The sequence below is a fragment of the Acinetobacter sp. WC-743 genome, from assembly GCF_000335555.1.
In the GTDB taxonomy this organism is placed as follows: Bacteria; Pseudomonadota; Gammaproteobacteria; order Pseudomonadales; family Moraxellaceae; genus Acinetobacter; species Acinetobacter bereziniae.
Map to the genome: position 1 here is coordinate 1 of NZ_AMFQ01000096.1, position 57,671 is coordinate 57,671.

Sequence of the window (57,671 nt, forward strand, 5' to 3'; positions counted from 1 at the left end):
CTTGATATGTGCTGAATTAGCAGGAGACTTTCACTTGGGATATGCTAGGCAGCTAACCGATAAAAGTTCTCTGCTATTTGATTTGGCGTTTTAAAATCCAAACTCTTTTGAATTCTTCGCTGATTATAAAATAACACAATGTATTCTGTAATATCTGCTTTAGCTTCATCTCTGGTTTTATAGTTGCAATGATGCACTAATTCATTCTTGAGTATGCCCCAGAAACTTTCAATCGGTGCATTATCGTAACAGTCCCCACGTTTGCTCATTGAACCTTGAAAATCACATTTTTCCAGTATCTTTCGATATTCATGGCTGCAATATTGGCTGCCTCTGTCCGAATGAATAATTAAGCCTTTCGTTGGTTTTTGATTACGAATCGCCATAGTCAGTGCATTGCAAACAAGTTGTGCGGTCATACGCTCATTTAAGCTATAGCCAACCACTTGTTTCGTGTACAGGTCTTTTACTGCTGCCAAGTATAACCAACCTTCAGCAGTCCAAATGTATGTAATATCGCTTGACCATGCAAGATTGGGCTTAGTCATTGAAAACTGTTGCTCTAGTAAATTTGCGTAGATCGCTCGATTATGATCACTCTTCGTAGTTCTTTTGAAACGCTTATGACGCTTACAATACAGCTGGTTGAGCTTTTTTATTTGACGTACAGCATACGTACTGATTTTGATACCTTGCGCTTGTAAATGCTTAGTTAATCGAATATAGCCATAGCTTTGTTTAGTTTCCTCATGAGCTATTTTGACCAAAATTGTCTGTTGATTTCGCTGAACCAATCTTTTATTCATGCCTCGTTTTAGCCAATCATAAAATCGTGACACTGAAACGTGAAGTAATCTAGCCATAAAGCTAATCGGGAATAAATATCTTTGCTGTTTCATATAGGCGTACCTTACTGACTTTCTTTCGCAAAGTACGCTGCTGCCTTTTTTAGAAATTCACGTTCCATTTCGGCTGTTTTGAGCTGTTGTTTGAGCTTTTTATTTTCTTCGAGTAAGGCATTTAGATCAGGTGAATATTGTTTAGTGCCTGCTAAGGTGCCAGTCTTTGCTTTATTATTCCAATTTGAAAGAGTTTGCATTGAAATGCCAAGTTGTCTGGCTGTTTCCGATACATTGCCTTGATTGGCTTCAATCAATTTTATTGCTTCAACTTTAAATTCTGCGGTGTAAGTCTTCTGTTTCTTGCTCATGGTAAACTCCTGATGAGTGTCTATAGTTTACCAAGTTAAAACCTCCTGTTTTCTCAGCACACATCAGTCAAGAATTTTGGCTAGAATCACAACCCTGTTATTTCTTTAAGTTGATTTCTGAATTTATTTCTGAATATTGATACTATACAATTCATAAATAAGGCAATAAATATAGCCTTGTACTAAATTTTCAACGGTATAAGTTGTTATTAAAGTCAAATTGGATAAAGGTATTCTATGCTTGAAGAAGAAACTCCTATACCGCCCCATTTTATCTTTTTAGGTTTAATACAATTAGAAGGGGTAGGATTTCAAACTATTTACAACTATTTTAATGATGGAAAATCTCTTTCAGATCTCATGAGAACAGAAAGTTTAAAGGACTTTACAAATCTTTTGGGGCGTTCAATAACTAGCAAGAATGATAATTTTAGTAATTTCCTTACAGATATCGTTACAAAAGGCGAAACTCTTTTTCAAAAACTTGGTGATCAAGGTATCAAGTTTTTATTACATGACGATTATCAATTCCCTAATTTTCCATCAAATATGAAGAAACCAATTTATTGGCTATTCATCGAAGGGAGCTTAGAGAATTTACATATCAGAAATGCTTTAACCCTAATTGGTTCTAGAGAATCTTCACAAATAGGATATTTTTTAGCCCAAACCCTTTTGTTTGGTATTAGTAGTATTAAAGAGCCTATCGTAACAATCAGTGGCTTAGCCGCAGGTATAGATCAAATAGTTCATGAACTTTCACTATTGTTAAAAATTCCAACAATTGCTGTTTTAGGTAATGGTTTAGATGAGAACTATCCAGCTAATTCACAAAAATTACGGCAAGATATCATTAAATCTGGAGGTACCATAATTACAGAGTATTTCCCAAATATGAAACCCAATAAAGAATCCTTTGTTAATAGAAATAGAATTCAAGCTGCTTTAGCTAGTGTAGTGATCCCTATTCAATGGAAACAAAAAAGCGGCACAGCACACACTATTCGTTTTGCGTATGAAATGAAAAAGAAAATTTGTTTTATTGAAACATCAACTTGTAGAACCTTCTTTACTGAACATGCTTTAGCAAACTCTAGCGCTCAACGCAATTATGGTGGAGAAATATTTGTCCTACCTAACGCCATAAATAATTTAGTAGAAAGTTTAGGCCTCAAAATTGATTCGAGAATTGTCTTCCCTCCCAATACAACTTCGAATCAACAAGAAGGTGAGTCTTTTAAACAGCCTACGCAAATTGGTTTAGATTTTTAAATATAAGGATTCTATTAATGGCTCAACTAAAAGCAGTTGTATTTTCGCTTAGAAATGTTTTTTTTAATGACCTAGACCGACAATTAAATGAAGATCAATTAAAAATCTTAATCAATTTAATCATTCATCTCGCTCACAAAGGGGTGAGGGTTATTTTACATAGTAATAATCGATGGTTTATTCGTGACGGCAATAAGACTCTTGCAAAGTACCTTTCAGAGGTAACAAATCAGGATATTCAATACTATAACAGATCTGATCATCCTCAAATGCCTAGAAAGCCAAGAGCTGATGCAATACCATATATCTTATATCATGAAGAATTATTACCTAATGAAATCATATATGTAGGTTGTAATGACAATGATTGGCGAGCATGTGTAAATGCTAAAATTCTATTTATAAAAGCTAACTGGATTAAAAATGCAACTGAAATCCCTTATGGATTTAGTTTCGACGATATGGCTGCTTTAGCTCGATTTATAGATATTTGTTGTCTTCAAGCCAATGAACACAACTTAATTAATTATAAAGATGAGCACATAGAATATTATACCCTATCTCCATTTTCAACTTATAAACCTGAGTTTCAAACTTACTCTACTTCAGCGAGGAGTACTGCAAAAAAGCTAACACATTCAGCAGAACCTGATTTTTGGTTAATGCTACTTATTGCCAAAATTTACTTTTCAGGGCTATATGACGAAATAAATACTATTATTACCTTCCCTGGTCATCAGCCAGGTTTCGGCAATCCTATAATGGATGACGCATTAAATACCTTAACTAAATGTTTTAGGTTAGCTTACTTACATGATGCACTTATTCGACATACGGTATCCATAAAGTCACAGACAGCAAGAACACAAGGTAATGGACATCTATTAGGTATTTACAACCATTTGAATACTTTAAGATTAAATAGAAACCCAGTAAAGTTTGGTTCTATCAAACCATTAAAAGGTAACCCTTATAAGAACAAAGTAATCTTACTAATTGATGATATTGCCACATCAGGATATTCATTTGATGCAGCATCTTTACTGCTTAAAAAAGCAGGGGCAAAACGGGTCATATGTTTTTCTTGGCTAAAAACGATTAATACCTCCCTCAACGTTTCTAGTGCATCCTTGCCAGATACGTACCCAATTTATACTGCTATAAATAACTCGCATGAATTTTTCATAGAACCAAACCCAATACAAATCCATTACAGCTCGATTATTTCATCATCAAGTGAGGGCTATCAAATGTCTAAATTATTTGAAGATTTTATAAATTGGGATATAAAAATATAAAATCTATGATAAGTTGGTTTTCAAGATACAACCAACTTATCAATATTTAAATGCTAAAATTTTGGAGCACACCTAACATTTCTTTAGCATATCCAAATGCCTTTTTTAGCTAATAATGTATAACTCTATCCTACTGTATTGCGTTATACCGCTTCAGTACATAATCAGCATGAAGAATAGCTAAAAGACCTCATACCTTTAACACGTACCCTGAGACGTTGCTCAATTTTTTTCAACCGTCATTCGAGCTAAATAGCTATACACAGCTTCTAGCGTTTCTAATCCTCTTGGATCTTTACGCTCAATCATCCCCAACCCATTAAAATATTTATAACTTTCCTTTTTCTGAATGCTATCTATATTCGCTAACATTGTGGCACTGCCTTCCAAATCTTCATCCGCATGTTTATTCGTATGGCAATTCCAATAATAACCAAGCACTTCCGTGATTTCATCCATCTCTACTCTACCTACCCATCGAGCTAATTTGCAGTGATAAGTATAGGTAAATGCTGACTATCATGCAGGTTGTTCTATGAATTTTCTAATTTTTTGTTTTTTCTAAAAAGCTTAAAAACCTCTTTACCATACTTGGAATTAATTGATCAATTACATCATTTTTAAACAAATGCTTTGAATGGACTCTTGCGATTACAACTTTTTTAAGCTCACTCAGTCTAACAACAGAACTTGGAAAATCTAAAGTCTTTCCACTCTCTTTAATTACTTCTCGACCTAGTTCTAGTGCTGTATTCATGCAATCTACACACATAGGTTCGGCTCTATTATTAATTTCAAGTATCGTATCTGAAAATAATGGTGCTGATTTGATTTCTAGCACCCATGTATTTTTATTGGAAGGTCTAACACATTCATATTTTTTCCGATCACAACATGGACACCTCCAACTGTCATCATATCGTTCCCAGTACTTTCCTCTAGTAGAAATAAGATGGGACAACTCCTGTGCAGAGGGACGTTTCATTATGACTGGATTATTTTTCAACCGCCAAGAGTTATTTTTTCCTTTAAAGTGCTCAGTGTTATAAAGTATTTTTTCGGGCTCATATTTATCTAATTCTAATAAACCATTGTATTCAAACAACCATTTGGAACGTCTTTCTATTTGTTTTGATGTCTCTAATGAGGGCTGATACCAATCTTTTTTTTCTGCTGCGATCATCGCAAACTTTTCAGCCATTTCCATACGTATGTGAAATATTGGTTGTACTCTTTCCCATACTTGTTTTGCAATTTCTTCATTAATTTTATGTTCATGATTCGGAGAAGAAATTACAAATTCTGATATTTCTTTTGGAGAAAATGAAAAATAATTGTGCGCTTTCACTATTTTTTTTGCATCAGCATCAGCCTTGTTACAATCAAAACAAACAATAGTTTTGTCATATGCAGATAGTGAAAAGGCAGACTTAATTGCAAATCTTTCAGAAAGCTCATCAGCGATTTGCTGATTTCTAGCTATGGCATATTTTTCAAATAGCGTTTTTACTACTTCTTCCATATGGTCATGGTGTTCGTGTAACTGACATGTTAAGTAATTATTTTTATTTAAACGAACAATTTGGCCTTTTGTTCTTTTACAACAAGGACAAAACCAATCTACTGGAGTCATAACCCACCATCGATTCAGATGAGCACCCTCAGCACTAAATAAAGCAACTAGTCTCCTAGTAGAATAAGTAAACTCTGAATCCAGCCCTTTTAAATCTTTATCCTTTAAAGATTCTCGGAAATCATTAAATGTCATTAAACTTCTCGAAATATTGTTGTCCAAACAAGTAGTTTTTTCAAAAACTCGTATCTCAGGTCAAATTTGAAAATCTGAAATTATTCTTATAGACTGATACCATAATTTATCTATATAACTGTTTATTATCAATGTATTCCAAATCGTTGTAACACATATAGCAACCAATACCAGCTGGTATCATGCCCAAAACAAATAGACCTACCATAAACCAAATTCTGTGATTGAATACATATTCTTGGAATTGGGGTGACAAAGACATGAATGTATTAAGGAATAATGAAGCTCCTTGAAATAAAAGGTATGAAACACCTAAACCTAAGAATGCAACACCAATGGCTTTTGCTCTTCCACTTAGAATAAAATTGACAATCCAAACAAATACATTGTGAATTATTTCCATGATTCAAACCTAATTAATGACATTGATTGATTTTTATTCAAAATAGATTCTTTAATCAACATTCAAATGATTCAGTACGACAATCTGTGTCTCTCAGGTTGTCTTATAATCAACGGGCTATCGCCCTTCAGATAATCAATATTGAAATAAGGTAGAGTTGCTTGTGACAATCTCTACCTATAATTTTGACCAATGTTCCCAAAGGCTTTTTTAGCTAATAATGTATAAGTCAAGAATTTTAACTTGAGTTACTTCTTGATCCCTCTACGCTTGCTATTCTCAAACTGCCCTTTCCCAAAAGTTTGCATGTTCCTAAAACACTTTACTCTGAGACGCTGTTCGTCCTTAGCGGGGTCTGTCAGATATTCAATTACGGTAACCACTCTTTCCCAGTCACCTTCGTTGTTTCTCGATACCATCCCGATACCGATATCACAGCCTGCCATGCGTAGCTTATTAATATAATCCTTGCTATGAAGGTTAAAATAGCTACCATGCCCTTGGGTAATTTGTTGCCATTTCTCCCCTACACGCTGCGCATAATAAGAGCCATTCTGTACTTTGGTTCCATCATACATAAGCAATAGATGTACGTGATAACCTCGCTCCTTCCCTTGCTCAATTGCCCATGAATATCCATGAAGATTACTAAAGAAGGTATCTTGGTTAGAAAGGCGATTACGCATGATTTCAAAATGCCGATAGAATTGCTCTATGGTGATTTGCTGTTTTGAATCGTTTAAATATCCTAAGTCAACACGAACAATTAGAAGCTTTGTATAGTGATTAAATAGCTCTTCAACATATTCTTTCAAGCTTTCTGTATTGTCCTTTTCTTGTAGCCTAAACTGATGTAGATCTCGCTCAATCTCACCTTTCAACATCTTGAGCATCTTTTTATAAAATGCTAGTTGCTCATCATCGAATTCTAAAACAAAATCATAACTATCAGTTTGCATTACAAGTGGATCAAAACGGATTTGGTCAATATACAACTTCAACATAATGAAAGCTGTAATATAATCACTGTAACAGTAATCTATATTGTAAATTGTATCAAATAGTTCAAGCAGCTCTTTAAACTCTTGTTTTTGAGAATGATTGAAACCAGCCAGATGAATATTAATAACAAAGTTTTCAACTGCAAATAGAATTTCAGTTTCAGAATAAGACTTGGTTTTAAATGTAGTGTTTTTCATGGTTACTCCTAAAAGTGTTTATAACCATGTCATCAGTCATTTCTGTTTTTTTTAATTATTCAACTTTCATCTTAAGTTGTTCAACTTATTGAAAGAAGCTAATAGATAAATACACCTTTAAAACTTTATATATAAAAATAGTCATAACTAGATAAAGGTCACTTATAAGGTAATAAGGCATGAGTAAATACACATACCTCGCTAGTGATACAAACCAAGATTTCTTGAAGATCAGTCTTAGGATGAATTAATAGTATAAGTAACCAACTTAGTACACTCAGAAATACAATAAGAATCATCAGAAAACAGCCATCTCCTCATCGACAATGTCTCATATACATAGAAATTTATCTAACACAAAGGAAGCTAAAGTCACCAATAATTAAAAATCAAATACTTATGATAAATTAAACTCAAAAAAATCACTAAAATATCATCAAAATATCACTAAAAACATATAAAATTATAGTAATAATTTTTCATAAATTATGCTTGATTTATCTTAAAATTTAATAATAATTAGAAATAAAAGTATATGTGAATCTAAGGTTTAAAATGAGTGGCTTTAACCCAGGAAGTAAATTAGTAATAAACGATATGTTCTATAACCTTTCCGAAGATCAATTATATTGGCTGCATGAATACTTATTTCCACATAAACATAGTGAAAGAAATATTGGAAATATTGAATCTTTACATAATGAATGTTTAAATTTATTGAAGCATGAACAAAATATGCAAAGAGATATTTTAAATAAACTAGAGAACTTAAGAAAAATTTCAGAAACTTTTTTCAATTGGGTTCCTGATTCAGATATTAGGAATTTAATCTGGGTACAAAATAAACTTGACTTTGAATTGCTCAATAATACCCCATCACTATTTGGAATGAATAAAAATAATGATAAAATACGCTATAGCAAATTTAGATTATGTTTAACTTTTGATAAGATTGATTCAGTAAACCCTCAAATTAATAATCATTCACTCCTTCAATCTGCCTTAAACATGCAAGATAAAAAAGTTAAATTCATTGAGAATATTAAAATAGAATGGAATAACTGGATAATTCAAACAGACAAGTTTTCCCAGTGGTTAGTAAATTTAGATCAAAACATGCTTTTTTGGTGCTACAACTACATTTCAAAGAAAGAATCACACCCCCCAATCATCAATCTAGAAAAAAAAATTACACCGCTTATGGTATTGGTTTTAATTGATTCAATTAACTTTGAAACTACTGAATCTTATATAATTTACATAGAACGATTAAAAAAATCTTGGTCACAGTATAAATTTAAAGCTTCCAATAAAGTAAAAAGTAAATATCATTTACCATTAACTAAGCAAGCTAAAAGTTTTTTAGAGAAATTAGCTGAATTTAAAAATAAAAGTGAAGCTGAAGTCATGGAGGATCTATTAAAAAGAGAATATCAGGATCTCATGTGTGATGAGCGAGGAAATTTAAAATACTAAAAGGCCTCTCTAAATAAAACCGAGTGAATATTGAAAGCTAATTTCAATAGCTTATCTATTTGGTACATCGAAAGAAACAGCGTGTTAATCTTGGATTGACATGCTGCAATAAATGAGAATTGAATGGCACAGCGTGTACGAATAGGCAAAATAAGAAATTCAAAAAACTATGCAATTTTTTTCGATTCAATAGATATCAAACCATACATTTTGAAGGCTCACTTAAATAAAAATTATCATTCTTCATCGCTATAAACATACATTCATAGACTGTACCCTAACACAAATGTATGAACAGGTTAAAAATAGTTACTAGATCATGCAGAGAAAGGCTTCGAACATAATATCAGCGCCTCACAATATCAAAAGGTTGCGAAAGTCTGTAAAGCAACAGTACCCCACCACTTGTCTGACTTGCTCAAAAAAGAGTGTATAATCTAGTTAGAAGGTCGTGGACGAAATACTCGCTATCAGATCAATGCCCAATTATAAAAATAGTACTTTTATTTTTTACGGTATATTTTGCGGTAAAACAAATTTACCCAATAAATTATCAATTTAAAATTCAATTAGATAGCACAATGTTTTGAGTCCCGCAGAGCGCACCAAATGATTAACCCCACATACATCCATAAACACAGATACAAAATAAAAATTAAACACAATAAATTCGATAAACACATTTGTGATGCCATAGGTAGACTTTGACATTACGTAGATACAAGAAGTAAGGCTAAAAGCCTCAAGTTTTATTCTCGGTGGTGAGCACCAGTAACCAGGCTGCAATCATCTTATTTTGCCCATCTAATTGAGCTTTATAACGATAACAGGTCTGATGAAGTTGAAATATGAGACATCTAATTAAAGAAAGTGATTCAGCAATAATGTACCTCATAGTCAATAATAGAAGTACATGAGTATAAATGAACCAAATAAGCATCACATTCAGCTCATTTATTGAGCCAAATATATGTTATATTTAGCTCACCTTGGAAAGGTTCAAGGTGGAGATTAAAATGCAAGATTGGATTTGGCAAAGTGACAACTGGATAAACTTCACATGGGAAGATGAAACCATCTTACCCAAAACTAGACAAATTCATCAAAAAATTGGAATTCTACTTGGGCAAAGTCAGTATGATTTAGCCAAAGAACAATTCACATTAGATACTCTACTTGCCAATCTTGTAGCATCGTCAGCGATTGAAAATGAGACCTTAAATGTGTATTCATTACGTTCCTCACTTGCCCGTCGTTTAGGTGTTACCCTTGAACAACCTTACCCAAGTTCAGACCGATCTGAAGGCTTAGCCAACATCATGCTGGATGCGCTTAACAACGTAAAACAACCACTTACTGTTAAACGTCTTATGCAATGGCACCAATGGCTTTTTAATGACCCTGATTGGACAATGCAGCGCTTACGTATTGGTCAACTCAGAGGTTTAGAACCAATGCAGGTTGTCTCTGGTCGATTGGATTATCCAACAATTCACTTTGAAGCACCTCCGAGAGAGGGACTAGAAGAACATTTAGAAGCCTTTATCAATTGGTTTAATCATAGTCTAAATAATGCTTTGCTTGACCCCCTACTCCGTGCGGGTATCACACACTTATGGTTTATCACACTCCACCCTTTTGATGATGGTAATGGTCGTATTACACGTACCCTCACAGACCTTGCATTAGCACAAATGGATGAACAGAGCATACGTTTGTATGCGATGTCCCCCGTGATATTAAATAAACGCAAAAGTTACTATGAGATTTTAGAACAAACCCAAAAAAGTGATTCCAATATCACCAATTGGCTTGTTTGGTTTTTAGATACCTTAAGTGAAAGCCTTGAAACAACGTTACAGCAAATTCATCGAACATTGTTTAAAAGTAGGTTTTGGCATAAGTTTTCAAACTTAGATCTCCATGAAGGACAACGTATAGTATTAAATCGTTTATTAGATGGTGGTGAAAATGGCTTTGAACATGGTATTAGTGCCTCACAATATCAAAAGGTTGCTAAAGTGAGTAAAGCAACAGCTACACGGCACTTATCTGACTTGCTGGAAAAAGAGTGTATAATCAAGTTGGAAGGTGGTGGGCGCAATACTCGCTATCAGATCAATACTCAATTATAAACACAGTACTTTTATTTTTTACGGTAAAATCAATTTGCTTCATAAACTATCAATTTAAAATTCAATGAGATAACCTAACAGTTCGAGTCCCGTAAGACACATAAATAAACTTATTGATAAAAACATGACCTTATTGACAATAATGGATATTTCTTCAGGTCTTATTCTAATAATTGGTTTTCAATCAAACTAAAGTCTCATTTTTTCACCTGATCATATTTCACACAATTACGCGATCAATAATATAGGGAAAAACCAAAACTTTTAATGACAAAACTAAACATATCTATTTAAATAATAATGGTTTTTAATTTAGCACAAAACTTTATGTTTATTAATTAAACTATATAGTTCATTTTTTTTTCGAGAATTAGTGTCCTAGAGTATTTACTCTTATTTTTTATATGTTATTTTGTAACTAGGAGTAACTTTGAGTTGTTATTTAGGTATCAAAATTATTTCTCACTTAAAACTTAAGTAATTCAAAGTATTCATTTTATTATATTAGGGAAAAATTAAAATGAAATTAAAAAATCTATCGGTCGCGTTAATTGTTGCAACTTTGCCAGCAACTGGCGTTTTTGCCGCAGCCTTAGATCGTTCAGGTCAATCCATTTCTGCTTTTTTACAGCCAGGCAATTATTTTGAAGCAGGAATTTCTGTTCTAGACCCAACTGTTGAAGGAAAAGAAACTGCAGCAATGGGTGGACGTAACATTAATGATATGGGCGATGATTATTATTTCCCATCTGCTGCATTAAAGCTTCAACTTACAGATAATTTTTCATTTGGTTTACTCTATGATCAACCATTTGGTGCAGATGCAGCCTACAATGGAACCAATGAATTTGTTGCGGCTCCAACTGATCCAGTATTGACTGGTTTGCCAATTACGACCACTCAACTTGGTGGCGTGACTGGAAACACTAAAGTAAAAGTTGATACGCAAAATATTTCAATGATTTTTGGTTTCCAACCAAATGAAAACTTTAATTTCTATGGTGGTGGTGTTTACCAAACAGTTAAAGGTAATGTAAGTCTTCGTGGTAAAGCATATAGCTTATATAATGGCTATGATGCAAAAATTAAAGAAACAAGTGGTGCAGGTTGGTTAGCGGGTGCGGCATTCCAGATTCCAGATATCGCTTTAAAAGCATCTGTAACTTATCGCTCTGAAATTGATCATGATGCAGATGCTACAGAAACTATTGCTATTGCCGATGCATTAGGTGCAATGCCTGCATCACAATTACAAGGCTTACTTGCAAGCTTAGGTAACACTGGTGCAGCAATGACACCAGCATTATTGAAAGCATTAGCTGCCAACAAAGAGTCTGGGAAAACTAAAATTACAACGCCACAATCTGTAAATTTAGATTTCCAAACAGGAATCATGGAAAATACAGTTGCATTTGCAAACTTGCGCTGGGTAGATTGGTCTAGCTTCTCTATACGCCCTTACAAGTTTGGTAATGTTTCAACTGCAGTTGGTCCATTATTAGGTTTAGCAAATCCGAACAATGCACGTCCAAATGGCTTTAACCTCGTTGAATATTCTAAAGATCAATTCTCTGCAACTGTTGGTGTTGGTCGTAAACTGAATGAACAATGGGCTGGAAATGTATCTGTTGGTTGGGACTCAGGTGCGGGTAACCCTATTACAACTCTTGGTCCAACTGAAGGTTATTGGAACCTTGGTTTAGGCGTTCAGTACAGCCCTACTCCATCAACATTTATTGCTGGTGGTGTGAAATACTTCTGGTTAGGCGATGCTAAAGCACAAACTGGTGCTCAAGCTGGCGGTAATGATTATGTTGCTGAATTTAAAGACAACAACGCAATCGCATATGGTTTAAAAATGGGTTATAGATTCTAAGCAATCTATAGACATAAAAAATCCCACCTAGCGTGGGATTTTTTATGTCTTCTATAAAATGAGAGGATTAAAAATCATAAAACGAAACTTCACCAGTTTCTAAAGAATATTCAGCCCCGACAACTTTCAGTTTACCTTGCGCAATTAAACTCTCTAAAACGGCTGAACCATGACGTAATTGATTTACAGATGCAAAAACATTTGATTTCACAGCATGCATCGATAATTTTTCTAAATCATCTTTTAATTCTGTTTGCATCAGAATTTCAACGGATGGGCGTACACGATTGACAATTGACATGAGATTTGCAGATGGCGGCGTATTTGGATTTTTGAGCGCCTCGATGGTGGAGTGTATCGCACCACAATGACTATGTCCCAAAACCACGACTAATGGGCAACCAAAACTATCTGCAGCAAACTCAACACTACCTACTTGTGAAGGCGCAACGATGTTCCCTGCCACACGAATCACAAATAAATCACCAAATCCTTGGTCAAATACCATTTCTGCTGGAACACGTGAATCTGAACAACCTAGAATGATGGCAAAAGGTTCCTGACTATCCACCATTTCAGATCGTTGCTGATGCGTCAAAAATTTAGTCAGATTGGTTTCACCATGAGCAAAACGTTCATTACCTTGTTTTAATCGTTCTAAAGCTTCTTGAGCAGTTAGCATATCCTATGTTCCATTGTGCGGAGATTTGGACTATTTTAATGCTGTAAAATTTGAATGTCACTGACTAAAAATAAACTCTGTTACAATTTTTGTTATTGATGAGACTCCCCTTAGAATCACAAAAATATATAGATATAATTCACAATTTTATTTAAATTATTTAACTACATTACAAAATAGTTATTTAATTTGCTCATTTCTTGTCTATTCTTTTGGCAAAAAAATGACAAATATTACTTTCCGAGCAAATGCTGAAAAAATTATGATCATGAATAATATTTTTACTTTATATAATGCCAAGTCTTTTGTTAGGAACTCTATGCATGTTTGATCTGCCCCTAAAGAAAATTCTTCGTTTTTTGAATAACATGTTATTAAGTTTGACCGCAGTCAGTAGCATTCTTTTGGCAAGCCAGACTTATGCAGCTTCCAATACACCAGAATATGTCGACTATTTAAAAATCGTGCAAGAAGAACGTGCTTGGGCAGGGCTAAGTTCTAAAACATTACGTGTGGGTGATGTAGTCTGGTCTTACAGCGAAGGTGGCTCAAAAGATAAACCGACGGTTTTATTGATTCATGGTCTCGCCAGTAGTCGGGATACGTGGAATGAGACTGCGCGATTATTAACCCCTTTCTATCACGTAATTATCCCTGATTTACCATCTGCAGGAAGTACCCAGGTTCCAGCAAATTTTGATTTATCTGTACCCAATGTCACGGAACAACTTCGGCGCTTTATTGAAGCAGCACATATCCAAGATAATTTAAACATAGCCGGACACTCTTTGGGTGGCACCATCGCCATGTTTTACGCATCTCAGTACCCATTTGACACCAAAAGTTTATTTTTGATGAGTACTGGAGGTATTTTTAAATCGACCAATACCAATTATTTAAAAAATCCAATCTACTTGAGGCAGTTGCTCATCACTCAGAAAGGTGATTTAGATTTTGTCATGAAAAAAGTTATGTTCAATCCTCCATTTACAGCCAGTGTAATTAAGGAAGAACAGGAAAAATTATTTATCGCTAAATCACAAGATACAGCAAAAATCATCAATCAAATTGACGCCCTCAATCGACTCTACACCCCTACAACATTCACGACCATGTTAAAAAACATTGAAGCGCCGACATTAATTTTATGGGGTCAACAAGATCAGATCATCAATGCTGATGTTGCCAATGAATTAAAATCCGTATTAAAACGACCTGAAACACCTGTGCTTTTACCTCGTGTTGGTCATATGCCATTATTAGAAGCACCAGAACGAGTTGCGGATTACTATTTAAGTTTTTTAAATAAAGTACAACCCCTGCAAAATCCATTGTCTGAGCCTAGGCATACACAAATCGAGTTCAAAAAATGAAACATCCTCTCATTGAACAATTAATCGACGCTCAATTGGTATTTTTAGATCAAACTTTTTCTCAGCCTGAGACTATTAAAGCTGAATTTACAGAGTTTTATCATTGGTTTAGAAAACAACCTTTAAAAGAAATCTGGTCATTTTCGCAAATTAATGACTTATTATATAAGCAGGTTTTAGCAACGCCTGCGAGTGATTTTCTGATTGAACAGATTGCTGAACATATTCGTTTTGCTTTAATTCATCCAAGCAATGATGAAACCCTAATTGAAGATATTATCCCTGTTACGACGATTGATAAAATCGCCCAATATGTTGCAAGCAAATCAGGACATCGCCAAGCTTTGATCAAACGTATTGTTAATAATCCTGCATTTTCGAGTATGTTGACTCAGCTGATTCACCATTCCATTCAAGATTATATCGATAATTCAGTCATGAATAAAAAAGTTCCTGGTGTTGGACGTTTTATGAAGATGGGAAAATCCGTCTTGGAATCTGTCACAGACACGAATTTGGATGATACTGTTAAGCATTATTTGCAAAAAAATATTATCAAAATCAGCCAACTTAGTGAACAAGTCATTAATCAACAATTTGATGACAACAAGCTGTATCATTTTCAAGCCAATCTATGGCACAAAATTAAAAAAATCCCGATTGGTGTACTTCGTCAGTATGTAGAAATTAATGACTTACCAAAAACAGTAGGGATGGGTCATGAGATTTGGGAACATATCCGTCAAACAGACTATTTAAAGAAACAAGTTCATGATGGCATACTTACTTGGTATGCACGAAACCAAGAGCGTCAGTTTGATTTGATTTTATCTGACATCAATATTGATGAAGCATTGATTCAACATGAATTACAGGCTTTGCTTGAACCTGTGATCCAAAGAATGATTTCATCTACACATTTAAAAAATCGTGCACGAATCTATTTAGAGCAGTTCTATTATTCAGATGAAACTTTAAATATTTTAAAATTAGAAAAAGGCGCATAAGCGCCTTTTTTCTAATTATTCAGAATGATACAAGCCTCTTTTAAAAGCTTGTGATGAAACTTATGCCATAACGACGACCATCTAAGAGTTGGTCCCCATCCGCATTTTCTGCTCGCTCATCTAAAATGTTATAAACCCCAAATTTACCTTTTAGATGTTGGTTAAACTTATAGTTAAAACCTACATCTAAAAACTCATAGCCCGGATTAGGATTCGACATTGATGTACGGCTTAAATAAGCTGATGTCTCAGCACGATAATGTAAACGAGACCAAACATTCAAAGCATCATTGATATTATGATCAACTGTAATATTAAACATATGCTTCGGCATTTCATTTAAAGGACGTCCTTTAAATTCACCTGATTTAATTTTGGTATCACTAAATGTGTAGTTTGCGGATAAAGATGTATATTCAGTAATATCTGTTTCTACAGTTGCTTCAATTCCTTTTAATTCTGCTTCGTCTACATTAATACGATCACTGATGAAATAAAATGGTGTAGGACCTTCAGCACATTTCCAAGCTGCTACATTATTTCGATTGGTTGTAGTACCATCTGTGTCGGTTTCACAGGTACGAACCTCAGTTATTTTATCTTTAAATTGAGTAATATAGCCTGTCAATGATGCATTGAAATATTCATTTTTCCAGTTTAACCCCAACTCTGAAGAAACACTTGTTTCTGGATCTAGATCTGGATTTGCACGAATGATACCCCGCCCCGTTGGTGTTGGCGAACCACCACCACCTGTTACACTATAAAAGCCTTCTGTTGCAGCACGAATGTCAGGCTGTTTATAACCAGTAGAAACACCACCTTTTACCGTAAAATTATCATTTAGAGTGAACACACCGTATAAGCGTGGAGAAACATTACCACCATAATTTTCATCATGGTCATAACGCACACCACCCGTTAAATCAAAACGATCTGTGATACTCCATGTATCTTCTAGAAATGCAGCAGCAGACCAACGAGTTAATTCACTAAATTCCGGAATATTTGGATTTCGGTTAGTCGCCTTATCATTTAAAGACTCATCTTTATAATAAGTGCCAAATGACAGACGATGATTGTCTAAATTCCAGTTCCACTGATTATTGAAAGTCCATGTTTCCAGCTCGATGCCTTTAGTATCCAATGTGGTATTTTCACGATCAGGATTTCGAGAGTTTTCATACTGTAAATATGTCGAACTTTCTAAATTATCACTATAATGTCCATTGTGTGTTAAAGAATAAACACTACGATAATTTCTTGAAAATGAATCTGAAGCATTAGCTGCTGGTGCAACTGTTTTGCCTACCGTTGATTCAGCATCTTGTTTCACAAAGTTCGCGTCTAATTGTAAGTCATGCTGATCGTTGACTAAATAAGTAAATCGCGTATTTAAACTTTCACGCTCTACACCACGAAAACCACCTTCGTAGCTATCCTCATTTCTTTTCTGCTTATTTATACCTAACTGTAAACCCAGCTTATTTGCAATCAAAGGTCCTGATAGATAAACCGATCCATTTTTAATATCACCAGCATTACCACTGTCCTGAATCACGGAACCTAATTCAACTGTACCAGACCATTCATCACTTACTTTTTTAGTAATAATATTAATTACACCACCCATAGCCTCACTACCATATAAGGTTGAGGCTGGACCACGGATAATTTCAATACGCTCAATGGCAGCCATTGGAGGCAAAATATTCTTTTCAAAACCGTAATCATCACCATTCGGGTTCACATCTTTTGAATATTGACGCTTACCATCAATCAAAAACAAGGTGTAATTTGAACTCATTCCTCGAATACTAATACCCTGAGCAGAGCCAGCCCCAGAAATTACAACACCAGGAGTATTACGAAGAACATCGGTAATATCATTATATTCACGCTTTTGTAATTCTTCTTTACCAATCACCGTAATGGATGCTGGAGCTTTGCTAAGGTCCTGTTCATAACCAGCTGCAGAAACTACTATTGTTTGTAATTTTGCTAATTCAGAATTTTCCGAGCTTTTTTCATTTAAAATTGGTTGTGAATTTGCTGCATGTGTAGTACCCATCATAATAGTGATAATGGAGAAAGATAACGCAGATTGGATGATACGACTAGCTGACATAAGGTATTCCAAAGAGGCTAAGCAATGAATAGACGATAAAGATTTAGATACAATGTGTAATAAAACTCCATAGCATTATAAACAATATTAAGAATTATTCTCATTTTTATTATTTGTTTGATTGCTTTTTATCCATTTTTACGCTTATTTTTAAGATTTTGCTAATTTTTTAAGTTTCATTTAAGGTTACTGAAATTCAAAAAAATTAAACCAAAATTAAATTGTCAAAAAAACCTCCGAATTTTCGAAGGCTTTTTTGAATCACTTTGAATCAGTATATTGATGAGACAAATTATTTGAAGTATGCACCTTCGGCTTGGCTATGATCAGTTTGATCTACCACACGACCTAACTCTGGAATGTGCTGTTTTAAGGTAGTTTCAACGCCTTGCTTCAATGTGACATCGATTGCTGAACAACCCTGACAACCACCACCAAATTTCAATACAGCCGTTAAACCATGCTCTTCATCTTCAATAACGTCAACCAAAGCACAGTTACCACCATGCCCTGCAAGTCCTGGATTAATTTCCGCTTGAAGAATATAGGTAATTCTTTCTTCCATTGAAGCATCTGGACCAACACGTGGTACTTTCGAGTTTGGCGCACGAAATGTTAATTGACCACCAAAACGGTCTTTGTTGTAGTCAATTACCGCATCTTTTAGATATGGAATAGATGGTGTATCAATAAATGCTGGAAAATCAGGATAATCTTGCTTGTAATCTGTTGGAGCAACTTCATCAGGCGCACTGTACGCCATACAACATTCTGCACGTGGAGTCCCTGGATTTTCAACAAATACACGAACGCCAATTCCTGGAGTATTTTGCTTCTCCAAAAGATCTTTTAAATACTCCTGCGCATTTGGAGTAATCAATAAATTTGGAATTTCTTCTGCAACTGCAGTATTGGTGTTCTCAGTCGACATAACTCTATCCTCAAGCTGAAGTCGGTATTTTAACTGAAGATGAGGCTGAATGACCAAAAATCAACTAAAATTGTCGGAATTAAATTAAAAAGATGTAAAAACATAAGATATTCAAAATTCGAGACAAAAATCATCCTCATTCACATCAAAAAAAAGCTTTTCAATCGCTAAATTTTTACCTGTAAGTTCAGGTGTAATCCATCAATTCCAAAGCAATCCATGACTGAAATATGTGAAATACACTGACTCAGCTAAAGTATTTTTAACAACCCAATTTCATCTCAACATTTCGTTTGATGTGACATTACAATCGCACAACCAATTGAGCTGCATTTTGTCAGATTATGCCACTCGATTCCTGAATTTGGCATGGATAATGTATACATCTGTATATTAATGATGAAGTAAAACGAGATATTTTGCATGTCCAGTTCAAATGAAGGTTTACAATTCACGGTTCATCCTGAAACCCAAAAAAGCAGCAGCTCCCAAGTGGGTAAGGAAATTATTGCTGAGGCACTGTCATTGGTTGACAATATCAATGCTCAAAAGGTGTTGGATGAAAAAAACTGGCGTAAAAATTATCCCATTTATTTTAAAGCATTGGTAGAAAACGGCATTCAATCTACGCATAACGCGATCACGATTGCAAAACAAGGCTTACATAAAGCTCAACACAGCTTTGACTTTTTCAGAGATGGGCAGCGTTATTCCTTAAAAGACGTGATGTCAGTTCCCCTCTTAGATAAAATTCAAACCATCACGATTAAAGGACAATCGGATGCACAACCCGAATGGTTTGTTCCTTATCATGGACAAAAACTTTCAGGTGAAGCCTTACTCAAACAAATTCAGACATGGCAAGAAGCAGGCATCATTGAAACCAGCCATGCAGATGCCTTAAGAGAAGTGGTTGCCCATCCAGAATGGTTTGATTTATCTGACCGTACTTTGGTTTTATTCGGCGCAGCCTCAGAAGCAGGTCCTTTGACATGGTTAGCTCAATGGAAAGCCAATATTGTTGCAGTCGATTTACCCAATGAGCGTGTTTGGGGGAAAATTCTCGAGACTATTCAAAATGGTAATGCCACCCTCTATGCACCAAGCTTACAACAAATCAATGACAGCAATGATTTGAATGAACTAAAAACCAAGCTTGGAGCAAATTTACTCACCCAAATTCCTGAAATTACGCAATGGTTATGCGAGAACCCACACAAACTAGACTTGGCATCTATTGCATATCTAGATGGTGAAAAGCATGTGCGTGTTTCAATCGCAATGGACAGTATCATGAGCAATGTCAGTGAACAAAAAACTGACTCATCATTGATGTATATGTGTACGCCAACGGATGTCTATGCAGTGCCAAAAGAAGTGATTGAAGGTGCTACAGAAAAGTTTAAACAACGATCAAAATTTGAAACAATACTCAGCAAAAGTATCTCAGCACTCTCTTTAAAACAATTTTTCAAGAATAACAATCAGCAGCTAATACACTCTGAAAATGGCAAAGCTTATGGCATTGCTGACTGTTTAGTGGTTGAGCAAGGTCCGAACTATGCTTTAGCAAAACGCATTCAACAATGGCGTGCGACTTTAGCAAGACATCAAGGACAACATGTCAGTATCAATATTGCCCCATCAACCACAACTCACTCTGTCACTAAAAATCCATTACTTAAAGCTGCGTTTAATGGTGCAAGTTTATTTGATGTTGAAGCATTTAGCCCTGAAACCACCAATTCGATCATGGCGGCATTGTGGATTCATGATCTCAAAAACCCAAACTCGGTTGCCAACCCAGCAACACAAATGGAACATCCATTAGAGTTGATGATGGAAGGTGCGAATCATGGTGGTTTATGGCGTGTTGCCTATCTTGCCCGTACAGCACTTCCTTTTGCAGCGATTTATGGCTTTGCAACGGATAAGCTTCCTATTCAGAAGATTTTAGGAAAAACCAAAAAATAATTGTTCAATTTTAAAAAGTTGATCAGGTAATGCCCATTTATTTATGATAAATGGGCATTTCTTTTAAATATAAAAATATTTCACTGTTCAAAGTGTTGATTACAGCATCATGTTATTTACCACTTAAACTCACTTAAGTTGAATAAATTTGATCAATTGAATGTTTAAAAAAATATGTTATACACAGTTAAACGATCGCGTCATTTTTATACAATTGACAGTTTTCTAACGATCGTTTAAAAATAGATAAAACAACTAAAGCGAGAACAACAATATGTTAAATTCACAAGGAAAAGTAAGCCGAGAAATCCGAGGTCATATTTTCTTAATCGGCTTGGATCGTGCAGATAAGCGGAATGCTTTTGATAGCCATATGATCCATGACCTATCACTTGCGCTCACGGAATATGAAAACAATCCTGAACTTCGCTGCGCAGTAGTTTTTGCGCATGGTGAACATTTTACTGCGGGTTTAGATTTGGTTGAGTTACAACCCAAATTAGCTGACGGCGTTTTTAGTTTTACTGATGATATGGTTAATCCTTGGGGGACTGTAGGGCGCCAAAGAACAAAACCATTGATTACAGCAGTCCAAGGCTATTGTTATACCGCAGGGATTGAACTGATGTTGAATTCAGATCTTGTCATTGCCAATCAAAATACCCAGTTTACGCAGATCGAGGTACAACGTGGTATCTTGCCTTTCGGTGGCGCAACAGTACGTTTCGTACAAGCCGCAGGCTGGGCAAAAGCCATGAAATATGTACTCACAGGTGATTTGTTCAATGCACAAACAGCCTATGAAATGAATTTGGTTACCGAAGTCGTTGAAGGCAATAATCAGTTGATTCGTGCATTGGAATTAGCTGAACGTATTGCAAGTGCGGCACCACTTGCAGTTAAAGCAGCGCTGCATTCTGCCCATCAAGCATTTTTACACAGCCCTGAAGTTGCGTTTGGTAATTTGCAAAATTTATTGACGCCGTTGCTCAACTCTGAAGATGCACAGGAAGGTGTAAGAGCCATGATTGAACGTCGTGCTCCACAGTTCAAGGGTCAATAAATCATTATTTTAAGATTTAGCAATGCCAAAAAATTAGAGATAAGATGATGCCAAATATAAACCACCTCGCACAAATACAACCCTCGAAAGAAAATGGTTTTAAATGTGAATCGGTCACATTTCAAGCTTTGGATGGTTATACACTCGTTGGAACTCGATATACACCAACCACCCATCCATTTAAAGCCAATTTACTGGTTTCCAGTGCAACAGGTGTACCACAGGCATTCTATCGACGATTCTCTGAATATGCTTCGCAAATGGGCTATCAAGTGCTTTGCTTTGATTACCGTGGTGTAGACAAGTCTGCACCACGGCAACTAAAAGGCTTTAAAATGTCTTATCTGGACTGGGGCAAATTAGATCTTGCAGGTGCGATTGACTACTTTTTTGAAGATGACACTGCTTTATTTGTTGTGGGACATTCTTATGGTGGTCAGGCACTTGGACTAACCCCCAATCACGATAAAGTCACAGCAATGTATTGTTTCGGTACAGGTGCTGGATGGCACGGCTATATGCCTTTGAAAGAAAAACTTAAAGTCCAGGTGATTTGGAATATCGTGTTTCCCCCGATGGTCGCCATCACGGGTTATTTACCTTGGAGTAAACTCAATATGGGGGCTGATCTTCCAAAAGGCGTATATCAACAGTGGCGTAAATGGTGTAAAAATCCAACTTATTTTTTTGCTGATCCTGAACAACAGACATTGCATGACCAATATGCTCAAGTCAAAACGCCGATTTATGCTGTCGCAGCTTTGGATGATGATTGGGCTTTACCGAACTCTCGTTATGCATTTATGCAACATTATAAAAATGCGCCTATGCATTTTATCAATATTTCAGCAGAAGATTTCGGACTTCAACAGATTGGACATATGGGATATTTTCGAAAAGGTTCGGAACAGATTTGGGATAAAATGTTAGCTACTTTTGAGAGTTTAATACCATCTTGTTCATAAATACAGCGCAATATAAATTTGTAGATTTTCTAGGTAAGCTATGCGTCCACAAAAACTTTCTACTGAACAGATGCTCAATAGCTGTGCTTTACAATTTAAAGCACATGGTTATGCTGGGACAAGTATGGATATGTTGGCAAAAGCATGCGGACTGAGTAAAGCCTCTTTTTATTATTATTACCCAAATAAAGAAGCTTTATTGATGCAAGTTTTAGAACATACTCATCAATATCTAAATCGATCTTTGTTTAAGCTTGAAGACTTTACTGTCATTGATACATCTACCCAGTTTCAAACCATACATGAAAAAGCAGTACTTTTTTTTAGTTATGAAATAAAAGGCTGTCTCATGGGTATTCTTTCATTAGAAGCCAATGATATATCTTACACAGTGTTGCAAAAGATTCGCACCATTTTTCAGGATTGGCAGCATGTTTTATATCAACTCTTTAAACAAACACTCAACGAGCAAGATGCTCAAAATGCAGCCAAAATAACTGTAGCAGATTATGAAGGAGCAATTTTAATGTATCGACTTTATCAAGATATATTCTATTTGGATCAAGTCAAAAAACGTGTGCTGCAACTACTATAAAATAATTTTATTCAACTTTAACCCATACATAACTTCAGTGATTTAAATGATGAAATATTTAACAAATTTAATTTTTTATGCCTTCCTTTCAACCAGTATCTGTAGCATTGCATATGCCAAATGCAATCAGACAGATCAACTGCAGACCTATAGCTGTATGGAGCAGCAGCTCAAAACAGATAAGGTAAAAATGAATAAGATCTATCAACGAATCTACCAACAATATGATGCTAAAAATAAAGCATTGCTGGAAAAAGCACAAAAAGCTTGGCTGAGCTATCGTGATGCGCAATGTACAGAACTTACGGGAAGCTTATATTATGGTGCAATGGGCTTAGCTTCAGGCTTTGCACATTTAGACTGTGAAATGAATGCGACACAATTTCGACTCAAAGAATTAACCAGTTTACTGGAAGGTCAATAACAGTCTTTAAACTCAGCTTTATGTTCTACCCCCTGATGATCGACATGGGCGTAGAACACGCCATAACGCCCAACATAATATTCAAGCGATTGGTCATGATAATTCCAAAAAATAGACCATTCACCAAAGTCAAATGAGCCAACTTGACTTTGTGTATTCATTGGCATCTTACTCAACATATCATGCTGAATATGCCCCGCTTGAGAAAAATCTTTGGTTTGTAGCGCCTGCTGAAAAAACAATTGTGCTGCAGCATCAAATAAACGTTGATCTTCATCAGTGACCTGAAACTCATTGGCAGTTTCTGGTTCGGTCATAACTTGCTGTTCAACTTGATCTATAGGATCTTGTGTTGAGGATATTTCTATGGTGTTTTTTTGCCGTTCTTGATCAATCATCTGTTTAATCAGCTTGGTTTTTTCAGGCAATTCATGATCTTCGGGTGAATTTTTTATCCATTTGGAAAGGTCTTGCCTTTGCTGTTCAACGGCTGCATTAATTTTATGTTTAGCGAACAAACGCCATAACACATAGAGTGCAATCAAAATGAGTAAAACAATGATTAATTTCAACATAGACTCATCTCAAACATAAAATACAGCTTAGTTCAGACGTATTTGCCAAGTTTAAAGCTAGATATTTTGATTGTTTTTTTAGTGATATACTGATTGAATTGTATAACGATCAAAATCAACTGATCAGCTTTAAACGTAACAATTTCTTTCTTTACAATACCTAATCAGCAGTTGTTTGAAATAGCTTTAAATTCCCACCTGAAAATACAAGCCCTTTGTTTGGTATCTTCTTTAAAGTTATGGGTTTTCCTACATTTTTATAAATCGGCTTGTCACCATCAAGTTCTTTTAAATCAATTTTTTGAATGTAGATCTGATTATTCCGTGTATAGAGCTTTACACCTCCTTCATCTGATGCCATATAATGAACTTTTAGATGATGAATATGTTGTAAGTCTTCTACCCATACAATAATTAAATCACCACCTCGTTCATACATACCATCAAAATAAACAGTATCTGCATCGATTTTTTCTGCTTTTACTGCAACATAACCAATAGCATCAACACTATGATCAACAAAATAGACAGTTTTTTTGCCATTAAACTGCAATCCATATGCTGAATAATATTGTTCTTTATTTTGCTTCTTGGTTTGGCATGAATAGCTCTTTAACCCGACTTTTGTTGAACCTAACTGGTAAGTTTGTGCTGTAAATATGTCGCTATCATCTTGTGTGCATTCATTAGAAAGCTTCGTTTGAACAGTTAATTGTTCAAATGGTTTGGCATAGATTTGTGCTGTTGCCACTAAACCACAAATCAATAAAACGGATGGGAATGATCGTATTTTCATGTCGATTTTCTATATTTTTAGAATAAAGGATGATCACTTCAATACTTTAGCAAAGAAATGATCGATTCAAGCATCATTGTATCAATATTTAAATGATACAACACCCTATCCGTACGTATAGAACATTTAAAAATGATTATTGTAAGGTCTTTAACTGTGCCAAGCTTTGCTGTTGTTGTAATTGTTGCTCAAATTCTGCTTTACCTTTTGCCACATAATTTTGCAATCCATCTGGATCAATAAATGCATTTTGATCACCTGCTTTCAGTCTGACCAATTTCTGCTTCATATTGAAACGATCAGCTTTATTTGCCAAAAAGATATCAGCATGAATCGCATTTAACGTTTGAAATGTTTTTTGCATATCCGTCACGATATGAGGGTAATTTTTGTTATTTAATAAATGATAGCCCCCTGTAAACAAACTATCAGCATAAATAATTTGATAATGTTTAAAGTGATACTGTACTTCGGTTGTCCATGAAGTCGCACCCGGTAAATGCCCAGGCGTAGCATGAGCTGTAAAGACTTGTTGACCCAACTTTAACTGCTCGCCATCTTTAAAAATCAGATCCGCTTTTACAGGAGGAAATGGCAATTGATTTCCCAAAGCAAAGTCCGTGCTGGCGCCATTGGCGAGCATCTCAGCATTCTCTGCACTGGCAATCAGTTTTGCCCCACTCCATTGTTTTAATTTGGCAAAACCACCTGCTTGATCCAAACGTGCATGACTATTTAACAGATATTTAACATCGGTGATTTTAAAACCCAATTTCTCAATATTACTTTTGATCTGCACCGCAGATTGATCAATTCCACTATCAATGAGAACCAAACCTGCACCTGTATCAAATAAGACTGAAGAAAGATTTTCAGTACCGACATAATAAACATGGTTGAAAATTTTAAAAGGCTCAATCGGTGCATTCCACAGCTCAAACAGACTCATCGGTGGAGCTTCAGTCAATGCTTGTTGAGAGTTTAAGGCTGCAGCTTGTGAAAATTGAATACTCATTGCCATTAACGAAACAACGATAGATTTGATCAGGCGCATATAAGCGATCCATGCTGACAAAGAGCCGCTATATTTTCTCAAATCCTGATATTTTTCAAACTTTAACTGTCTAAAAAACAGCTAAATACAGCTGTAATTGTAAAAAACTTTTTCAACTATAACTTATGGCTTATTTCTGAGCTTAAGCACTTTGTTTGCAATACGATTACTGGTATCTATCGCAAATTGATCAACATATTGGCTATAAAAATTTGCAACGATTAAAGTCACAGCAATTGCACTTAGACCGGAAACAAGAACAGCCCACGAATATGCCCAATGCCAAGTTAAAAATAAATTAAACAGTGGAATACACACCAAATACAACATCAACAAATGCAGTAAGTAAATGGAAAAAGATAATTTACCGAGCCACACCAAAATAGGATGATCCAAATGTCGCGATAATAATGGGTTCATCAATACACTATAAACAATCAAGATTCCTGCAATAAAATTGCCATAATCATAGGTGTTTTCACCTAAGATATGGTAAAGACCCGCATATGATGTACTGGTATTGTGCGCTCCTGCAAAATACAAACCTGTGAACAACATGAGAATCGCAATCAAATTGGGCAATGTTTTCGCATAGAGATAAATATAGATTCCAATAATAAAACTCGAAATACCAAAGCTAAACCCTTGTCCGCGCCATATAAATGCAAGACAGGGAATCAGTAGTGATGCGAACCAAAATGCTATCTTTTTATAATGATAAAGATAAAGTAAGAAAAATAAGACAAATGAACCCATCAACTCAATGGTCATGGTCCACAAGACCCAATTGATATCACTTTCAGAAAATAGAAAAGCACCTATCGTGCCTTCATAAAGTGCATGACTAAAACTGTAATTTTGTACTGCAAATGCTTGTAACCAAGCCCCCACATGCTGGCTATCGATATGAATGATTTTAAAGACTGACCAGATCAGCAAACATGATGCGAGTGCAGGAATCATTAAGCGTGGATAACGCTTAATCATCATATTCTTGATTTTAGAATGAAATTGCTGCGGGCTTTTTAAGATGGCATAGCTCAGTACATAGCCACTCAATACAAAAAAAACAAAAACAGCTGCATCGCCTGAGTAAAAAAAACCAAACGGCGAATGATGTACGTGATACACCCATTTAAGATCCGTGGTTTCATGAGGATCAAAGTGATGTAAATATGGAAAAAAACTCATGGCAAGATGAGAAAATACGACAGCTAAACAGGCTAAGCCTCGGATACTTTCTGCCGAATTTATTTTTGCGGACATCTATTATTCCCTATGAAAACAAAAGCCCCAACCTGTGGGACTTTTATTGACTCAACCCTTAGTCAATGTAAGTAATACGACCATCTGCATCATGGTGTACTGTCGCCACTTTTTGCTGACGAGATTGCACCAATGCATCAGCATTCAGATTAAAATAATCAGCATATTCCTGAGTAGATTTTGCTTCTGCTTCTTTTTTAGTTTTAGCAGGCACAAAGTTACTCCACAACCACAACGAAATCGCACAAGCAATTAAAGCAAACAAACCACTTTCTAGAGCTTTTGCAAAAGCATTAAAAAAGTAGTGTACCAATTGTGGCTTTTCTAAAGACAGATAGCCAATCAAAATAACAATCGGTCTCCAAAGCAACAACCAAAATGCCCACAACATTGCAGTGATGGTTGTCGAAAAGTAACGACGATGCCAAGGTAACTGCTTGCGTACATCAATAATCAAAGACTCAGTTTTCATTTTCATATCTCAAAAGCACGATATTGGCTTAAGTTATTTAACCTTTTAGTCATCTTGTCGCATCCCACGGTCAGGACTTACCCAACGAGCTCGTTTACTGTCACCACGTAAAAGAACTTTAGGAAATGCCACAATACTTGCCGTTACGGTAATCAACCAAAATACAAAAGGATACCAAATCATCCAATAATAGTTTTTTGCCAAACTTGATTCATAACGACTGTCCATCCATTTGCTGATTGCAAACTGTAATAAACAAGTCGTACCGAGTAAGATTCCTGTTCCCATCGGTAATAATGGAGAACTCATTGCTGGGAATCCAGCATAAGGAAGAACCAAATGTAATATCCAGAAAATCACCATAATCAACATTAAATATGACCAGACCAGCGTTAGAATCAACTCAATAATCAAAGGCCATAAAAAATTCAGTTTCGGTTTGAATAATACATCTATATTCTTAATTAAAACTTGCGCACCACCCATTGCCCAACGTAAACGTTGTTTCCATAAACCATTAAAGGTTTCAGGCATCAAAATCCACACCAATGCATTAGGTTCAAATTTGACATCCCAACCTGCACGATGCAGCTTCCAAGTGACATCAATATCTTCAGTCAGCATATTGGGTGACCAATACCCTACTTCATGTACAGCACTTTTTCGAAAAGCCGTGATCACACCTGATACAGTAAATAGACGTCCAAAGGTTCTTTGCGCACGCTTAATCATTCCGACAATCGAAGAAAATTCACCGACTTGAATGCGCCCAAGCAAAGTTGAACGTGTACGAATACGAGGGTTACCTGTAACCGCTGCAACGGTTGGATTATTTAAGAAATGACGAATCATCCATTGTGCAGCATGTGGATCAAGCAAAGCATCACCATCAATCCCGATCAAGAACTCAGCCTCAGTAAGCAAACTCCCCGCTTGTAAAGCCATCGCTTTACCTTGGTTCTCTGCCAAATGTACAACACGCAGTTTGTCGTACTTCAATGCCAATTGATTGAGAATCTCGGCTGTATTGTCAGAGCTTCCATCATTGATTGCAATAACTTCGAAATTGGGATAATTCAACTTTAATGCATGGCTGATGGTTTCGTCAGCATTATCCTGCTCATTAAAACAAGGAACAAGCACTGCAACTAAAGGATATTCTTCTAAAGCTGCTGGCTGAGTATATGGAGGCTCTTTACGCTCTTTCCAATAGAAAATTAAAGCACCAATCATCCATAGATATGACATAAATAATGGATAATAGAAGATAAAATTTAATAAGGACTGCCACAGGTGCTGGATTGCGCTCATATCACACCTTAAGGAACCAATCGTTGTGGTTTAGAATCAAATACTTTACGCATCTCGGCAGTATTTGGATGATCTTCAATCGGATCATCTGGATAATAACCCACATGCATCACCCCTTGTTGGTACAAGGACTGAATTGTTTGAGTAATTTCAGAAGTCGGAATTTTCTGATTATTACGCCAGTTTACTGCCTGTAACTCAAAAATTGTCTTTTTGATCCCATTGGGCTGCTTCTTCACACGTTGCACTAAATCTTTATAGAATTTAGTTGCGTCAGGGGCTTGCTCCATATAAGGCATTGCCATGATTGCAGTGAAGTCATAATTTTTAAGTGACTGCTCTAAAGACTGCGCATACCAGTTTTCAGAATATGCAGACAGTGCCACCTGCGCATACAAGTTACGAGCTGTGAGTAAAAATGGTTGGTAATAACGTGCTTTCTGCGCCAAATCCATTGCAAAACTGTCGATTGTCTTGGTTTTAAAATCAGTCCATTTTTGCAGTTTCGCATCATCATTACGAATTTCTTCTAAATCCGCAGGTAAGCCAATTTTTTGATAGGCTTGGATCGCTTGAGGGCTTGCATCTTCATAATCGGATAAGGTTGCATCATCATGGAATAAAATTCCATCAAAAGTCGTCGACTTTGCTAAATCCTGATATATACCTTCGATCACTTTACGTGCTTCAGGAGAGTATGGGCTCAAACGGTGATAACCCATGTTGAGATGATCACTGTCTTTGGCTTGTTGAGTTACCACAACATCTTTAGAGGCTGGATTTGATGCAGGTAAATCCCAAGCCAACAACGGCATCCAGGCATATAAACGACTCACATGCGTCCGGGTTTGAATTTGCCAAGCAACACGGTTAAATAAATCTGCACGCATTGGAAGATAACGGTTCGGGAAATACACCATGTCAGCAGAACCGTTTGCATCTGGATCAGCAAAGGCTTGTAAGAATACTGTGGTCACATTCATTTCACGAATACGATCTAACAAATGTCCTAAATTCTTCTCTTGCTGTGCTTCGTCTGGATCATAAATATAATCAAGGTCGACATGCATCACTTTTTGCGGGCGATTATTGTCAGTAAAATTCATTTGACGACTTTGGATTTCTTGTGCCAAAGCGTCAGTGGTCATATTACCTTCGACCAAAATGCGGTTTAAATGACCTAATGACTTTTCAATATGATCAGGACCATCGTCCAAGCTAATTGTTATTGGCATGCCCACTTTTTTAGCCAATGCGACTGTTTCCATATTATAGCGACCATATGGCCACACCATGACGCGTGGTGCTTTTAAACCATGTGATTGCAATACTTTATTGTTCTTTTTCAAATCATTGAAAATACGATCTGCATAGACTTTATCCGATTCATAGGTTTTACTTTTTGGATAATATTCACGTGTTACCGCAGCAGGCTCAGAATTCCCTTGAGGATTGCCTAAAATACCCCGGTGTAAGTTATAGCTATGGCTACCAATTTCCACATATCCGCTCTTTTGCATGGTTTTCAGTTCATCCCAAGACAAAAGTTTTTTACGTGGTAATTTATCATCACCAAATTGAACCATTTCATTGGCTTTTGGTTCTAGCCAAGAACCCACAACAGCCAATACAACTGGAATCTTGCGTTGTTTAATTACTGGAAAGCCATATTGATAAAAAGACTGATAACCATCATCGACAGTCAATAAAACGGGTTTGGTCGGTAATTTAAACTTACCTTCATTGGCTTTAATAATTTGGTCAACATTGACAAAGTGATAGCCGTTTTTCTGTAACCAGTCTAAATGCAATTCAAACTGCTTTGTGGTAACCGCATAATCAGGAATGACGGCATCATGATTTGGCGTAATTTCATGATAACCAATAATTGTCAGCGTATTTAAATCAATCTTAGGTAGTTCATGCTCAATAGGAGTTTCAGTAGCAACTTGGTCTACTTCTGCCATAGCACTATTATAAAAGGATGAAAACAATAGTGTTACGCATATCATCGCTGAAGGAGAAAAGTAACGGCTTAGCATATATTTAAATACTCGATCATCATTGTTTTAAATCTGAACCCGCCTATAGCACTTCATTTCTGAAACACTAAAATCCTTTTTTAAGGCGAATTAAAACAGACGTTTTACAGCGATGATTTAAAAGAATAAAACTGAAACGAATCTTAAAAAATAACTCTGAGCAGAATTATTTATTTGCATCATTTAAACACTTTTAGGACAAAAGTATTGTAGAGGATTGTTAAACATTGATCAATTAATAAACAACAATGTCTTTAAATTGTGTTTAAAATCACACTATTACAAATCTATAAGCGATTAAAATAGCACTGACATTATATTTTTATAGCATTGAAATATGAAGAAAAAATGGAGCAATATTTAGCATTTAATCTCACTCTTTTTTCTGTCCATTCATTGTGTTTTTAAGATACAAAAATAGAGGTCTTTTGACCTCTATTGATTGTTTTAAAATCCTTGTATCAAGGAAATTTAATCTACTTAGTCACGTGTTTTTACATCAAACAACTCTATTTCAAAAATCAGATTAGAGTTCGCAGGAATAATTTTACCCATTTTACGTTCACCATATGCCAAGTGTGAAGGCACGATTAACTTACGCTTCCCGCCCACTTTCATTCCCATGATTCCTTGATCCCAACCTTTAATCACACGACCTGTTCCAATCACAGTTTCAAAATAATTGCCACGATCAATTGAAGAATCAAACTTGGTACCATCTTCCAACCAACCCGTATAGTGTGTGGTAATCAAAGCCCCTTTTACAGCTTCTTTACCTTCACCAACTTTTAGATCAATGATTTCTAATTCATTTGACATACATTATTCCTATTCACGATTAGATGATTATTGGGGAGCCTTGTCAGAGTCCGCCATTGCAGCAGCATAACTTTTACAAAAGCTTTGATAATCTTGTTCAACTTGTTGTGCATAATTATACGTGTATTTCAACAATTGCGTTTTCCAAAGTTCTGCATGTTGTGCAAAATTGATTAATTCATCTGCATTTGAAGAACCTTTACGTCCTGCTGAGCGTAATTGGGCATAGGCGAGTAAGCGTGCCATGTTATAACAGGCATCTGTAAACCTCTTGGGTTTATCTACACACTGTTTAAAATCAATTTTATCCTGTTCTGGTTGTAAAGCTTTGACAATATAAGCTTGACCATCAAAATCAAGCCTAGATAATTCAGCTGGTGTTTCATACTGCATGAGTGTTTGAATACACTGAATACGTTGTGCTTGATCTTCCCATTTGGGCTGTTCAATTTTTAAAAAAGGCGACAAACTCAATGATGATGCTTGAGCTTGCTTCACATCAAACAAGGCATATTTTTTATTTTCAATATCATAGACCAGAAACACATAACGATCTAAACCAATACTCCCCGTTCCAGCGACACGTATCGCAACATCTAATACTTGAAAATGGGAGGGAGACTGCAAATTATGCGTATTTAAATAGCCAGTAAACATCGCCACCAATTCAACATAGCGTTGTTTTGAATCAACCTTAAAATACTTCTTTTGGTCTATGTTTAAGTAACGTTGCTGAGTTTTTTTATCTAAAGATGAGTGCGTTTCAATAAACTCAAAGAAATCTCGTTCAGAAACTGTTTGAATATATTTCTTTAACATCCCATCTACGGTTTCTTTTTCGACGGCGTAGGCTTTTCCAAAAGCAAGCGCTTTTAAATATTCATCTAATAGCTGTTCAGCGATTATTTTTAAATCATCATCTTTGATATTCAGTGCTTTACCTGCCAAAAAGACACTACAAATAAATCGAGAAACATCCCAAGTTGGATGAGCCAATATGGCTTCATCAAAATCATTTAAATCAAAATAAACCACTTGATGACGACTGCGGTAACTCCCGAAATTTCCCACATGTAAATCACCGCAAATCCATGTGGTCATTTGATCGGTCCAAGTCTGTTGAGTTGCTAAATCTTCATAATATAAATGACATGAACCTCGGAAAAAACGAAATGCGCTGCTGGTCATCAATTTATATTTAATCGCAGTAAATTGTGCATCTCGTGGTTGGTTAAAACTGCAAACTCGTTCAAAAGGATCACGCATTTGTTAACTCCAATATTTTTATAAAAATTAAACTACGCTGTTAAGCTGAATTTTGGATGAATAAATACTGACGTTGTAACAACAATAGATTGTGTTTCTGTTAAAAGCTGAGCTCTTTAATGTTTGGATCTAACAATAAATAATGCGTTAATTTCTTATGATTTTGTGCAGAACCGATAACCACCCAACGACCAATAATCTGCTTTTCTGTCTTATTTTGTACTCCACGAAGAACTTTCATATTGTACTGTTTAAATAATTCTTCATATTTATCTAAAGTTTCTTGTTGGTAATCACATAAGATCCGATAATTACGAGATTGGTGAATGGCTTCAATTTTATCTTGAAAATACACCAGAAATATTAAGACAATCAGCACCAATATTGTTCCAATAAATGCTAAATATTCATAACCTGCTCCTGCCGCCATTCCCAGCGCTGCTACCATCCAGATGGTCGTTGCTGTGGTGATACCTGAAATCCGATTATCATCTTTAAAAATAACACCTGCACCTAAAAAGCCTAGTCCTGTCAAAATATTAGCAGCCAAACGATCTGGGTTTTCAACACCAATCTTAATGGAAAGAATAGTGAATAAGCAGGATGCTAGGCTGACCATGATCATCGTTCTCAATCCAGCCGACTTACTGCGATACTCACGCTCTGCACCAATAATTGCGCCAATTGCCAATGCCATTAGTAAATGGTAGATGTCGTTGTTCATGAGTCATTCAACATGTAGATGTTCGATCACTTTAGATATACGAAATTTAAGCAAAAAAAAGCAAGCGATTCGCCTGCTTTTTCTCAGTAAATTTTATTTCATCTTGAGCATTATTGAAGTTGAGTCCACTCAATCACAGCTTGAGCATCATCTCCAATTAAAGTCCATTCACCATCCATCACATTTAATTGCAACTGCATCGTACGTTGACATAAAGCTTGTACCGCAGTTGTACTGGCTTCAGACAATTTCCAAACCTGAACATTGGACAATGTTTTTAACTTGGAACTTCTTTTATACCATTCTGCAACAGATGTTCCATAAGCCACCACAGCAACTTCCTTACAACGTGCCGCAGCTTTTTTGACTTTATCTTCGTCAGGCAAACCTACCTCAATCCATTTGACCAATTGACCAGTCAAATCTTTTTCCCATAATGCAGGCTCATCTGTTTCAAACAAATCTTTGGTAAATTCCAGTTGTTCATCTGCAAAACGAGCAAATGCCAATACACGGACCATCAAACGCTCAATCGTTTCAGACGGGTGCAAAGCCATGGTCAATTGATAATCACCATATTGATGCACATCCATATTGGCAATATTGAGGTCAGCCTTATAAATTGTTGCTTTTAATGCCATGAAAATTCCAAAAGTTCTTCAATATGGCGCACAGTCTATAAGATTTTGCTTTGGATTACTGCGTTTTTTCCAATAGGTCTATCCTACAATTCAGTAAAGCATTTTCTAGGCTTTCCCAATCACGATCATGTTGTGTAATGAGCTCTATACGATTATCTATACTTTCCTCACCTGATTTATAGTTGATATGGTCTGGGTTAAAATTAAAAGTCATCCAACCTTGATCGGTATTAAAAATACCTTTAATTCTTAACCAATCTGTTTGCTCACACAAAACATCTAATAATTGGTAAAAATCGAATTGCCAACGTTTTGAAAATTTCCAACCAACCACCGTATAACCATTTGAAGTTTCTACATAGTGATAAGGTAACTGTTTTATCACGGGCAGTTCATCTTCAGCAGTTAATTTTTTTTGTGCTTGAATCAAAGGCACAACTTTACGTTGGATTCCCTGATGAGCAACATCTAACTGTTGAATATCCAAATGTCCTTGCTCTGCAAGCAACCAAGTTTGAATATAAGCAAAGTAGTCCTTTTTGAATTCATCTAAAGCCAAGAAATCGGATTCAGACATCAGATCTGTATGAGAAACTACCACCAATTGCGCAGCTTTTAATTGATCTTGATAGAGTTCTTGACTTATCCATTGTTGGTCATTTAATCGACTACCATCAATGACAGTAACCAATGCTCGCATATCAATTTGTGCTTGCCACTGGGGTTCTGTCAATTGTTCCAAAAGTTGTGCAGGATGCCCTAAACCTGTAGGTTCTATAAATAGCCGATCTGGACGCTTATCAAAAATTAAGCGAGATAATGCAATTTGCATGGGAAGTTGCCCAGCACAGCATAAGCACCCCCCCAACAACTCTTTGACTTCATAACCAGAGTCTTGAGGCAATAGTTGCTGGTCAACACCAATTTGCCCAAACTCATTCATTAAAATCGCCCAAGTTTCTCCCTCAGGCTTTTGTTGCAGCAAATGCTGTAATAAGGTTGTTTTTCCTGCACCCAAAAAGCCAGAAATAATATGAGTTTTAACTGCTTTTTCAGTAAAAATCTTCAAAATATCACCCAACCTAATAAAATAAACATATGAATGGCTATACTCGACTCTCTCCATTATTACGTAAAATTTGCCAATAGTTTCAAATTTTAAATCTATTTTTTAAATTAAAATTACAATAACAATCCAAAAGTCCAATATAGCATTCATTAAGATCATATAATCAATGTTATTTACAGTAACCAATCGGTATATTTTTTAATCATTTTTTCATATTTACATACATTTTAGCATTGCAAAAAAAGTAGAATAATCACAAAAAAGCAACACAATACAATGATTTGTTTTAAATATGTAATCCACCTTGTTATGCTTTGTTGCTGAGGTTGCCCAATTTTTCATCTGCACTTAGCATGACTCTACTCCCTGTGAACTGCAACGCATTTAACACACGACTGCTTTCACAGGTCGCTTTACGATTAATTTTATGAATTAAGGATGCCAATATGAAACTTGTTAAAACACTTTTAGCGACTACGCTTGCTTTCACTGCTTTCTCAACTTTTGCTGCAACAGATACAGCTGCAACAGAAGCAGAAAAAGTTGTCGTATCAACTCAAGAGCAACCAGCTGCTACTGAAGATGCTCAAGCTGCTGGACAACCAACTGCTCAACCAGCGACTGAAAGTGCTGCAGAAGCACCAGCGACTTCAGCTCCTCAAGCGGGTCAATAAGATTTAAACTCCTCCCGAGTTAGCAATTAAATTGTCTGTAAAGACAATTTGAATAAAAAGACTGGGTCATGCTGCGATTCAGTCTTTTTATTTTTTCTTATGATGCACAATGCTCAGCCAACATTCACGCCACTGATCATGATCTCCATCTGCTCACCTCTAAACAATTTTGCTTCTATTATTCCTGATAAAATATTGAGATCAATGAATATCATGCTCATCACAAAGAAAGCGTTAAAGATTCATGATTTAACTATTTGTGATTTAATTGGCGTGATTTAATGCTGATGAATCAAATCGAAAGGATAATATCGTTGCCGCTTGAGTATCGTATCATCCAATTTTAAAAGCTTAACAATTGCCGCACTTTCAAAACGCCAATAACCAAAGAAAACATCATTCTTATTTTTATCAAGATCAAACCAATATGTCTGTTTTATACTTGGATACCACTTGCGATCCAGATAATCTTTAAATCCCTCTATATTCTGTGTATCTATTAACTTTTTTATAAATTCAAATTTTTGTGGATAAAGTAATTGCTCAGATTTTTGTCTAGGCAATTGAGTGGAAATCAATACATCTAAAATCATATCTTGGCTGTTTTTACCCTCTAAAGTATTTACGATTCGTTGAAAATCACCCACGGCAACATCCAATAAAATTGCTAGAGAAACCATCCAGAGTGCCTGAATATAACCATCAAAGTAAATTTTATTATCATTGTTTTCAGTATTGCACCAACCTGCTTCAAATCGTGGAATAAGATCTAAAAATGAATCTTTCATTTGTTCAGAGCTAAAATCTGCTGAATACTGTGCAATCACCATATGCAAAGATATATTGAAGACTTGATGTTTGATAGCAGGTATACGTTGTTCTTTCTGATCAGCTGATTTTAAACACTGTTCATAAATGCAATATCATCCAAGTTTAGTTGAATATACGCATCAAAATAATGGCGATCTTTAAAATCTGTTCTCATAAGTGCTCCAAATAATTCTCAGTATGATTCAATCACTGTTTTTAAATAATTTTTATTAGGCATTCACTATAACCCAAATTCGCTTAGTTTATATGCATAAAAAACAGATCATGAGGATAGAGCACTTAGATTAAATTTAAACCGCCCACATTTCTGATTTTAAAAAAGCGCTGTAAGGGTGTCACTCATCAACACAACAAAAAAAATTATACTCGTTGAGACGCTCACGGTTATATTTTAGTCTCAATATTGCTCAATGCTACAGTTTGTTATTGTGGCGAGTATCCACTGATAATTCGGCTATAATACTTCGGTCTCAAATGACACGATTCAATTTGGGAAATTTATAAATAAAATCTGTGAAATAAAGATCAAAGAGGAAAACTCTATGTTAAAAAAATTTATAGGTCTTGGCTTATTAAGCATATTACTGACAGCATGTGGAAAACCATTGCCTGTAGACAAGCAAAATTATTCGGGTACTTGGCAAAGTGAGGATGGTCGTGTCAATTTGATGATTACTCCTGAAGGGCGCGTTGAATATAGCAATAAACAACCGAATTCAAGCTCATCTGTATCTGCTCCAATTTCTAAATTTGAAGGCAATAACTTTAGTGCTGGCGTTGGACCTCTCTCAACAGAATTTAAAGTTTCACAAGCACCTCAACAAACCGCTGAAGGATCTTGGACAATGACTGTAGATGGTCATGTACTCAACAAAGTGAATTAATCAACAGATTGATATGATCAGCAAATCTTGTACTGATGCTGTTTTAAATACATTGATAATCAAAAATAAACCTCTGTAATCAGAGGTTTTTTGTTGTAAGCAATTAATTGTGCGATGACTTTTTATAAATACTGCAAGAAGGATGATGGTTTTCTTGCAAACGTGCAACTTTACGATGCTCAGCAGCTTCAAAACGACAACGTTTCCAATCATTATCCAAATTCAATGCAGGAATTTGTTTTGGTTTACCATTTTCATCAACCGCAACCATGGTGAAATAACAACTGTTGGTATGACGAACCGTTCTTTTCTGAATATTTTGAGCTTCCACTCGGATACCAATTTCCATTGAAGTACGACCAACATGGTTGACACTTGCTAGAAAGGTGACCATCTCACCAACATGGATCGGTTCTTTAAAATTAACTTTATCTACAGAAAGCGTAACAACATAACTACCAGAATAACGGCTTGCACAGGCATAAGCGACTTGGTCAAGCAACTTGAGGATGGTTCCACCATGTACATTACCTGAAAAGTTTGCCATATCTGGGGTCATCAAAACGGACATGGTTAATTCTGACTGGTCATCTGTAGCTGGGATCAATTGATCTAATGGAGACATCGTATTCTAGACTCTATTTTAGGCAGGAGATTTGTGGCTATTATTATATATCTTTTCTACCAAAAAACATGCTTAATTCGGCAATTGACCATTCTCTCAACTTATGACTAAAAACATCTTCATTTATTTGGACTATAGCTTATTGGTTTATCAACTATTTTTGAGATTGATGACATCTTGTAAGCAATAGCCGTTTCAAACAGTATTGCCAAACTGACAAAAAATTTTGAATTTACTTAGGTGAATTGGGCAATTAAATGAAAACCTGATGTGACCTCATGCAACTGAGCATTCGATTGCTCCATTCAAAACACAATAATACGGCGCTATCCGATCTAATTGTATCTCTACACAATGTAAGTATGACGAAAAAGTATAAATTAAACTTTAATTCTGTACTTGATAGTGCTGCGAAATATTTTCAGGACTTTTCTTACTGGCAATAACAACCTCTAAATCATGAATACGTTGATTGGCAGCATCAATACCCGCTTGCATGGTATCTTGACGACCTTTCACATCAAAGATATGCGCTTTTTCTCTTAAATCAGGCTGAATCACAATATCTGCATTTTTTAACTCTTCAGCAGCCAATTTGTTTTGCATAATATTAATATTTTGATTAAACAAACCCCAAACATTGGTTGTTTCTGTATTGGCAGGCTGTGCCAAAATATCAACAGCAATGACCACATCCGCACCTAATTCTTTAGCAATATTGACAGGTACAGGACTGACTAAACCACCATCCACATACTCTTTGCCGTGTATCATGGTCGGAATAAACATACTTGGAATCGAAACAGAAGCTCTCACCGCTTGCCCTGTGTTGCCATAATTAAAAATGGTCTTTTCGCCATGTTGTAGTTCTGTTGCGACCACATACATCGGGATTTTCATTTTTTCTAAAGGCATTTGATTGATTTGTTTGTTGACATAATCTTCAACTTTTTGCCCATCAAAAAAGCCTTTCATGCCGATCTTAAAGTCACGTACATCCCCCACTTTCATATCTAAAGCGATTTGACGTAATTGTTCAGCTGATTTACCACTGGCATAAATTGAACCGACAATACTGCCCGCACTGGTTCCCACAATAAAGTCAGGTTTAATACCGTGCTGTTCCAATACCTCAATCACGCCAATATGTGCATAGCCACGAGCGCCACCACTCCCTAAAACGAGTGCAATCACAGGTTTTTTCTTTGAGGACTGTTGGTATTGATAAAAACTTTTGTCCAATCTAGAAGATGCTTCAGAAACTGGATGAATTGACGCCCCTGTAGCCTGAGAATTTCTTATAGGTGAGTGCGTACATGCAGCTAAAGAAAGACTACAAAACAAAGAAATTAAAACTTTATTTAACAATGACATATATTCTCAGATCAGGGCATAATCCAAAGGTGCATGTATCTAAGCATACTTTTTATGATATTGCTGTTGTATTTATTTAAACTGTCATCATTTCTGGCTATATTATAAAAATCTTTGAGCTTAAAATAATCCAATTTAAAAATGCCAAAACTAATTGAGATCTTTTGGATTTTCTTAAAATTAGGCTGTACAAGTTTTGGTGGTCCTGCAGCACATTTGATCTTTTTTAAGCATCATTTTGTTGAAAAGAAACATTGGCTGAATGAGCAACAATATGCCCAATTACTCGCACTCACCCAATTATTACCTGGTCCGAGCAGCAGTCAAATGGGCATGGCGATTGGATACTTACACCAACGCCACTTAGGTGCAATTGTCGCTTGGCTAGGATTTACCTTGCCTTCAACACTGCTTATGTTCTTTTTGGCATATTTTGTTCAACAACATTATAAGATTTCAGCAGCCTTATTTTCTGCAATACAGTCGATCATTCTTGCCATCATTATTTTTGCGTTTTGGCAAATGTTCAAAAGTTATTGTAGAACTAAATTACAATTTCTGTTGATGTCCCTGAGCGCCATATTACTTCTTATCTTTTCAAATGCTTGGATTCAATTTGCAATCATTTTTATCAGTGCAGTATTGGGTATCTTTATTCATAAAGTAATCTCTATTCAGCCTTCAAAATCCGTTGTTAAACACAAGACTGAACATATCTTCTTCCGATCTGTATTCGCTTTACATCATCACAGTATAAGCTGGCTGGTCATATTTATTTTAATTTTTTTCGGACTGTGGTTAGGCGCCCTTTTGTTTACAACTACAGGAGCAATGACTGCTTTTAACCTTTATAAAACGGGTGCTTTAGTTTTTGGTGGAGGGCATGTTGTACTTCCAATGTTGTATCAAGATTTTGTGCATACAGGAATGATTAGTCAGCAAAATTTTGAATTTGGCTATACCTTGGCTCAGTTTATGCCAGGTCCGTTATTTACTTTTGCCAGTTATATGGGTTCATTTTTACCACTCAGCCCATTTCCACTCTTCAATGCATTGATAGCAACCTTGTTAATTTTTCTACCCTCCTTCTTCTTCATTTTTACAGCATTGCCCTATTGGTCAAAACTCATCAGCAATGTTTACATTCAAAATTCAGTCACTTTAATCAATGCCGCTGTGGTTGGATTTCTCCTCTCGATCATTGTGCCAATGACAGAAAAGAACTTGAATCATCTACAAGATATATTCAGTACTGTGTTGATGTTATGTAGTTTAAAACTGAACATTTCGATCTTTATCAGTGTGCCTATTATTTTATTACTGCGTTATATGTGGAATACGATGGCATAAAAAAGCCAGTGATTCACTGGCTCAATACAACATTACAAGACAATCAGATTAAGCAATAAATTTAAGAATCAATTGAATCACTGTCGCATTAATTAAATCGACAAAAAAAGCACCGCATAAAGGAACGATTAAGAATGCTTTATGAGAAGGACCGTACATATTGGTAATTGCTTGCATATTGGCAACCGCTGTTGGTGTTGCGCCCATACCAAAACCACAATGACCTGCTGCTAATACGGCTGCATCGTAGTTTTTCCCCATGACTCGGAATGTCACAAATGCTGCATACAAAGCCATTGTTAATGTCTGAGCAGAGAGAATAACGACTAAAGGACCAGCTAAATCAGCCAACTGCCAAAGCTTTAACGATAACAAAGCCATTGCCAAATAAAGCGATAATGCGGCATTTCCAAAAACATCAATCGCGCGATCGAACATTTTAATGCGTAGAACACCTTCTAGTACATTACGAAGGATAACTCCCCCAGCAAGTGCCCATACAAATGTTGGTAATTCAAACCACTGCCCTTTACTATATCCTGTCATAAACTCAGCAAAAGCCAAACATGCAGCAAAAAGACCTAAAGTCGTAATTGCATTATCTGCTGTGATCAAACGAACTTGATGTGGATACTCGAATGGAACATATTCACCCAGTTCAGTCACTGCTTGCTGATTGGTTTCATCTACTTCTTTTTGTGTCTTTGGACTAGACAATTGGTAGCGGTTGATCAGCAATTTTGCCAATGGACCACCGATAATACCGCCAATAATCAAACCAAATGTCGCACTTGCCATACCCAATGCCAATGCACCTTGTATGCCATGCTGAGTTTCAAGGATTTCACCCCAAGCACCCGCAGTACCATGACCACCCGTAAGGGTAATTGATCCTGCAATCAAACCAACAAGCGGGTCTAAGCCGAGTGCAGTAGCTAAGCCCATTCCGACAAAGTCTTGAACCACGATAAATGAAGCAACACAGACAAGAAAAATGACTAAGCCCAAACCACCTTCTTTTAATTTAGCAAAATTGGCACTTAAACCAATTGATGCAAAAAATACCAACATAAAACTGGTTTGTAATTCACTGCTGGTGGTGATGCTATAACCCCATATATTGTGTACCAACAATGACAGAATTGCGGCAACCAAACCACCTGCGACAGGCTCAGGAATATTGTATTTACGCAAAAACTCAATTTTATTAACAAGGAAACGCCCCAATAACAATACAATGACTGCAGCAATCAAGGTATAAAAGGCATTAAAAGAAAATTCCATAATAATTATCCATGCTTAGGCTATATTTTTTGCTGTAAAGTGATGCCATTTCATCCTACTAAACTTTGTAATCACTTAAGATTAGCGGTTACTAAATCACCTGATAGACACAACAAAAAAATAAAATAAAAGGCAGATTTTCAATCTTGAAAACCTAAAGATTTTGAGAAAATAAACTAAAGATAGACTGAATTACAATGCTGCAAATATTTAGAAAAGAAAATGGTCATGATGTTACTCCTATTATTGATAAAAGATCATTTCATCAAACAATGAGAAATACAGTCCTGATAAGTCGTTCGCTCTACAGAACAGGCCAAAACATGTGATTTATCTATCCGACAGCATCAACATGTAAAAAAAAGAGCGTCAATTATGCATTTTTTTTGACAAATGTCTAACTAAACATTAAAAAAATTTTGTTATAAAAAACTATCTTTCTTAGGCAGACTTTATTGATGCCATTAAAATAGAAAAGCCGAGGAAAAATCCTCGGCTTTTCAATCACTAAAGTCTAATTTAGAAATTATATTTAGCCATTAAGCCCACACGGTTATCTTTATATGATTGACCTGCAAAAGTTTCACGCTTACCGTTGATATACTCGATACCCAAATCAATTGGTTTCGCTGGTGAGTAAATCACGTTTAACCATGCTTGTTGAACTTTCTCATTTGCAGATTGGTTCGCTTTTGCGAAATCAGTACCGTTGTCAGCAAACAATGCACCATATGCTAAAGTTGAACGCAGGTTAGGTAAAATTTTATAAGTACCACCCACTTGAACTGCAGTGAACTCATTCTGTTCAATATCACCATTTACCACAGAGTAAGCACTGTTACTACCGTATAAGTAGTTACTGTTACCTACAACATAAGAAGCATCAGCAAAAAGTTTTAAAGGATCTGCAACTTTAAAGTCTGTACCTACACCAATACCCCAGCCTGTTTTATCTTTACGGATATTGTTGTCTTTATAATTCTCCACCAAAACACGTGCAGAAGCGTTACCGTTACCACCCGCATATGATTGAGTTACTTTACCAGTTAACACTGGAAGACTGTATTTAATTGCAGTACCTGTTATACCAGCACTATTGCCTTCTTCAGCAGCAACCAATAATTTTGTAGTCGGTGCTAGATTATATGCATAACGAACTTGCGGAATACGTGTCGTACCACCACCTAAGTTAGTTGCAAAGTCAATCATTTCTGGCGCATGGCTAGACAAGAAGTTAGATGTTGTTTGACCAAATAACCAATTGTTATAAGTTAAGTAAGCATGACGAATACGAAGGTTTTCATTCACACCATTACCCGCAAAGTCAACTTCAACTTTACCACCTACTTTTGCATCGCCTACAGGTGTGTTAAAGTCTAAACCGATACGCGTGGTTTTCGCAGTAGCACGTAATTTATCTTTCGCTTCACCCGTCGTTGCATTCACTTTGTTGAAGTCATCGTCTGCACCCTCGATGATATAGTTCGCATCACCACGTACAAAACCGTAAATGTTAATGTCAGCGCCAGATTTTGATTTCAAACCTGAAGAAGCTGATGCAGGTGCAGATTCAACTTTAGACTCGACCAGACGAACTTGCTGTTGCTGTTGTTGAAGCAATGCTTTTAATTCTTGAACTTCATTGCGTAATTGTTGAATCTCTTGGCTGTCAGTAGCAGCTTGAGCTGTATTTACCATCAAAGCAGTGACTGTTAATGCTAAGCTTTTGATAATAAATGACTTGCGGTTTGTGAATAGACTCATGAAATACTCCTAGCCTTATTTATGATGTGCATCCGTACAATTTGACCTTTTAACCCCAGAACTTTGCTAAAAAATCAATTTTTCTTGTTTTCTTCAGTAGTCTCTCAAACACCACATTAAAAAAACATTGCACATATATGCTTGCTATTAAATTATGAAAGCGTTGAAACTAAGTTAAAACCCAAAAGTAACAATTTGTGTATAATTCTTACACTGTTGTAATCTAGCCTAACTCAACCCCTTAATTAAAATCAGTTTTACCGAATAAGACTTTGATTTCAATTCTTTTTTCAGATTAACATTTCTATAATTATTATATAATCGGGGGGTTAGCGAAATCTTGACAAACGTCAGTCGCTCAATATACGACTATCGTATATAGTCTAATTGATGGAAAACCAAGCTTTATAGGGAAAATTAATAGTGACAATGACGTTCAAATTGTGGATTTAATAATTACAGGTCTTGCTTGATTATTTGAAATGTGTCGTTAAATGAGGGCTCAACGATAACAAATTCTTTCAAACACTCTTAATATCTTTGCTACTTTTTACAGCCTTAAATGTTTCGCTGATCATAAAAATCATTTCAATCAAAATTTATTGTTTTCACTTTGCCTTAATCTCATTGCTCATTCCACTAACACTTCTCTGTACTTAGAAAATATAGTGCTTTTAGCCTAGTAAGCCTTCATTCAGTTGTTGTGTGAACAACGCTATTTATTAGCAAACTTCGTAAAGGATAAAAAACTATAAATAACAGAACTTTAATCCAATATAAATTATCACGATCCATTTTTAATTTGCTTTGTAATCTTTTGTAAGTGAATCTTGTTAATTAAAGTGTCTTTATGACACTATATATGTATTGGCAATAAGCCACTTTATGAGAGTCAATTCATGTCTATTCAAATTCAAGATTCAAAACAGAACCTGATTTCTGTACAAACGATCCAATTTGCGGGTGGTGAAAGACATATCCAAATTTCGGCAGAAATTTTGAATACCTTGAAAGGTACAATGCAAATTCAAGCAAAAATTACCAATAGCCAAGAGCTCATGGATTACTTATTGCTCGAAAATGTATTGCTCAACCAAGGCTTAGAAATTGATTTAGAAATCCCTTATTTTCCCTATGCACGTCAAGATCGCATTTGTGCAACTGGACAAGCTTTTTCACTAGAAGTTATGACAAAGCTGTTAAATATCAACAATGAAAAGTTTCCGCAGCAACGTAGATCCATCAAAGTCTGGGATGCTCATAGTGGTGTGACAGAAAAACTTTTGCATGAAAATACACACTTTTTTGACATTGAAAATGTCCAACCTAGTGAAATAATTTTAAAAAATGAAATGTTAACTAAGCTTTTAACAGCAAAGAAAACGGTTTTAGTCTGCCCAGATGCAGGTGCAAAACAGCGTACAAAGACAATTGCCAATGCTGTAAATACATTTCGTGATCGTGAAATTGATGTGGTCTTTTGTGAGAAACGACGCGACCCTGTCACTGGAAAAATCCAAAATGCTCAGGTCAATGCAAAAGATTTATCGGGTAAAACCGCAGTCATTACTGACGATATCTGTGACGGCGGTGCAACGTTTATCGGCATTGCGCAAGAGTTAAAAAAATTAAATTGTGAGCATGTGATTTTATACGTTACACACGGCATTTTTAGTAAGGGCTTACAAGTATTCGATGGTTTAGTCGATCAGATTTTTACTACAGACAGCTTCCCTCAAATCGAAAATCCAAAACTCAACGTCATTAAATTCAGCCGTTTCAATACATTGTAATTATCAAATTTTAACTGCCTAATTTTAATTATCTGGGAGAACAACAATGAGCTTAAAAATTAATCCACTAAATGCCATCGATTTTTATAAAGCAGATCACAGACGTCAATACCCTGCTGGTACAGAATATGTTTATGCCAATTTTACGCCACGTTCTTCGCGTTTAGCTCAAATGCTACCTGATTTTGACGATAAAATCGTGTTCTTTGGTTTGCAAGGTTTTATCAAACATTTTTTAATCGAAACATGGAATGAAGGCTTTTTCCAACAAGATAAAAACAAAGTGATCGCTGCTTATAAACGTCGAATGGACAATGCCTTAGGTGAAGGGGCGATTCCAGTCGATCACATTGAAGCCTTATATGACTTAGGCTATTTACCAATTCGGATCAAAGCCTTAGCAGAAGGTAGCCGAGTCAACATGAAAGTGCCTGTACTGACTATTGTAAATACCTTACCTGAGTTCTTTTGGTTAACCAATTATTTGGAAACTGTACTCAGTGCAGAATTATGGAAAAGCTGTACCACTGCAACTATTGCATTTGAATACAAACGTTTACTTACAGCGTATGCGATCAAAACTGGCGCACCTTTAGATTTTGTTCCAGTTCAAGGACATGATTTTAGCAGTCGTGGAATGAGTGGAATCTATGATGCAACACAAAATGGTGTTGGTCACTTAACCAGTTTTATCGGTACAGATGCCGTCTCAGCGATTGATTATGCCGAAGAATATTACAATGCAGACGGTATTGTGGGAGTTTCAGTTCCTGCTACTGAACACAGTGTAATGTGTATGGGCAGTGAAGATAATGAAATTGAAACATTCAAACGTTTGATCACTGAACTTTATCCATCTGGCGTAGTCAGTATTGTGTCAGATACTTGGGACTTTTGGCGAGTCATTACAGAATTCACTGTTGAGTTAAAAGATGAAATTCTTGCTCGCCAGCCTAATGCTCTGGGTCTTGCCAAACTGGTTTTCCGACCTGACTCTGGAGATCCTGTAAAAATCATATGTGGTGATCCTGAAGCACAAGTTGGCAGCCCTGCCTATAAAGGTGCTGTGGAATGTTTATGGGAAATCTTCGGGGGGACTAAAACAGACCGAGGTTATAAAGTGCTCAATGAACGTGTTGGCTTGATTTATGGTGATTCGATCACCTTAGAACGCGCTTTAAAAATTCTGCAAGGATTAGAAGCCAAAGGTTTTGCTTCAAATAATCTTGTGTTTGGAATTGGGAGTTATACCTATAACTATTTAACCCGTGATACTTTTGGCTTTGCAGTGAAAGCAACATGGGGACAAGTGAATGGTGTTCCACGTGAATTGTTTAAAGATCCTGCGACTGATTCTGGAACTAAAAAGTCGGCTAAAGGGCTACTTCGTGTAGAAAAATCTGAAACGGGCTTTGTATTGTTCGATCAACAATCCGCAGAGCAAGAACAACAAGGTGAGTTAGACACGGTGTTTGAGAATGGTCAATTGATTCAAGAATGCGCATTGAATGAAATTCGTGAGCGTTTAATATCAAGCCTATAGTATTAAAACCAAGCATTCAGTTTAGGATAAAACTGAATGCTTAAACTAAACTATTGAAAAACACCAGCAAAATAGAAATTCCCATTAATGGTATCTGAACCTATTTTTACACTATTAAAGGTAAAATTTTGCTTTAGGTGATCTACACTCAAGCCTTTACAACTTGTATTTCTGTCCCCACATAAAACTGTATCTTCACCCTGTGTATAGACTAAGCTTAGATGTCCTTTTATCTCTTGATTAATTGTAAGCTCTCCATAATTTTCAAAGTAAATTTGATACATTTTTTGATCATTTATTGCTTGAGCATACGTATTCTTATACCTTGGCACTAATTGAGTTGACTGGTTTAAGATTAAATTATATTGATCAAATGGGACATACACATTTGCACTTAAAGTTTTAATTTTCTCTGCATCACTTTTTAAAATAATATTGTCTAAATTGAGTTCGAATTCTTTGTTAGAATGAGACCAAATCTCATTTGCTAAGTCTGAAATAGTATAAGTATCTGTGCCATCTGACACTCTGATCGAAATTGCATTTTCAGAATAAGTATTGTGATACTTTCTTATTAATAAAAATATTGTTTTATCGTCTTTTTTTAAAACTAACTCCTTATCAGTCCAATATAGCTTACCCTCCAAGCGAGTATCAAATTCTGCATAACTTTCAATATTATATTCTTCGCTATCATAAATCACTTTACCTTGAACTTTTACAATCGGAAAGCGATTAGTTTGAAAAATTGGCCAATTACTTTGGGCAAAGTAATTTAATTCTCCTGTGATTAAAACAGATTTAAAACCATTAAAATCTTTTAATTCTGAAGCATCTCCACGATAGTATTGGTTTGGCGCATCTTTAAATATAACTTGGATGTGTTTTTTTTGGTTCAATTCTTTAATTGAATAGCTTGTGTTTGAAGAGCAATCATAAAGTGGAAAACAAAAAATAGATTTTACATCTTGCGTATCAAAGTCTTTAAACAGCATAGCGAGTTTAGCCTTGTTGCCGTGATTCAGTTCAACAACAGAAAAGTCAGAACCATTTTTATTCGCAAAACTAGCAGATGTAATTGGTTGATTTCCTATCGCTGAAATTTTATAAGTGAGTTGGGAATCATCAAAGTTTAAAGTTTGGTTAATCCCCTCACCTTTAATTGTTATATAGCTAGAATGATTCGCTGTCCCAATAGAATCAGAATTATCACTGCCCCCACAACCTGACAGCAATAATAAACTCACTGTCGAATACATCACGATTTTTTTCATTACCCATTCCTTACAAGGATATTTATTAAGTTTTTATAAATAATCTTATAACATTAATTTTCCTTGGCTAATATCCTTTACCCTGTAATAATTCTAACTATCTTTAAATTTAATAAATTAAGCGAGCCTTATTGTGACCTTGAATGCTGAACAGGAATTTCTGTCGAGTTATAATAAAAAAGACTTTGATGCTCCCCTTTTCACAGTCGATATGGCTATTTTTTCTGTGGATGCTGGGCAGCTACAAGTTTTATTGATTAAGCGCTCCAATTTTCCACAAAAAGATAAATGGGCACTGCCAGGTGGTTTTGTTGATTTAACCCAAGATGCAGATTTAATGGCTTCTGCGCACCGTAAATTGGTTGAAAAAACGGGGCTTCAGTCTCCCCATTTGGAACAAGTGGCAACGGTGGGCAATGCAACGCGTGATCCTCGGGGTTGGGCAGTCACCGCCTTGTATTTTGCGCTCATTGATTTCAAAGAATTTCAGCAAGTCGCTACCGAACAAACTGAACATAGTGAATGGGTTTCAATCTCGGAAGCAAAAAATCGAGATTTGGCATTTGATCATTTACAGCTTTTAGAAATGGCAATTGATCGATTAAGTCGTAAAGCACGCTATACTGCTCTGCCCGTTAGTTTGATGCCAAAACTATTTACATTGACTGAATTACAGCAGATTTATGAAATTATTTTGGGTCAGAGCTTGGAGAAGAAATCGTTTAGACGGCGTATGATTGAAGCAGGTGCAGTTGAGGAAACAAATCAAACTAAAATTGCAGGTAAACGTCCTGCGCAACTGTATAAATATGCTTTCGAGAGCTATGATTTCCATTTTCCAAGAATTTTGGAATATCCACGTGACTTAAATCCGTCATGACTGAGATAAGATTAATTCAAGCTTTTCCTCAAGAACTATTCGATGATGTTATATTGGTGGCTCAATATCTTGAAAATCAGAAAATCCAACTTCATGACAATACCCAATGTGAAGTGATCATTCATCAAGCTTTGATCAAGATACCTGCCAGAATCTATATCAACGCTATACAATCTGTTGAGTTTCAAAACTTTCCATTGATACAACGTCAAATTCTATGGTGTATTTTCACGCGCCATCATGATGGTTTTGTTCGGCAAAAAGCACTTGAAAAACTACTTCAGCAAAATCTTGAATATTTTATGACGCCATTTATCTTTCAATTGCTAGGTGAATATGTGGCTGAAATTTTGAAAATCATTGAGCCACATCTCAATGAAAATAATCAAAACAAATGGAGTGATTTTATCTTAGAAAATTGTCAGTATTTTCAAACGACACAAAGCAGAATCGTCAGTTATTGGAATGAATACTATCGGTCAAGCTATCCTGATTTTAAAAACTATATTGGTCATCAAATTTTAACCAAGCTCAAAAAATATGAGGAATCACGCTTTAAATGAAATGCGTAATTTAAGTTTGATTTATTGGTTACCAAAAACAATCACATAGGTTCCAATCTGTATTTTTTCTTCTAAGCAGCATGCCAGATGCTCTAAAAAATTCATTATTTTTATATCTTCAAAAGACAAATCCCTAAGGTCTGAAACAATTTTCTGTACTGTATTGTAATCAAAATAATTATCTGAACAAGGATCAAAACTATCCTCGAATTCATTTGTCAGCGGGCTAAACAACGGAAATAAAGACCTAAATATTTCAATCACATAAGCAAAATCATCCTGTGGAATAAAATAAGTTCTATTGTTTTTATCTTGTACTCGCTCTAAGTTTTCATCTTCTGCCCAAATAAAGAAACCCACTTTATCAACAAATTTGGAATTTTCCGCTATCGTCAACTTAACTGGACGTTGATTAAATTGATCAATCTTTTCAATAATTTTTTCAATATTCTGCTGATAAACAGGATTTATATAATATGTATGAGCAAGCGTTTGGTCGCATCCTGTCGCTAAACAAATTTTATTGAGATTATTTTGATGAAACTGAGTAAGCGATTGTTCAATATCGTAATTATTTTGTTTTAATAATGACAACGCTTCTGTCAATGAAACGTTTATTTTTGCTCGTAATATCTTGAGCTTTTCATTATTCATAACGTACTCTTGTATTTATTCCTGATTCCATTTTCAATATTTATACATCGTCACTGCCTAAATTATCTTATGTTAATTATACAATTAAATATCGATGGACAATAATAATGAACACCCTATGCTATTTTGAAATTCAGTCTTCTAACCCTGAACGTGAAATGAAGTTTTATCATGAGGTTTTTGGTTGGAAGTTTAACAAAGTCGAAGGTTTACCGATCCAATATTTTCAAATTGAGACAGCATCATTACATGGAGGTTTATTAGAAAGACCAGCGCAAACACCACCGACACATTGTGGAGCCAATGCCTTTACCTGCTCTTTTGAAGTTGAAGATTTTGATCAAACGGCTGAAAAAATTTTAGCCTTAGGTGGGCGCATCGCCATGGAAAAATTTGCCATCCCTAACAAATGTTGGCAAGGCTACTTTTTAGATGCAGACCATAATACCTTTGGTTTGGTTCAAGTTGATCCAAATGCACAATGATTTTAAGAAATGAAACAAATAACTACACCAAACTCAGATTGATTTAAGTGATGAATTTAGAGAATTGATATTCTAGAGTATTGGTTTTTAACAGCTTAACCAGACCAGTGATTAAGTGAAATACAGTTTGGCTTTTTATCTGCTTAGTCAGCCATCCTGACCTTTTACTCAATCACTCACTTTAAACCGAAGCAATCAAAAAAGTTGTCTATTCAATCACCACAAAAGAACTTCTTATCTGATTCATCCGTGAATTTATGCTACCTTATTTTACAACGCATTAAGATCACACACGCACATGACTGTACGCTTTCTTCATACTTCAGACTGGCATCTGGGACAATTCTTTTATAACCACTCGCGCCAGTATGAACATGGACAGTTTTTAGCGTGGTTATTGCTACAAATTCAAGAGAAACAGCCGAATGCTTTACTGATCGCAGGTGATATTTTTGATGTGATTAACCCTGCTTCATCGGCTCAAAAACAATTATATCAATTTCTTGCAGATGCACATGAGATTGCACCACATATGCAAACACTGATGATTGCAGGAAATCATGACTCAGGTTACCGTATCGAACAAGTAGAACCGTTACTTGAGAAATATCATGCCAAATCTGTTGGAGTGATTCATAAAAATAGTGAAGGTCAAATTGACTTAGATCGCTTACTGATTCCTATCTATGATCCGCAACGTCATATTATTGCTTGGTGTCTAAGTTTGCCCTTTTTACGTCCTGCTGAAATTACTGGATTTAATGAACAGACTCATAATAGTCAAAACGCAATTGCCTATTTACATCAACAGTTGATTGCAGAAGCTCGTAAGAGAAAAACGGCTGAGCAAGCACTGATTTTAATGTCGCATGCGCATATGCAAGGTGGGGAAACTTCCGATTCGGAGCGCCCAATTATTGTAGGGAATGAAGAAGCTCTTTCAACGACGTTGTTTGAAGACATTCTTGACTATGTGGCACTTGGACATTTACACAAACCACAAAAAGTTGCACAAGCACATATTCGTTATAGTGGTTCGCCCATTCCACTGTCGTTTAGTGAAATCCACTACAAACATCAAATTGTAGACGTAAAAATTGATCCATCCAAAACAGATGAATCCCGCTTTGAGTTTGAAAGTATCTATATTCCACGGAGTATACAGCTCCATAAAATCAAAGGAGAATTGAGCGTTGTTTTTGCTCAGTTACATGGTTTGCCAAGTGGAGAAATTGACAATATTGATCATCGTGAATATGTCGATATTGAATATCATACGGATGTTCCCCCTCCGCCCAATTTACGCCAACAATTTGAAGAAGCCTTACCCAAAAATAGATACCGTTTGGTTCGTATTTCAAGACAATACTTAAGCACAGAAAAAAATGGGGATACACCGAGTACAATCCATCTCGAACCGCCTACGCCAGAAAAACTTTTTCAACAGCTCTGGGAAAAAAATGGTTATGCCAGTGATGATGCTGTTTTCAAAGACTTTTTAAATTTGCTGCAAGAAGCTGAGAAGTCACTCGAAAATGAACCTGAAGCATAGGAGTTTGCTGTGAAAATTTTATCGATACGACTCAAAAATCTAGCTTCGTTGTCTGGTGAACATTTTATTGATTTTGAATCTGAACCATTGGCTTCAGCTGGTTTAGTCGCAATTGTTGGGAAAACCGGGGCTGGAAAGTCCACTATTCTAGATGCGATGTGCCTTGCCCTATTCAATAAAATCCCACGTTTAAAAGACAGTGATGGTAAGTTACAAGATGTGGATGGTTCAGAACTTTTAACCAACTCCCCACTGACTGTACTGCGTCGAGGTACCGCGCATGGCTTTGCAGAACTTTGTTTTGTTGCACAAGATCAAAAATATTATCTGGCTCGTTGGGAGCTAAAACGTTCACGTGAAAAAGCAGATGGAAAACTGCAAAGTGTACAACGTTATTTAAAATGTCTGACCGATGGAACAGTGATAGCGGATAAAGCCAAAGCTGTAGACAACAGTATTTATAAAATTACTCAATTGAGTTTCGAACAATTTACCCGTGCTGTACTTTTGGCACAATCTGAAGTCACAGCATTTTTAAAAGCACGTGATAATGAACGTGGAGAGTTACTCGAGTATTTAACCAATTCAGCAATTTTTGGAAAAATTGGTCAATTGGCATATGAAAAAACCAAATTGGTGGCTTCAAAACGTAAAGAACTTGAAAACCTACTGGGTCATATTGAACTGTTATCTGATGAAGATTTGGCTGAACTGTCGACTCAATTTCAACATATTGAAAACACTTATCAAAAATTACAATCAGAAAAAATCCAGCTTGAAAAACAACAGCTTTGGTTTGAACGTAAACAAAAATTAGATCAAGAGATTATTCTAAAACAGCAATTTTTAGATGCCCAACTCAAAGTACAACACGACTTACGACCTGAACGTGAACGTTTAATTCGTTTAGAAAAATTTTCGAGTATTCGCTCAAGTGTTTTTCAACAGCAACAGCTGAATAAAAATGAACAACAACTGACACCACAACTGCAAAAACAACAACAACTGTTTGATCAGTTAAAGCTACAGTTTGAGCAGCAAAAGCAAAACTTCACTCAAGCTGAAACGGCTTTAAATGATATACAAAGTTTTGAAAACGCACATTTTGATGCTTTAAAAGAAGTACGTAAATGTATCCAAGAACGTGATTTTATTGGTACAGAATTTAAAAAAATTCAATCCAAACTCAATGAGTTGGAACAATCAAAATATCCCTTACTAAGCCAGCAACAGGAAGTTGAACAACATATTCAACGTCTTAGCCAACAGCAGCTGAATTTAAGTCAAAAACTTGTCGAGACACAACAATTTTCAAGTCTGGATAAAGGCTTGACAGCGCATATACAACAACTCAGTCAATTTATTCAACACTATCCAAGCATCGAAAATCAACTCGGTAATTTAAGCCAAGCTGAAGATAAACTCAGACAGCAAAACGCTCAATTACAGGCTTTAATTGATCAATCAGGTACGATCGAGACGCTAGAAACAAGGCTTGAACAAACCCGCCAACAACGAGAAACGATACTTTACCAACTCAATCAATTTGACATCATCCAACAAAAATTACAGCAATTTTTTGAATTACAGTCAGAGTCTCAACAACTTATTGCTCAAATTCATCAAGGTCATACACAATTTCAACAACTAGAAAAAGCCACAGTTCAAGCTGAACAAGATTATCACAATGCAAAAGAGGCTCGAACCAAGCTACAGGATATACTTCAACAACAACGCTTATTGCATACAGAAAATGTCGAGAATTTAAGAGCAGCACTTAAAGAAGATCAACCATGTATCGTCTGTGGAAGTACCACCCATCCCTATAAAATGGATGATTCCATTGTTTCCAAAGCCTTGTTTGAACTACAACAGCAACAAGAACAGCAAGCTCTGCTTCAAGAGCAAGATACTTTTAACATTTGGCAGCTTAGTCAGCAGAATTTAACCCAATTCAATGCAGAGCAAGAACAACTAAAAACCTCGCAAAAAAGACTGGTTGAACGAATCGCAGTCACTCAACAGGCTTGTGCTGAACAAATTGCTTCTGCAAAAATTAAGCTTGATCTCACTCAAACACAAGCTGAAATCATGTTACAGTTAGGTCAGTTTACCCAACAATCTCAACAGCAGATTGAGCAAATCGACCAACACTCCAAACAATCGATTCAAACAATAAAAACCCAACAACAATTGTTGCAGAGTACTCAGCACACATCACATTTATTACAACAAGCCAAAAACCTTCAGCATCAAATTCAGCATATCGTTTCATGTTTGTCTGAGCAGGAACAACACATGTGGCAACAACAGACTGTCACCACCGCAGAAAATGTTTGTATCCGTTTAAAACAACGTGCGCAACAACTTGATCAACAAGAACAGCACAGTAAGCAATTAGATTTATACGCCCAACAACAACACAGTATTCAACTCAACCTAGACAATATCTCCAAGCAAATTGCTGATACTGCTCAAAGCTTAGCGGAGATTAAACTTAAAGGATTACAAAATACAGAAACTGCAAATCAATTGATTTTCAGCATGACGGGATTAAATGAAGTGAAGCCGAATGAATGGCTAGCTCAGCACGATCTGAAACGCCAGCAAAGCCAACAACATTATCAGCAACTCAAACAAAACTTTGAGCAATTGCGTAATCAATTTGAGCAAGAAAAGAGCCAGCTTGGACAGCTTAAGGCACAAGTAGAGCAAAACTTAAATCATCTCAATCAAGTGCAGTTTGAAATCCAACAATGGTTAACAGAACATCTAGATTTTCAATTAGAAGATTTAAGCAACTTGGCGCAAATTACACCACCACAAGAACAGCAAATTCGAAAGCAATTACAGCAAGCTGAACGCACATTGAATGAAGCCCATTCAGCACTGAAAACCATTCAGGAACAACTCTCAGAACATCTAACGCTTCAACCAGAAATAGTGAGCAATGAATTACAACAATTGATGATAAGAAATAGTGAAGCGCTAAACACGCAAATTGAAATTCGAGATCAACTCAAACTCAAACTCGAATTACATCAGCAGAATGTCATGAAGCAAAAACAGTTTGCAGATCAAATTCACAATGTACAGCAAGAGGAACATCGTTGGGGAAAAATTTCAGGTTTGATGGGGGATGCAACAGGTAAAAAATTTAGAGATTATGCGCAACAGTATAATTTGGATATTTTACTTGAACATGCCAATCAGCAATTGGCGATGCTGTCTCAACGCTATACGCTTAAGCGTCTCGAAAACTCTCTAAGTCTCGCCATTATTGATCATGATATGGATGGTGAAACTCGATCTGTTGCTTCACTATCGGGTGGCGAGTCTTTCTTAACCGCACTAGCGCTCTCTCTAGCAATTGCCAATATGGCTTCAGGTTCAATGAAAATTGAATCCTTATTTATTGATGAAGGTTTTGGAACACTGGATGCTTCATCATTACATATGGTAATGAATGCTTTGGATCAACTGCAAAATCAAGGGCGTAAAGTTGTACTAATTTCACATATACAGGAAATGCATGAACGTATCCCTGTACAAATTCAAGTCCGAGCTTTAGGTGCAGGTGCCAGTACGATAGAAGTAGTCAGTTAAAAAAAGGAGGAAATTAACCCTCCTCGAACTGGACTTAACGTATTCAGTGATTTGCTAAATATTCTTTTTTAGCTTGATCACAAATTTCTTTTTTATCACTCAAGCCTTGGGTTGCTGTTTCGAGGGTTTCATCAAAGGTGGTATCAAACTGTTTGTAATCTCGGTCATACTGTACTTTATATTTTTGATTATTTTTTAATACAGCGATTGAACTCTGAATGGCGACACACATTGGATAAAGTTCCTTCCGATCCTGTGTTTGAGTTGCACGATCAGTAATTTCTTCGATTTTTCCCAAAATCGTATCAAAGTTCTTTTGAAATTTTTCATAACTCGGTTGAGTTGCAATAAGGGATTTATATTGATCTTCGATTGGATTGGCAAATGATTGTATGGAAGCCATGCCCAGTAAAGTGATCACACAAACTTTAACTAATTTCATTATATATTGACTCTTTTGTTTATTAATGGGTTCAAGTGTTTAAAAGCATAGGCTGTTTTCACAAATGCCCTATGCTTGTTGAAAAGATAATTTATCGATCTGCTGGAAATGCATTGGGTGGCGGCGCATATTTATTTACAGGTTTCGCCTTTTCTTCTGGTGCTTCTAACTCATACACTACAGTACCGATTACACCTGTATTTTGAATAGAGCCTTGATCAGAATTAGCAGCATAAGCATCTTTAGGCTTACTAAACGTAAAAGAAGCTACAGCAGAAT

At 35.9% G+C, this 57,671-nt stretch carries 51 protein-coding genes and 2 pseudogenes (1 of these 53 running past the window's edge); 23 read left to right on the forward strand and 30 right to left on the reverse strand.

The features are described from left to right. Positions 1-44 precede the first annotated feature (44 nt). Positions 45-1,210 (reverse strand): IS3-like element ISAba21 family transposase gene (locus ACINWC743_RS13185; protein ID WP_085947548.1). Its coding sequence is split into 2 segments (ribosomal slippage): positions 45-952 and positions 952-1,210, totalling 1,167 coding nucleotides; the frame shifts between segments, so codons are not numbered across the junction. 237 nt (positions 1,211-1,447) lie between these two features. Between ACINWC743_RS13185 and ACINWC743_RS13195 the strand changes: the two genes are divergently transcribed. Beyond that, positions 1,448-2,482: a DNA-processing protein DprA gene (locus ACINWC743_RS13195; RefSeq protein ID WP_009585839.1), complete on the forward strand. Its 1,035-nt coding sequence runs from the start codon at positions 1,448-1,450 to the stop codon at positions 2,480-2,482. A gap of 17 nt (positions 2,483-2,499) precedes the next feature. Further along, positions 2,500-3,780, forward strand: a complete 1,281-nt coding sequence (locus ACINWC743_RS13200) for a hypothetical protein (RefSeq protein ID WP_009585841.1) — start codon at positions 2,500-2,502, stop codon at positions 3,778-3,780. 222 nt (positions 3,781-4,002) lie between these two features. Here ACINWC743_RS13200 and ACINWC743_RS13205 read toward each other — a convergent pair whose 3' ends face one another. The 4 genes from ACINWC743_RS13205 to ACINWC743_RS13220 form a co-directional block, all read right to left on the reverse strand. Further along, positions 4,003-4,239: a hypothetical protein gene (locus ACINWC743_RS13205; protein ID WP_009585816.1), complete on the reverse strand. Its 237-nt coding sequence runs from the start codon at positions 4,237-4,239 to the stop codon at positions 4,003-4,005. A gap of 85 nt (positions 4,240-4,324) precedes the next feature. Beyond that, positions 4,325-5,548, reverse strand: coding sequence for a hypothetical protein (locus ACINWC743_RS13210; RefSeq protein ID WP_009585829.1), 1,224 nt, complete (start codon positions 5,546-5,548; stop codon positions 4,325-4,327). 106 nt (positions 5,549-5,654) lie between these two features. Next, complete coding sequence (locus ACINWC743_RS13215) at positions 5,655-5,951, reverse strand: hypothetical protein (RefSeq protein WP_009585823.1); 297 nt, start codon at positions 5,949-5,951, stop codon at positions 5,655-5,657. 248 nt (positions 5,952-6,199) lie between these two features. Beyond that, positions 6,200-7,150 carry a YagK/YfjJ domain-containing protein gene (locus ACINWC743_RS13220; RefSeq protein WP_009585820.1) on the reverse strand — a complete coding sequence of 317 codons (951 nt, stop codon included), beginning with the start codon at positions 7,148-7,150 and terminating at the stop codon, positions 6,200-6,202. A 555-nt stretch (positions 7,151-7,705) separates the two neighbouring features. On the opposite strand from ACINWC743_RS13220, the gene ACINWC743_RS13225 reads away from it, so the two are divergent. Together ACINWC743_RS13225 and ACINWC743_RS24890 are read left to right on the forward strand one after the other, a co-directional pair. Next, positions 7,706-8,626: a hypothetical protein gene (locus tag ACINWC743_RS13225; RefSeq protein ID WP_009585857.1), complete on the forward strand. Its 921-nt coding sequence runs from the start codon at positions 7,706-7,708 to the stop codon at positions 8,624-8,626. A 309-nt stretch (positions 8,627-8,935) separates the two neighbouring features. Beyond that, positions 8,936-9,067 (forward strand): annotated as a pseudogene (locus ACINWC743_RS24890) (DUF4172 domain-containing protein); the annotation flags it as partial. A gap of 223 nt (positions 9,068-9,290) precedes the next feature. Here the strand turns inward: ACINWC743_RS24890 and ACINWC743_RS24895 are convergent. Continuing rightward, positions 9,291-9,482, reverse strand: a pseudogene (locus ACINWC743_RS24895) (IS3 family transposase); the annotation flags it as partial. 160 nt (positions 9,483-9,642) lie between these two features. On the opposite strand from ACINWC743_RS24895, the gene ACINWC743_RS13235 reads away from it, so the two are divergent. Both ACINWC743_RS13235 and ACINWC743_RS13240 read left to right on the forward strand, forming a co-directional pair. Next, positions 9,643-10,761 (forward strand): Fic family protein, encoded by a 1,119-nt coding sequence (locus ACINWC743_RS13235; RefSeq protein WP_009585826.1) that lies wholly within the window; start codon positions 9,643-9,645, stop codon positions 10,759-10,761. A gap of 520 nt (positions 10,762-11,281) precedes the next feature. Beyond that, positions 11,282-12,637, forward strand: coding sequence for an OmpP1/FadL family transporter (locus tag ACINWC743_RS13240; RefSeq protein ID WP_004828141.1), 1,356 nt, complete (start codon positions 11,282-11,284; stop codon positions 12,635-12,637). 67 nt (positions 12,638-12,704) lie between these two features. Here the strand turns inward: ACINWC743_RS13240 and ACINWC743_RS13245 are convergent, their stop codons facing one another. Beyond that, positions 12,705-13,319, reverse strand: coding sequence for a carbonic anhydrase (locus ACINWC743_RS13245; RefSeq protein ID WP_004828139.1), 615 nt, complete (start codon positions 13,317-13,319; stop codon positions 12,705-12,707). Between the two features lie 323 nt (positions 13,320-13,642). On the opposite strand from ACINWC743_RS13245, the gene ACINWC743_RS13250 reads away from it, so the two are divergent. After that, on the forward strand, positions 13,643-14,692 hold the full coding sequence (locus ACINWC743_RS13250; RefSeq protein WP_009585807.1) for an alpha/beta fold hydrolase: 1,050 nt from the start codon (positions 13,643-13,645) through the stop codon (positions 14,690-14,692). Beyond that, positions 14,689-15,699 carry a hypothetical protein gene (locus ACINWC743_RS13255; protein WP_009585843.1) on the forward strand — a complete coding sequence of 337 codons (1,011 nt, stop codon included), beginning with the start codon at positions 14,689-14,691 and terminating at the stop codon, positions 15,697-15,699. Before ACINWC743_RS13250 ends, ACINWC743_RS13255 begins: the two co-directional genes overlap by 4 nt. A gap of 40 nt (positions 15,700-15,739) precedes the next feature. Here the strand turns inward: ACINWC743_RS13255 and ACINWC743_RS13260 are convergent, their stop codons facing one another. Together ACINWC743_RS13260 and nfuA are read right to left on the reverse strand one after the other, a co-directional pair. Then, positions 15,740-17,827, reverse strand: coding sequence for a TonB-dependent receptor domain-containing protein (locus tag ACINWC743_RS13260; protein ID WP_004828131.1), 2,088 nt, complete (start codon positions 17,825-17,827; stop codon positions 15,740-15,742). 292 nt (positions 17,828-18,119) lie between these two features. After that, the gene (gene nfuA / locus ACINWC743_RS13265; protein WP_009585854.1) at positions 18,120-18,758 is read right to left on the reverse strand and encodes a Fe-S biogenesis protein NfuA; all 639 of its coding nucleotides are present in this window, start codon (positions 18,756-18,758) and stop codon (positions 18,120-18,122) included. A 423-nt stretch (positions 18,759-19,181) separates the two neighbouring features. On the opposite strand from nfuA, the gene ACINWC743_RS13270 reads away from it, so the two are divergent. The 5 genes from ACINWC743_RS13270 (at position 19,182) to ACINWC743_RS13290 (ending at position 23,779) form a co-directional block, all read left to right on the forward strand. After that, a complete protein-coding gene (locus tag ACINWC743_RS13270; RefSeq protein WP_009585858.1) occupies positions 19,182-20,732 on the forward strand; it encodes a hypothetical protein in 1,551 nt (516 codons plus the stop codon). A gap of 274 nt (positions 20,733-21,006) precedes the next feature. After that, positions 21,007-21,795 carry a crotonase/enoyl-CoA hydratase family protein gene (locus ACINWC743_RS13275; protein WP_009585800.1) on the forward strand — a complete coding sequence of 263 codons (789 nt, stop codon included), beginning with the start codon at positions 21,007-21,009 and terminating at the stop codon, positions 21,793-21,795. Between the two features lie 47 nt (positions 21,796-21,842). After that, positions 21,843-22,760, forward strand: coding sequence for an alpha/beta fold hydrolase (locus ACINWC743_RS13280; protein WP_042089421.1), 918 nt, complete (start codon positions 21,843-21,845; stop codon positions 22,758-22,760). Positions 22,761-22,800: 40 nt separating this feature from the next. Continuing rightward, positions 22,801-23,355: a TetR/AcrR family transcriptional regulator gene (locus ACINWC743_RS13285; protein WP_009585844.1), complete on the forward strand. Its 555-nt coding sequence runs from the start codon at positions 22,801-22,803 to the stop codon at positions 23,353-23,355. Between the two features lie 46 nt (positions 23,356-23,401). Next, a complete protein-coding gene (locus ACINWC743_RS13290) occupies positions 23,402-23,779 on the forward strand; it encodes a lysozyme inhibitor LprI family protein (RefSeq protein ID WP_005030812.1) in 378 nt (125 codons plus the stop codon). On the opposite strand, the gene ACINWC743_RS13295 is transcribed toward ACINWC743_RS13290, so the two are convergent. The 12 genes from ACINWC743_RS13295 to ACINWC743_RS13350 all read right to left on the reverse strand — a co-directional run bounded on the left by ACINWC743_RS13295 (position 23,773) and on the right by ACINWC743_RS13350 (position 35,814). After that, positions 23,773-24,354 carry a hypothetical protein gene (locus ACINWC743_RS13295; protein WP_009585806.1) on the reverse strand — a complete coding sequence of 194 codons (582 nt, stop codon included), beginning with the start codon at positions 24,352-24,354 and terminating at the stop codon, positions 23,773-23,775. The two genes, ACINWC743_RS13290 and ACINWC743_RS13295, sit on opposite strands and share 7 nt — an antisense overlap. 160 nt (positions 24,355-24,514) lie before the next feature. Then, positions 24,515-25,150 carry a hypothetical protein gene (locus ACINWC743_RS13300; RefSeq protein ID WP_009585834.1) on the reverse strand — a complete coding sequence of 212 codons (636 nt, stop codon included), beginning with the start codon at positions 25,148-25,150 and terminating at the stop codon, positions 24,515-24,517. Between the two features lie 136 nt (positions 25,151-25,286). Next, complete coding sequence (locus ACINWC743_RS13305; protein WP_009585815.1) at positions 25,287-26,204, reverse strand: HARLDQ motif MBL-fold protein; 918 nt, start codon at positions 26,202-26,204, stop codon at positions 25,287-25,289. 123 nt (positions 26,205-26,327) lie between these two features. Continuing rightward, the gene (locus ACINWC743_RS13310) at positions 26,328-27,470 is read right to left on the reverse strand and encodes an acyltransferase family protein (RefSeq protein ID WP_009585830.1); all 1,143 of its coding nucleotides are present in this window, start codon (positions 27,468-27,470) and stop codon (positions 26,328-26,330) included. 58 nt (positions 27,471-27,528) lie between these two features. Next, positions 27,529-27,942 (reverse strand): poly-beta-1,6-N-acetyl-D-glucosamine biosynthesis protein PgaD, encoded by a 414-nt coding sequence (gene pgaD / locus ACINWC743_RS13315; RefSeq protein WP_004828110.1) that lies wholly within the window; start codon positions 27,940-27,942, stop codon positions 27,529-27,531. A gap of 45 nt (positions 27,943-27,987) precedes the next feature. Then, positions 27,988-29,253: a poly-beta-1,6-N-acetyl-D-glucosamine synthase gene (pgaC, locus tag ACINWC743_RS13320; protein ID WP_004828107.1), complete on the reverse strand. Its 1,266-nt coding sequence runs from the start codon at positions 29,251-29,253 to the stop codon at positions 27,988-27,990. Positions 29,254-29,261: 8 nt separating this feature from the next. Continuing rightward, the gene (gene pgaB / locus ACINWC743_RS13325; protein WP_004828105.1) at positions 29,262-31,295 is read right to left on the reverse strand and encodes a poly-beta-1,6-N-acetyl-D-glucosamine N-deacetylase PgaB; all 2,034 of its coding nucleotides are present in this window, start codon (positions 31,293-31,295) and stop codon (positions 29,262-29,264) included. Between the two features lie 480 nt (positions 31,296-31,775). Then, positions 31,776-32,114, reverse strand: a complete 339-nt coding sequence (locus ACINWC743_RS13330) for an FKBP-type peptidyl-prolyl cis-trans isomerase (protein ID WP_004828104.1) — start codon at positions 32,112-32,114, stop codon at positions 31,776-31,778. Positions 32,115-32,141: 27 nt separating this feature from the next. Continuing rightward, positions 32,142-33,380 carry a DUF2252 domain-containing protein gene (locus ACINWC743_RS13335; protein WP_009585801.1) on the reverse strand — a complete coding sequence of 413 codons (1,239 nt, stop codon included), beginning with the start codon at positions 33,378-33,380 and terminating at the stop codon, positions 32,142-32,144. 100 nt (positions 33,381-33,480) lie between these two features. Next, the gene (locus ACINWC743_RS13340) at positions 33,481-34,104 is read right to left on the reverse strand and encodes an MgtC/SapB family protein (RefSeq protein WP_004828100.1); all 624 of its coding nucleotides are present in this window, start codon (positions 34,102-34,104) and stop codon (positions 33,481-33,483) included. 110 nt (positions 34,105-34,214) lie between these two features. After that, complete coding sequence (locus tag ACINWC743_RS13345; RefSeq protein ID WP_009585855.1) at positions 34,215-34,745, reverse strand: YaeQ family protein; 531 nt, start codon at positions 34,743-34,745, stop codon at positions 34,215-34,217. A 55-nt stretch (positions 34,746-34,800) separates the two neighbouring features. Continuing rightward, entirely contained in the window at positions 34,801-35,814 is a 1,014-nt protein-coding gene (locus tag ACINWC743_RS13350; protein ID WP_009585824.1) for a CobW family GTP-binding protein, read from the reverse strand. A 446-nt stretch (positions 35,815-36,260) separates the two neighbouring features. On the opposite strand from ACINWC743_RS13350, the gene ACINWC743_RS13355 reads away from it, so the two are divergent. Further along, the gene (locus ACINWC743_RS13355) at positions 36,261-36,488 is read left to right on the forward strand and encodes a hypothetical protein (protein ID WP_005030824.1); all 228 of its coding nucleotides are present in this window, start codon (positions 36,261-36,263) and stop codon (positions 36,486-36,488) included. Positions 36,489-36,766: 278 nt separating this feature from the next. On the opposite strand, the gene ACINWC743_RS13360 is transcribed toward ACINWC743_RS13355, so the two are convergent. Further along, positions 36,767-37,405 (reverse strand): PoNe immunity protein domain-containing protein, encoded by a 639-nt coding sequence (locus ACINWC743_RS13360; RefSeq protein WP_227510893.1) that lies wholly within the window; start codon positions 37,403-37,405, stop codon positions 36,767-36,769. Positions 37,406-37,861: 456 nt separating this feature from the next. On the opposite strand from ACINWC743_RS13360, the gene ACINWC743_RS13365 reads away from it, so the two are divergent. Then, positions 37,862-38,203, forward strand: coding sequence for a hypothetical protein (locus ACINWC743_RS13365; protein ID WP_004828092.1), 342 nt, complete (start codon positions 37,862-37,864; stop codon positions 38,201-38,203). Between the two features lie 103 nt (positions 38,204-38,306). Here ACINWC743_RS13365 and ACINWC743_RS13370 read toward each other — a convergent pair whose 3' ends face one another. Beyond that, positions 38,307-38,828 carry an acyl-CoA thioesterase gene (locus ACINWC743_RS13370; protein ID WP_004828090.1) on the reverse strand — a complete coding sequence of 174 codons (522 nt, stop codon included), beginning with the start codon at positions 38,826-38,828 and terminating at the stop codon, positions 38,307-38,309. A gap of 387 nt (positions 38,829-39,215) precedes the next feature. After that, entirely contained in the window at positions 39,216-40,202 is a 987-nt protein-coding gene (locus tag ACINWC743_RS13375) for a patatin-like phospholipase family protein (RefSeq protein ID WP_005030827.1), read from the reverse strand. Between the two features lie 141 nt (positions 40,203-40,343). Here ACINWC743_RS13375 and chrA point away from each other — a divergent pair, with 141 nt between their 5' ends. Next, positions 40,344-41,552 carry a chromate efflux transporter gene (gene chrA, locus ACINWC743_RS13380; RefSeq protein ID WP_009585808.1) on the forward strand — a complete coding sequence of 403 codons (1,209 nt, stop codon included), beginning with the start codon at positions 40,344-40,346 and terminating at the stop codon, positions 41,550-41,552. A gap of 48 nt (positions 41,553-41,600) precedes the next feature. Here chrA and gltS read toward each other — a convergent pair whose 3' ends face one another. Both gltS and ACINWC743_RS13390 read right to left on the reverse strand, forming a co-directional pair. Further along, positions 41,601-42,836, reverse strand: coding sequence for a sodium/glutamate symporter (gltS, locus tag ACINWC743_RS13385; RefSeq protein WP_004828084.1), 1,236 nt, complete (start codon positions 42,834-42,836; stop codon positions 41,601-41,603). Between the two features lie 519 nt (positions 42,837-43,355). Continuing rightward, complete coding sequence (locus ACINWC743_RS13390) at positions 43,356-44,600, reverse strand: DcaP family trimeric outer membrane transporter (RefSeq protein WP_004828082.1); 1,245 nt, start codon at positions 44,598-44,600, stop codon at positions 43,356-43,358. Between the two features lie 899 nt (positions 44,601-45,499). On the opposite strand from ACINWC743_RS13390, the gene prs reads away from it, so the two are divergent. Continuing rightward, positions 45,500-46,393 carry a ribose-phosphate diphosphokinase gene (prs, locus tag ACINWC743_RS13395; RefSeq protein WP_009585833.1) on the forward strand — a complete coding sequence of 298 codons (894 nt, stop codon included), beginning with the start codon at positions 45,500-45,502 and terminating at the stop codon, positions 46,391-46,393. A 46-nt stretch (positions 46,394-46,439) separates the two neighbouring features. After that, positions 46,440-47,936, forward strand: a complete 1,497-nt coding sequence (locus ACINWC743_RS13400; protein WP_009585836.1) for a nicotinate phosphoribosyltransferase — start codon at positions 46,440-46,442, stop codon at positions 47,934-47,936. 50 nt (positions 47,937-47,986) lie between these two features. Here ACINWC743_RS13400 and ACINWC743_RS13405 read toward each other — a convergent pair whose 3' ends face one another. Then, positions 47,987-49,210 carry a hypothetical protein gene (locus ACINWC743_RS13405; protein WP_009585853.1) on the reverse strand — a complete coding sequence of 408 codons (1,224 nt, stop codon included), beginning with the start codon at positions 49,208-49,210 and terminating at the stop codon, positions 47,987-47,989. Between the two features lie 133 nt (positions 49,211-49,343). On the opposite strand from ACINWC743_RS13405, the gene ACINWC743_RS13410 reads away from it, so the two are divergent. Then, positions 49,344-50,090, forward strand: coding sequence for an NUDIX hydrolase (locus ACINWC743_RS13410; protein WP_009585852.1), 747 nt, complete (start codon positions 49,344-49,346; stop codon positions 50,088-50,090). Then, positions 50,087-50,653, forward strand: a complete 567-nt coding sequence (locus ACINWC743_RS13415; RefSeq protein ID WP_009585851.1) for a hypothetical protein — start codon at positions 50,087-50,089, stop codon at positions 50,651-50,653. The genes ACINWC743_RS13410 and ACINWC743_RS13415 overlap by 4 nt, the downstream gene beginning before the upstream one ends. A gap of 21 nt (positions 50,654-50,674) precedes the next feature. On the opposite strand, the gene ACINWC743_RS13420 is transcribed toward ACINWC743_RS13415, so the two are convergent. Continuing rightward, positions 50,675-51,307 carry a hypothetical protein gene (locus ACINWC743_RS13420; RefSeq protein ID WP_009585846.1) on the reverse strand — a complete coding sequence of 211 codons (633 nt, stop codon included), beginning with the start codon at positions 51,305-51,307 and terminating at the stop codon, positions 50,675-50,677. 107 nt (positions 51,308-51,414) lie between these two features. Between ACINWC743_RS13420 and ACINWC743_RS13425 the strand changes: the two genes are divergently transcribed. The 3 genes from ACINWC743_RS13425 to ACINWC743_RS13435 all read left to right on the forward strand — a co-directional run bounded on the left by ACINWC743_RS13425 (position 51,415) and on the right by ACINWC743_RS13435 (position 56,950). Next, positions 51,415-51,792 carry a VOC family protein gene (locus ACINWC743_RS13425; RefSeq protein WP_009585817.1) on the forward strand — a complete coding sequence of 126 codons (378 nt, stop codon included), beginning with the start codon at positions 51,415-51,417 and terminating at the stop codon, positions 51,790-51,792. 298 nt (positions 51,793-52,090) lie between these two features. Continuing rightward, positions 52,091-53,344, forward strand: coding sequence for an exonuclease SbcCD subunit D (locus ACINWC743_RS13430; protein WP_009585831.1), 1,254 nt, complete (start codon positions 52,091-52,093; stop codon positions 53,342-53,344). Between the two features lie 9 nt (positions 53,345-53,353). Next, positions 53,354-56,950, forward strand: coding sequence for an AAA family ATPase (locus tag ACINWC743_RS13435; protein ID WP_009585842.1), 3,597 nt, complete (start codon positions 53,354-53,356; stop codon positions 56,948-56,950). A 43-nt stretch (positions 56,951-56,993) separates the two neighbouring features. On the opposite strand, the gene ACINWC743_RS13440 is transcribed toward ACINWC743_RS13435, so the two are convergent. Both ACINWC743_RS13440 and ACINWC743_RS13445 read right to left on the reverse strand, forming a co-directional pair. After that, positions 56,994-57,392 carry a hypothetical protein gene (locus ACINWC743_RS13440; RefSeq protein WP_005030840.1) on the reverse strand — a complete coding sequence of 133 codons (399 nt, stop codon included), beginning with the start codon at positions 57,390-57,392 and terminating at the stop codon, positions 56,994-56,996. A 91-nt stretch (positions 57,393-57,483) separates the two neighbouring features. Further along, a protein-coding gene (locus ACINWC743_RS13445) for a hypothetical protein (RefSeq protein WP_009585832.1) crosses the window boundary here: on the reverse strand, positions 57,484-57,671 show its 3' portion. Its footprint extends 568 nt past the window's final position; only the last 188 of its 756 coding nucleotides appear in the window; its start codon lies beyond the right edge, outside the window; the stop codon is at positions 57,484-57,486.

Coding starts and splice junctions, on each gene's coding strand:
- ACINWC743_RS13195 (WP_009585839.1), top strand. CDS start 1,448: ATGCTTGAAGAAGAAACTCCTATACCGCCCCATTTTATCTTTTTAGGT.
- ACINWC743_RS13200 (WP_009585841.1), top strand. CDS start 2,500: ATGGCTCAACTAAAAGCAGTTGTATTTTCGCTTAGAAATGTTTTTTTT.
- ACINWC743_RS13205 (WP_009585816.1), bottom strand. CDS start 4,239: ATGGATGAAATCACGGAAGTGCTTGGTTATTATTGGAATTGCCATACG.
- ACINWC743_RS13210 (WP_009585829.1), bottom strand. CDS start 5,548: ATGACATTTAATGATTTCCGAGAATCTTTAAAGGATAAAGATTTAAAA.
- ACINWC743_RS13215 (WP_009585823.1), bottom strand. CDS start 5,951: ATGGAAATAATTCACAATGTATTTGTTTGGATTGTCAATTTTATTCTA.
- ACINWC743_RS13220 (WP_009585820.1), bottom strand. CDS start 7,150: ATGAAAAACACTACATTTAAAACCAAGTCTTATTCTGAAACTGAAATT.
- ACINWC743_RS13225 (WP_009585857.1), top strand. CDS start 7,706: ATGAGTGGCTTTAACCCAGGAAGTAAATTAGTAATAAACGATATGTTC.
- ACINWC743_RS13235 (WP_009585826.1), top strand. CDS start 9,643: ATGCAAGATTGGATTTGGCAAAGTGACAACTGGATAAACTTCACATGG.
- ACINWC743_RS13240 (WP_004828141.1), top strand. CDS start 11,282: ATGAAATTAAAAAATCTATCGGTCGCGTTAATTGTTGCAACTTTGCCA.
- ACINWC743_RS13245 (WP_004828139.1), bottom strand. CDS start 13,319: ATGCTAACTGCTCAAGAAGCTTTAGAACGATTAAAACAAGGTAATGAA.
- ACINWC743_RS13250 (WP_009585807.1), top strand. CDS start 13,643: ATGTTTGATCTGCCCCTAAAGAAAATTCTTCGTTTTTTGAATAACATG.
- ACINWC743_RS13255 (WP_009585843.1), top strand. CDS start 14,689: ATGAAACATCCTCTCATTGAACAATTAATCGACGCTCAATTGGTATTT.
- ACINWC743_RS13260 (WP_004828131.1), bottom strand. CDS start 17,827: ATGTCAGCTAGTCGTATCATCCAATCTGCGTTATCTTTCTCCATTATC.
- nfuA (WP_009585854.1), bottom strand. CDS start 18,758: ATGTCGACTGAGAACACCAATACTGCAGTTGCAGAAGAAATTCCAAAT.
- ACINWC743_RS13270 (WP_009585858.1), top strand. CDS start 19,182: ATGTCCAGTTCAAATGAAGGTTTACAATTCACGGTTCATCCTGAAACC.
- ACINWC743_RS13275 (WP_009585800.1), top strand. CDS start 21,007: ATGTTAAATTCACAAGGAAAAGTAAGCCGAGAAATCCGAGGTCATATT.
- ACINWC743_RS13280 (WP_042089421.1), top strand. CDS start 21,843: ATGCCAAATATAAACCACCTCGCACAAATACAACCCTCGAAAGAAAAT.
- ACINWC743_RS13285 (WP_009585844.1), top strand. CDS start 22,801: ATGCGTCCACAAAAACTTTCTACTGAACAGATGCTCAATAGCTGTGCT.
- ACINWC743_RS13290 (WP_005030812.1), top strand. CDS start 23,402: ATGATGAAATATTTAACAAATTTAATTTTTTATGCCTTCCTTTCAACC.
- ACINWC743_RS13295 (WP_009585806.1), bottom strand. CDS start 24,354: ATGTTGAAATTAATCATTGTTTTACTCATTTTGATTGCACTCTATGTG.
- ACINWC743_RS13300 (WP_009585834.1), bottom strand. CDS start 25,150: ATGAAAATACGATCATTCCCATCCGTTTTATTGATTTGTGGTTTAGTG.
- ACINWC743_RS13305 (WP_009585815.1), bottom strand. CDS start 26,204: ATGCGCCTGATCAAATCTATCGTTGTTTCGTTAATGGCAATGAGTATT.
- ACINWC743_RS13310 (WP_009585830.1), bottom strand. CDS start 27,470: ATGTCCGCAAAAATAAATTCGGCAGAAAGTATCCGAGGCTTAGCCTGT.
- pgaD (WP_004828110.1), bottom strand. CDS start 27,942: ATGAAAACTGAGTCTTTGATTATTGATGTACGCAAGCAGTTACCTTGG.
- pgaC (WP_004828107.1), bottom strand. CDS start 29,253: ATGAGCGCAATCCAGCACCTGTGGCAGTCCTTATTAAATTTTATCTTC.
- pgaB (WP_004828105.1), bottom strand. CDS start 31,295: ATGCTAAGCCGTTACTTTTCTCCTTCAGCGATGATATGCGTAACACTA.
- ACINWC743_RS13330 (WP_004828104.1), bottom strand. CDS start 32,114: ATGTCAAATGAATTAGAAATCATTGATCTAAAAGTTGGTGAAGGTAAA.
- ACINWC743_RS13335 (WP_009585801.1), bottom strand. CDS start 33,380: ATGCGTGATCCTTTTGAACGAGTTTGCAGTTTTAACCAACCACGAGAT.
- ACINWC743_RS13340 (WP_004828100.1), bottom strand. CDS start 34,104: ATGAACAACGACATCTACCATTTACTAATGGCATTGGCAATTGGCGCA.
- ACINWC743_RS13345 (WP_009585855.1), bottom strand. CDS start 34,745: ATGGCATTAAAAGCAACAATTTATAAGGCTGACCTCAATATTGCCAAT.
- ACINWC743_RS13355 (WP_005030824.1), top strand. CDS start 36,261: ATGAAACTTGTTAAAACACTTTTAGCGACTACGCTTGCTTTCACTGCT.
- ACINWC743_RS13365 (WP_004828092.1), top strand. CDS start 37,862: ATGTTAAAAAAATTTATAGGTCTTGGCTTATTAAGCATATTACTGACA.
- ACINWC743_RS13370 (WP_004828090.1), bottom strand. CDS start 38,828: ATGTCTCCATTAGATCAATTGATCCCAGCTACAGATGACCAGTCAGAA.
- ACINWC743_RS13375 (WP_005030827.1), bottom strand. CDS start 40,202: ATGTCATTGTTAAATAAAGTTTTAATTTCTTTGTTTTGTAGTCTTTCT.
- chrA (WP_009585808.1), top strand. CDS start 40,344: ATGCCAAAACTAATTGAGATCTTTTGGATTTTCTTAAAATTAGGCTGT.
- gltS (WP_004828084.1), bottom strand. CDS start 42,836: ATGGAATTTTCTTTTAATGCCTTTTATACCTTGATTGCTGCAGTCATT.
- ACINWC743_RS13390 (WP_004828082.1), bottom strand. CDS start 44,600: ATGAGTCTATTCACAAACCGCAAGTCATTTATTATCAAAAGCTTAGCA.
- prs (WP_009585833.1), top strand. CDS start 45,500: ATGTCTATTCAAATTCAAGATTCAAAACAGAACCTGATTTCTGTACAA.
- ACINWC743_RS13400 (WP_009585836.1), top strand. CDS start 46,440: ATGAGCTTAAAAATTAATCCACTAAATGCCATCGATTTTTATAAAGCA.
- ACINWC743_RS13405 (WP_009585853.1), bottom strand. CDS start 49,210: ATGAAAAAAATCGTGATGTATTCGACAGTGAGTTTATTATTGCTGTCA.
- ACINWC743_RS13415 (WP_009585851.1), top strand. CDS start 50,087: ATGACTGAGATAAGATTAATTCAAGCTTTTCCTCAAGAACTATTCGAT.
- ACINWC743_RS13420 (WP_009585846.1), bottom strand. CDS start 51,307: ATGAATAATGAAAAGCTCAAGATATTACGAGCAAAAATAAACGTTTCA.
- ACINWC743_RS13425 (WP_009585817.1), top strand. CDS start 51,415: ATGAACACCCTATGCTATTTTGAAATTCAGTCTTCTAACCCTGAACGT.
- ACINWC743_RS13430 (WP_009585831.1), top strand. CDS start 52,091: ATGACTGTACGCTTTCTTCATACTTCAGACTGGCATCTGGGACAATTC.
- ACINWC743_RS13440 (WP_005030840.1), bottom strand. CDS start 57,392: ATGAAATTAGTTAAAGTTTGTGTGATCACTTTACTGGGCATGGCTTCC.